Origin of the sequence: Anaeromicrobium sp. (assembly GCF_025210435.1) — a bacterium.
Taxonomy (GTDB): Bacteria; Bacillota; Clostridia; order Peptostreptococcales; family Thermotaleaceae; genus Anaeromicrobium.
Genome location: NZ_JAOART010000056.1, coordinates 1 through 50,087, shown reverse-complemented (window position 1 = coordinate 50,087; position 50,087 = coordinate 1). Strand labels below are relative to the sequence as shown.

Genomic DNA, 50,087 nt, shown 5'->3' with positions numbered 1-50,087 from the left:
TATAATAATTAATCCATCCCTGTATCTTCTTATTGAACATATTTGCTATATCCAATAGATCTTTATCTACTTTTAATTGAAGTCTCCATCTTCTTACTTCTTTACGGATTGCTTTCTTTGCTTTCTCAGATATTGCTGGGACAAAGTTTGTGAAAAACTTTCCATATTTATTCTTTGAACCCCTTGGTTTGAATGTATATCCTAGAAAATCAAAGGATATATTAGAATAATTTCCTTTTCGGTCATCATCTTTACAATAAACTATCCTTGTTTTCTCTAAATTTAATTCTAATCCAAATTGCTCAAATCTTTTCTGAAGTCTTCTTTGTAGATACTTCGCCTGTTTTAATGATACACAATGGGTTACTCCATCATCAGCATATCTTGCCCAAGGTATTGTTGGAAATTCTTTTACCATAAAATCATCAAATACATAATGTAGAAACAGATTTGCAAGAACTGGACTAATAACACCCCCTTGCGGGGTTCCAGATGTTCTTGGTACTATCGTACCATCTTCCATTTTAAATGGCGTAGTCAACTACCTTTGAATATATAAAATAACCCAGTCTTCTTTGGTGTGCCTTTTCACCATTTTCATTAAATAGTCATGCCTCATATTATCAAACAACCCTTTAATATCAAACTCTAGTACCCAGTCTTTCCTCCAACATCTTGTTCTTGTCTTTTCTATTGCTTGTATTGTTGATTTATTTAGTCTATATCCATAAGAATCTTCATAAAACATAGACTCTACTGATGGTTCGAAGTATAGCTTTGCCACCATCTGTGCAATCCTATCTTCAACAGTAGGAATACCTAATATTCTAGTTCCACCATTCTTCTTTGGAATTGCTACAGCCTTTACTGGTTTAGGAAAATAACTTCCTAATGACATTCTGTTCCAGATTTTGTATAGGTTATTCTTTAAGTTCTTCTTAAAATCTTCTATAGATTGTTCATCAACTCCATAAGTTCCCTTATTTGCTTTCACTCTCTCATAAGCCAATTTTACGGCTCTTTTTGAGATATTAAACGGCTTTGTTTCTCCCATAAGTTCCTCCTCTTTTCAAAGTTGACCTATCTTTGAAACCAGATAATCCTTGTTCTTCGCTCCATTCCCATTACAGGAACTTCTTCGCTACTACAACAAAGTCTGCCCCCATGACTGCATCGGTACTCTTTTCTTACGGTTCTTCCACTTGAAATACTCCCTTAGCATCAGTCCGTGGGTTCCCACGTTCCATACAGACGCCTGTATTAAGTTCATGCCACCTTTATGCCGCCCACCGCCTAGACAGTAAACAGGTTTCCTCTAGACTTGTCCCAGATTAACGACAACCCCCTGGTTTTGATGGAATCTCTACGCTTTCGACATTTCCGTAAGTGGTTCACTTGCTCATTCATCTCCTTAACACACACCTGACAGTTTATTACTGCCTTTTCCTTAACGCTCAATACCATAGTTTTTGACTACAGCACCTTAAGGTGGTTTGAAACCTCCACCTGTATGGCGATTTCAGTGGGTCTTCCACCATCATCTGTACAGCATAGCTGTCTTCAAGTAGCTACGCTACTTGGACACGCCTTCGTGGCGCACAATCGTCTGCATACCTTACGAAACGCAGACCCCTAGTTCCTAATTCTTTATCTAGTTCATTTAGCATTATGTTGCTAAGGAGTGGTGAGAGGTTGCCACCCTGCGGTACGCCCTGTGGGCTTTTAACTACAACACCATTTCTCATAACTCCTGCTTGTAGATATTTTCTAATTAAACTTATTACCCTAATATCTTTTACTTTCTTATATATCAATCCTATTAATTTATCATGGTTCACTGTATCAAAGTATGATTTAAGGTCTATATCTACCACACATTTGTAACCATTATTGATATATTCTTTACTTTTCTTTAAAGCATCATGACATCCCTTATTAGAACGAAATCCGTAGCTATATTCAGAAAAGTCATCTCAAATATTGGGCTTAGAATTTGGCTAATTGCTTGTTGAATTACTCTATCAACTACTGTTGGTATACCAAGTTTTCTAATTTTACCATTATCCTTTGGTATTTCTACTCTTCGCACAGGTTTAGGGATATATATCCCATCCAGTATGAATTGTCTCAAGTTTGCACCATAGGTTTGTAAATATTTTAGAAGTTCATCTATTATTAATTTATCAACCCCATGGCTTCCTTTATTTTTCTTGACTCTCTTAAATGCTCTATTTAAATTATCTCTATCAAGAATTCTTTCTAACAACATACTGTCATATGCATTTTCGCCGTTTTGTTTCCTATCTGACGTCAAAGAAACACTCTGCACTTTCCCATTACCATCAAGATCCACTTTACTCTCCTGAGAATAGCCTTCCTTATGAAGTTGTCTGCTTTTAACATATTTCCTTGTGTCTTTCAATTCTTCAAAACCTCCTATTGTTCAGTCCTTCCTAGTGAATCTATAGCTTCACTAGTACTATGACCTCTGCTGACTTCTGATAGTTCAGCTATACATCACTGTACAGGTTGTTAATTCAAAGTTCATTTCCTCAACATATCTATCAGACCTCCCCAGGTAAGGACGTAATCTTTCATTCCGTATATCTGCCACATTTACTGTAATAGCTTTCGGGTGATACGGACTTCGTTTTGTATAGCAAACTCATCCAACTATAGTCAGCCTTATATGTGATTCGTGTTCCTCAGACCAGAATTTTGTCATCCGACTTCCTTCAGATTCCACCTCGCGGTGGACACCCTTGTCATTGACTAACACCTATATCACCTTCGGTGCTCGGGACTTTCACCCTGTAGATTACGCCCATGCTGGGCACACTATAAAAAAACATTCTCCCATATATGTAAGAATGTTTTTTAATCATCTGTCACAGTCCTGTTAAACCTAATCTATTACCATATTTTATTCTTTCTCCACTGCCACTTGTCTTATACGCTCTCCTAATTCAGTATCTCTCATAAGCTTTCCTAAATAATCTATAAAGTCATCTCTTAAATCTTCACGCTTTAGGGCAAACTCAATAGTTGCTTCTAAGAATCCTAATTTATTTCCTACATCATATCTTTTACCAGTAAAGGTATATGCATACATGGCTTGTCTTTCTGCTAAGGTCTTTAAAGCGTCCGTAAGCTGTATTTCTCCGCCTTTACCCTCTTTAGTATTTTCTAATATATGAAATATTTCAGGATTTATAATATATCTTCCTAAAATGGCCACATTAGTTGGAGCTTTATCTACATCGGGTTTTTCTACTAGATCTTTAACCTTATATACTCCATTTTCGATAAATTTTCCATCTACTATACCATATTTAGATACATCTTCTTTTTTCACCTCTTGTACTCCAAGTACAGTAGTTTTGTATTCATCGTATACATCTATCATTTGACTTAAACAAGGAGTTTCTGCATCTACTATATCATCACCAAGTAGTACAGCAAAAGGCTCATTTCCTATGAAAGACTTAGCACAATGGATAGCATGTCCAAGGCCTTTTGGCTCCTTTTGACGGATATAGTGGATGTTTACCATATCAGATATACTTCTTACTTGATCTAGCATTTCCTTTTTATTTTTCTTTTCTAGTTCTAATTCCAATTCTATTGATTTGTCGAAGTGATCTTCTATAGATTTTTTGTTACGACCTGTTATTATTAGTATTTCTTCTATTCCAGAAGCTACTGCTTCTTCTATTATGTATTGAAGTGTTGGTTTATCTACTATAGGTAACATTTCTTTTGGTTGTGCTTTAGTAGCTGGTAGAAACCTAGTTCCAAGTCCTGCTGCTGGTATTATGGCTTTACGTACTTTCATAATAGTTCCTCCTAATCTAAGCTTTTTCCATCCTAGTTACTCCAATTTCTTCATATACCTCATAATTTAACTTGTTTAACATTTCCTCTATACTCTTTTCCTCTTGAACGCCTTGGGAACTTGCCTTCATAAACATGATTTTTATAGTTTGAAATATTATCTTTAAATCTGATATGAAAGAATAGTTCCTAATATATAATAAATCAAATCTTAATTTATCCTCTGGAGTAGTAGTATACTTTCCTAATACTTGAGCTAATCCTGTTACTCCTGCTTTTACCGATGTTCTATATTCAAAGTCTGGTATATCTTCTTTAAACTGCTCTATGAAAAATTCTCTCTCTGGACGTGGTCCTACTATACTCATATCACCCCTTAATACATTAAACAACTGAGGTAATTCATCTATCCTAGTAGCTCTGTATATTCTCCCCATGGGAGTTATTCTAGGATCTCTATCAGTTGCAAGGACAGGACCTGTTTTCTTTTCCGCATCCACTATCATACTTCTGAATTTATGTACTTTGAATTTTCGATTACCTCTAGTAACTCTTTCTTGTGAAAATAAAGCTGGACCTCTATCATATAACCTAATAGATACATATGCCATAATCATTAAAGGAGAACTAAGAATTATACCTATTAAAGATATCGCTATATCAAATAATCTTTTGCTAATCCTTTGTTCAATAGTTAAGTTTAGATTCTCTATACAAAAGGCTGGTACATCATCAAATTGAGTTAACTTTGCATTAAATAAACTTATCTCGTATAACTCAGGAATTATATATACTGTTTTATTCAAATTGGCACTATAGGATATTATTTTAGCCTTTTCCTCACTACTAATATCAGTTCCTATACATATGGCATCTATTTCATCCATAGAATCTTTAATATTATCTACTGAATCAGTTATAAACTTTATGATATATCTACTTCCATTAGTCATTATTATCTTCTTTAAAAGTTCTTCACTTTTTTCATCTTTACATATTACAGCCATTCTCATAGGTTGGTGGAATACATAGTATAATTTAAACGATACATATTTCCATACACAAAGATAGAAAAATTGAAGTAAAAAGCCTATTAAAAATATACTTCTTGGGAAGTGAAAACCTCTATTAAAGTATGCGAGGGCCATAGATGTAATTATTACAAATACTAAAGATAAAAAAGTTGAATACACAGTTTCTATATAGGATTTTTCCCCACACTTAAAAACCCCATATACATAGAAGAATATTATGGCCGTTAAGGATATTAAAGGAATTATCTCTATATATGGTTCTATATGACCTGTTATTCCACCCTTTTCAAATCTCAATATGAAGGCCATATAAAAGCCTAAATTAACTAATGCTATATCTATTATAGCTTGTACTATATGAAATAATTTACTTTCTTTTTTTAATGTTTTTTCCATCATATAACTTTCTCCTATTTACAAAGCTTTCTTACTATTATAATATTCTATAGTTCTTTTTAGGCCTTCTTCCAAGGAAAACCTCGGTTCCCATCCTAATGTATTAATTGCTTTACTATTATCTAATGAACTGTGTTTTATATCACCTTTTCTACTTTCTCCATACAAGGGATCTAAATCAATTTTCTCAATTTCCTTCATTTTATCATATAGTTCATTTAAATCAACCTTTGTATTTGTGCTAATATTATATATTCCATTTTTTTTAGATTCCATAGCCTTTAAATTAGCTTCTGCCACATCTTCCACATATATATAATCTCGTGTTTGTTTGCCGTCTCCAAATATGGTAGGTTGCTGCTTTTCTATAACTTTATCTACAAATATGGATATTACTCCACCTTCTCCTTTTGGATCTTGTCTTATGCCATATACATTAGAATATCTTAGTATAGTATATTTTAAATTATGTAATTCACTATACACTTTTATATAGTGTTCTGGAGTATGTTTTGATATTCCATAGTAAGAAATAGGTTCTACTTTATGTTCTTCGTCTACTGGTAAATACTCTGGTACACCGTATACGGCAGCAGATGACGGATATATTATTTTCTCAACATTATGTTTTACACAATTTTCTAATACATTTATAGTTCCAATTATGTTCACATCCCCATCAAAAGCTGGCTGTTGAATAGACTTTTGAACGTCTATTTGAGCTGCATTATGTATAACATAATTTGGCTTTTCTTTTTCAAATACTTCATGAAGTTTATTATCTCTTATATCCATTTCATATAGTTTTACTTTTTTATTTAAATTATTTAAATTACCTGTAGATAAATTATCTATTACACATACTTTATATCCCTTATCTACAAGCTTATCAACTATATGTGAACCAATAAATCCTGCTCCTCCCGTTATTAATACTTTCATGCAGACTCCCCCTTTTTGTCACACTGAAAATTATATTCAGGAACTATATTTTTTAACATACTTTTTATTTCATTCTTATCTTTATCTAATACATATTTCAACTTACTAATTTTTAACTTTAATGTATCATAATTAATAAAACTTGGTTTCTCTATATATATTTTATCATTTTCTGTCTTATACGAATCATTTCCATTTATTAACAATTCTTCAAATAACTTTTCTCCAGGCCTTAATCCTGTATATACTATTTTTATATCCTTGTCCGGTTCAAATCCAGATAAAGTAATTAAATTTCTGGCTAAATCATCTATTTTTACAGGTTGTCCCATATCTAATATGAATATTTCTCCACCTTGAGCTAGGCTAGCACACTCCATAACCAATCCTACAGCCTCAGGTATAGTCATAAAATACCTTATTATATCTGGATGAGTAACAGTTACAGGTCCACCTTTTTCAATTTGCCTTTTGAATAAAGGGATAACACTTCCCCTACTACATAATACATTGCCAAAACGAACTGCCACATAGTCTGTATTAGATTCATTATTATATGCTTGTACTATCATCTCACAAATGCGCTTACTAGTTCCCATTACATTAGTAGGATTTACTGCCTTATCTGATGATATTAATATAAACTTTTCTACTTTGTATTTGTCACTATTTTTCACAAGATTTAATGTTCCAAATACGTTATTTTTAATAGCTTCTTCTGGTGCAATCTCCATTAAAGGTACATGCTTATGAGCTGCTGCGTGAAATACTATTTGTGGTTTATATTTATTAAATACATACTCCAGCTTTTTATTGTCACGAACAGAACCTACTATACACTCATAATTCATCTTATTATTATAACTTGATAGTTCGTACTCTACATCATATAGATTGTTTTCATTGATATCTAGTATTATCAATTTTTTAGGGTTATATTTAATTATCTGACGGCAAAGCTCTGAACCTATAGATCCCCCTCCACCAGTAACGAGTATTATTTTATCCTTAATATGAGCTAAAACTTTCTCCCTATCCATTTGGATATTCTCTCTTCCTAGTAAATCACTTACTTCTACCCTTCTAATTCTTTCTATTAAAATCTGTCTCATATCTCCTTTGCATTCTCGTAATTCGTGAATATTAGGAAGTATCTTTAAGTTACATTTTGTCTCTCTACATATATCTATAATTTTGCTTATTTCACTATTTTTGCCTGATGGTATGGCTATAATAATTTCATCTATTTTCATATTTTCTGCATAGGATACTATATCTTTACGAGTTCCTATTACAGGAACTCCAGCTATCTTCCTTCCCTTTTTCATTAAGTCATCATCTATGAAACAGACTGTTTTTATCCCCAAATCTTGATTATTTTTGAACTGTTGCAATAATATATTCCCAGCTTCTCCTGCCCCGATAATCATAGCTCTTTTTCTTATGCTCTTTAGAGATGGCCGAATTATATAATATAGATTGATTCTCTGAAAAATTTTTGTGTTAAAACGACTTATGCCAAATAAGAATATATCTATAAAAAAGGTTATGACATATATACTTCTTGGCACCTTTAATTGTGCTAAATATATTACTATAATAATAAATCCATTACTAATACTAACAGCCATAAATAAATTCATTAACTCATCTATTCCTGCATATTTCCATATACTTTTATATAATCCAAAATAGTAGTATAACATAATTTTACCTGCAGTTATAAAAAGTGACATATGCAAAAAAACTTTAAAATAGTCAAAGGTTAATTTTGTTCCAAATCTTAAATAATACGCCATCATGATTGAACCATTAATAAGTATCATATCTATCAATAATACTAAAATAATATTGAATTTTTTGTGCATATTATTCCTCTTTTCATCTAACGATCTAGTTTATTATATTCTAATATGATTTTTTAAAATTATAATCAATGCAAAGTAATTTAAGCAATGACATAGTATTTAATTAAATACTTGGTGCTCTCTACCACAATATCTACATTACTTTATTTACTTAATTTTTACAATAGATACAAATATTTTTCCAATAAATGTCCAAAACAAACACACTTAATCTATTTAGGTTCATAATTTATGTTCATAACATAATCTTTATTCTTTAATAAATTTTTATTATTACTATATCCTCCTGCACTACATAACCGATAGCCGTTCCTGATTTAGTTAATATAAATTTATATTAACTAAATCAAGAAAGACCATCATTAAATGGTATTAAAATCACAAAAAATAACAAGCAAATTTTTTTACAATAAAGTCGTTATTTAAAGAATATGGTCTTTTATTCTTCCAAACTTAAAATCAGTCAAAAGCCCTTCTAATTTTTTTTCTGTTTGTTCTAATCCATAATAGTGCCTAAATCTATAAGAAGGTCTTATATTATCTACAGTCGGTTGGTCTGCATCAATTTCCCAAGGATGGCAGTAAAAAACTCCACCATCATTTTGTCTAATTGATCTCTTAAATCCTCTTTTGAATATTCCATATGGTATTAGTCTAAAATAACCGCCCCCACCCCAAGGTAGTTTCTTTCCCAATACACTATTAGTCGATATACATATCTCTTTAATTCCATTATCTAATTCCTTTATAGCTCCACCTCCATTTAAATTTATATTTAATTTAGAATATCTATCATGTCCAGAAACTAAAAACATGCTAGAATCATATAGAAAACCTTCCTCTTTTAGTACATCTAAAGACCATTCGGTTATGGAAAAACTTGGTGCCCTATATCCATAGATTCTATCATTTATTATATTTTCAAGTATATCTTTAGATTTTTTTAAATCATTTGTAAATTCTTGTTTAGATAAATTATATACAAGTTGATGTCCATAACCATGAGAAGCCACTTCATGTCCTCTTTTATATATTTCTAATACTAAATCTGGAACCCTCTCAGCTATCCAACCCAAGATGAAAAAAGTAGCTTTAGTATTTGTCTTATCTAATAATTTTAATATTCTATTTGTACTATTTTTTACTCTAAGTTTGTTTTTTTCCCAATCATCTACTAATATAACTTCCTTTAGATTCTCAACTTGAAACCAATCTTCTACATCTACCGTAAAAAAATTTTTGATAATCATAATAATCTTTTTCCTTTCTTTTTAAACTCATAAACATCTTTCTTTGTAGGAAATGTATAATATGACCCTTCCACATCAGGTAATGATTTCATTTTAATTGTTCCTTTTTCATATTTTAATAATACTTCCCATAAGGTATCTGCAGAATTATATTTTGTCTTTCTTATCAAATCATCTAATGTCATATCCTCAGTTATTTTAGTTTCATTTTGATATATTATATCGCCTTTGTCTAACGTCTCTACCATCTGATGAATTGTCAATATACTACATTTTTCATCATTATACATTTGCCAAAAATTAGGAAGCATTCCTCGATAATATGGTAAGGGTGCATTATGCATGTTAATACATCCATATTGGGGAGTATTTAATATTTCCTTTTTAAAGATTTGAGATGCCGAAACAGATACTATTAAATCTATCTCCTCTTTCTCCACAAAATCAATAAATTCTTTACTATTTACATCTTTATAATTAAGTAGAGAAACTCCTCTGCTTTTTACAAAATACTCTACTGAAAAATTACTTTTTCTTAAGCCTTTAAAATATAGTATATTGTTTAATTTACTCAATCCATATCTATAGGATTGTTTTAAAAAGTCTATTGGTCCATAAAAGTTCCACATTTTTTTTGCCAAACCTAAAATTGATTTTTCCCCTATTGGTTCTTGAATTATTAATCCCTTAATATGTATATTGAAATCTTCTACATATACATCCATAAATCTTTCAAAAAAAATAGGTATGTAAAATGGATCTTCTTGAGTTACTATAAGTATATTCATAATTATAATCCATTCCTTTCGCTTCGCTCTAGGCACAAAACGTAATGAAATGCCTTGGCTTCGAGCTAATTTTTTATTATTCTATAGTCATAGGGATAATAGTTAACTACAAATCACGGGGAGGTGAGTGGGCTGCTCCAATTGTGGAGTAACCGCATAATTATATGTGTAGATTGTCTTTCCAAGCACAAATAAGTGTGACTTTGAGCACGCAGACTTATCTTTGTATAAACATTACTCGTTTATTGCTGGACAATCAGTCAATGCTATCTATCCCTGTAATTCTTTGAAAGGAGTTTCCCCTATGGCTTTAAAAATTGTCTATCAAATCTGTTGTGGCATTGATGTCCACAAAACCTTTGTTGTTGCTTGCATTGCTTCTACCAACAACAAGGGAGTTACTACTTACAAACGCCATCGCTTTTCTATCTATACCAATGGGTTGAGACAGCTGTCACAGTGGCTTTGTGAAAACAACTGTAAGGATGTGTGTATGGAATCTACCGGCAAATACCGGATTCCTGTGTTTAACGTACTTGAAGATTCCTGCAACATTACTCTTGCCCATCCTAAATATGTTAAGGCTATCCGTGGCAAAAAGACTGATAAAAAAGATGCCAAATGGATTGCCAATTTATTTAAACATGACCTTGTAGCTGGAAGTTTTATGCCTCCACTTGCTATAAGACAGCTTCGTGACCTAATGCGTTATAGGTTTAAACTTACAAACTTTATGTCAAGTGAGAAAAATCGTCTTCAAAACTCTTTAACTGTGTCTAATATCCAGCTTGGTAGTGTTGTTTCCGATACCTTTGGCAAAAGCTCCATGAAAATCATTGACAAGCTTTTGGATAATCCTTTATAGATTTCTTGATTTTAAATTTGTTTTATGCAGTAACTTGCCTATAAGGGAAAATATATTGAAAATCTTTGGAATTGAGGAACGTCACAACATCCTATGCTACTCCAACATGACACATGAACCTATATCCGAAGATTCACACTTTCGCTTGTGACAAGGACTTCAATGGAAAAGATTTTCAATATATTTTCCTGAAATAGGCCCGCATAAAGCAAGTTTATACACCAGAAATCTATAGATACTTCCTTTGACATCGAACCTTTAATTCACGGTTCTATGAAAAATAAACTTCCTGAACTAGAACTAGCCATTGACGGTTTTATTACACCACAGCAAGCTCAAAAATTAAAGGTTATTAAACAGCACTATGAAGATCTTCAATTTCGTAAAACTGACCTCGAAAAAATTATTCTTTCTCTTGCCGAGTCCTACTCCGAAGAAATCAATTTAATCTTAACTGTTCCGTCCTTTAAAAACATCTTTTCCGCCATTACAGTGATTTCAGAAATAGGCGTTAACATGGACGTGTTCCCGACAGCTAAGCATTTGTGTTCTTGGGCAGGACTTACACCTACTAATAACGAAAGTGCCGGCAAGAAGAACTCAGTAAGGATTTCAAAAGCTGGTTGCTACATTAAACCACTTCTTGTTCAGTGTGCAACTGCTGTGGTTAAAAGCGAAAAGCATCCTCAAATCCGTAACCGCTATTTAAAACTCAAAAAGCGTCGTGGTCACAAACGTGCAATCATTGCAATTTCCCGAATGCTTTTAACAGCCATCTATCATATCCTTAAGAAAAAGGAACCTTATAATGCTGATCTGTATAAGAAATCTGATATTCCAGTAAGCCGTGAAATCACGGTAGATCAGGCGATTTTGCTAGTTAAACGATATGGTTATTCAATCAAAACTAATATTGTATAATATTTTTTAAAATTTACTTAACATAATTTTAAGAAAGTCATCATTAGATGGCTTGTTTACCATGCTCTTTTATTTAGTTATAACTTTTATCCTATATTTCAGACTTCACCTCTGTATATTTATAATCTTTTTCTAATAGCATTAATACAATAAAAAATAAATACATAAGTAGATTTAATAAATGATAGTTTTTCAACATTCCTATATATATTCCAAGTTCTTTTTAAAGCCTTTAATTTATTACTGGATAAAGAATTATTTACTATCCTATATTTACCCAAATGTATATTTATTCCATATGCATAAAAACCTTTTTTCAATATTGAAAGCCAAGTTGCAAAGTCTTGCCCTTTTCTAACTAGAGGCATTCTAAAATCTCCGACTTTATCTTTATCTATCATAACTGTAAAACAATGAATTATAGTATTCTTTAATAGTTCTTCATAATTAATCTTCTTAGGTACTCTTACAACCTTATTTAATTCTTTTCCATCTTCATCTATAAAAGAATATGACGTAAATGAAAAAGCTATATTATTTTCTAACATGAATTTCAACTGTGTTTCTAATTTATTGTATTCCCACAAGTCATCACTATCCAAAAATGCTATAAACCTTCCTTTAGCCTTTTCTATTGCCGTATTTCGTGCTATAGCAGCACCTGAATTTTTTTCTAATTTAATGTATTTTATTCTATGATCTTTCTCCATTATATCTCTAATTATTCTTTCAGAATTATCAATTGAACAATCATCGACTACTATCATCTCCCAATTTGTATAAGTTTGTTTCTGTACATATTGAATAGTTTTTTTTAGAAACCTTTCTGAATTATATACAGGTGTTATTATTGATATTAAAATACTACTGTTATCCATTTTTATCTCCCTTTTTATGTTTTAAAAATCTATAATTATTACTTTACTATCTACTTTTCTATATAAATCGTTAGTTGTTTGCCCTTGTGAAAAAATAATTATAGGTATATGTTTATTTTTATTAGATAAATGATTCCTATTTTGCTCTATATTAGGAAGCCAAGACATATTCTCTGCGCTTTTTATATTATTATAAATTAAATCAACATCATTTTTATTAATTTTAAAATAACTTATTCTATTATTCCCACTATCCCATAATTCATCTTTTGTATTTGGTACAGTCGAAAAAACTAAAAATATATTATTATCCCTATCTATAGAAATTCCTATATAAACATTAATTTTTCTTTCGTCTAATGAATTGTATATCTTATTCAATCTTTCTTTTTTATACATCTTGTCATCAATACTTATAACATAGCTATTTTCACTTTTTTCGTCTAATTCTGTTAATATGAACTTAATTTCCCCATATGATGTATATGCAATATTACTTATGTAGGGCAAAATTTTTTCTGATATCTCTAAATTTGAGTTGGAATTAAAGGTTATAGGTAATTGTACTCTTTTACCTTTATAATTCACGAAATTTTGTCCAAGATCTACACTTTTTATATATCCGTACGATGTCTTATTAAGTTCTTTATTATTGTCTTTTAGATATATTCTATATATAATACTTATTACATTATCTTTTATCCCTATACTAGAGGTGAAATTCCCATATTTATATTCTGAAAAACTTATTAATTCTTTATTTGATGATATTTTAAATCCATTCCCTATGTCTATCTTAAAATAATTCAAACTCGGTTTTGATGGGCTTAAATTTTCATTTAAATTCATTTTTCTACATATTAAGTGCATATTATTGTAATCATCTATCTCAAAAGAAGGATATGTTAAGCCTGTACCTTCCTCAGTTATGTCAATTTCTTTGCTTAAATCACTTATATCAAGTGGTTTTTTACTATATCTTATTTTTAAACCTGATATATGTCCTCCATAAACTATATATATCCTACCGGTTTTATCAAACTTTATACTCGCCCCTCCATGATTAGTTAACGAATATCCTACACAAACCTTATTTTGAATTTGATTTTTTTTTATTTCTGCTAGTATTACTCTAAATTTATTATCATCTCCATTTTCTAAGTAGGTTACAAATATAGTGTCTTTATAACTCAATATTTTATTGCTTTCTACATAAGCAGTTGCTCTACTAGCCCCTTCTTTTGATATTACTAATTGATCAACATTTTTAGTGATAAGGCTTTGTGGAATTAACATTCTAATTATAACAATCATCAGTAAACTAATACATGTTTTTTTCAACTTTACCGTCCTCCTATTATTGACCTTATCTTAAAAGTTCCATTTACTTTGCATGATATTCAATTTACCTTGAATAATTTTTCATTAAGTATCAACACCCTTTTTATGTAACCATTATGATTTATGCAACTTAATTTACTATAACTTGTTTTATTTAGTTTTTCCTTCTTAACAATTTTGCATTTATATTTAAGATAAATATTATAAAGAAATTAAATATTATCGCTATTACGCGTGGTAAATTAGCTAATGTTATTTCTGTATTTCCTATAATAAATATTATACTAAAGAAAATCCACTTAACACCGTTATTCTTCTTGTAATTATAATCAATAATACTAGATATATAATAAATTAAACTTAATATACTAGAGTGTATTATGAAACCTTTTATATATCCAAAACTTACTATTAAGTTTCCAAGAAAATAAGTTGGTGCTCCTCCAGCACCTCCATATATTTTGTCATATACTGCTCTTTTTATATCTTTTCCTACAAATTTAAATCCGCTTTCTAACATGTCTAATCTTACTATAAACCCTGAACCTTGAGTTATAAAAAATCGTCTAATAGAAGATTCAAATAAATATTTTATAGTTTCAATGTTGAAGACTAGCTTATCTTTAGCAATCAAATAGAATAGAGCTATTAAAACCCCAGACATTACCATTTCTTTGTTTAGTCTGTAGTCAAAACAATTTATCCATATAAATAGAATTGTATACACTAATATACCTTTATGTAAAGATAATACTGCAAACAAAAAAAATAAAATTAAATACCTTTTTTTACCACTAAAAAAATAAAAACTTGGTAATATAAAATAAGCAAACGTTGAAACCGTAAAATAATAAGGTATTGCCCCTGATATATCTAATCTAATATTGTTACTGCCTTTAAGCAGTGTAATTAAAGGAAATTTATTGATATATATTAGCGCATATATAACTATAACAAATGCTATTGTATTAAAATATATACTTAATAATTTGGTTTTTCTGAATTTTATTCGAGTTTTTACATGTTTAAACCATTTAATTTTTTTTAATATTAACAATATTATTGCGTTCATAAAAACTAATGTGGATATATTTATAAATATAAGCAATGTTTTATCAGAAAAAATTCTATAAGTTTGTCCATTAAGATAATAATAATAAATGTTTTGTATATAAAACGTTCCTAGCCAAAAAATATATAACGGAACTAATGAACTTTTATATTCCTTAAACTTTATAAACAAATATAGCAATATTGAAAATACTGTATTAAATATCAATAATTCTGCTCTCATAATCAAATCACTTCACTTAGCTTTATATGTTTTTTGTTTAAAATAATATAATCTAGATCTTTTAACTTCCCATAAAATTTTTTATTACTTATATCATCAATAACTATTTTTTTATTCATTAAATACCCTTCGAATATGACTGTAGAATATTTAGAAACTATAAATTCTGCTTCCTTTAATGAATCAATAATGTTTTTATCATACTCTATATTAAAATCTTTAAGAACTTTACTTACTACATTCCTATCTCCATATCTTGGATGAGGTCTTATTCTTATATTCAAATGCTTCCTATCTTTTATTTGTTGTAATTTATTTTTAATCAAGTTTAGTTGCTGGTGAGTTTCATCTCCTTGTAAATAGTAGGTTAAAGTTTTTGTTTCTGAATACTCTCCACACTTGTATTTTTCTAAATTTTCAGGCAGATTTACTATAAACTGTTTTTCATCAGCCTTTAGTTTTTTAAATATATTTTTATAGTATTCATCCCATATATAAAATTCATCAAATTTTACAAAAGAGTCTCTAACAATTAATAATTTTTCTCCATGCATGAAATTTATATGTTTAATACCTTTAAAATTGCAATATAGTGTTAAAATAGATGAAGTAAAAGAATACTCACAATTTACTAAAATAGCTTCAGGATTTTGTAGCGTAACATTATAGCTGTACAATGCAATTTTTATTATGTTCTTCATTATAAAATATCCATTAAATGGATGCTTACTTATAATTCTTTTAAATAAAAATCTTATATCTTCATATGTCAAAATATATTTTTTATACATTTCTTTTATCTTATATTTTTTAACTAACATACTGGGGATTTTGTCATAATATCCAAAGTTAATTGCAATATTTTCATATTTTTTTTCTGATATATTTAATTTATTCTTATGGTACTTATAACTAATAAAAAGAACCATTATAGTAGGTAGTATGGCTAGTGTACATACTACATTTAGTATAAACATTTTAATTCTCGGCTGTTTAAAAGTTTGGCACTTATATTGCAAAAAACTTCTCATAACAAAATCTTCTCTTATTAATTTTTTTGAAATTTTATTAAGATATTCCATCTGAATTTCTTTGCTTATCTCAAAATAATGTTTATTCTTAAATATCATTTTAATTAATTTTAATAATGAATTATACATATTTTCATCCTTTTCTATTCATTTTTAAGATGATACTTACTATCACTGTTATAATAACTAATTTAATCAATACACCTACTAAGTAATTAATTATATATATATTGGTAAAATAAAAGACTAACATCGTAAAAAATATACCTATAATTGGTTTCATAAAAATTTTAATGCTTACCACTCTAGCTTTTATTAAATATTTAGAATTAAAATAATGCAGTATAAATAATATTACATAAGAAAATAGTGTAGTATATGCAGCTGCAATATATCCTGCTTTTGGTATAAATATACAGTTTAATGCTATATTTATAATCCCTGCAATAATAGTATTCATTGATATTAAGATAGTTTTTTTATAGTAAAAAGCGTAATTTGTATATATCGTATATAAAAATACAAATACATAACCTATTATAACTATAGGTATCATATATACTCCTTCATAGTAATCTCTTTTGGCTATAAAACCTATCAGTTCTTTTGAAAATACAATCAGAAAAGATGCAGCTATAAATATAAAACTTGTATACTTCTTTGCCACTAACTCTATCTCAGAATATTTTTCTTCGCGTAATTTCTCAAAAAATATTGGGACCCATGCGTTATTTAGTGATATAACTATTACATTCATTATCATTCCTATGTTATAAGCTAATGAATATATTCCGGTCTCATAGCTTCCCACATACTTATTTATTAATATCTTATCTGCATGAGCTAACAAATAGTTAGATAACGAGTGCGGTATTAATGGTGCACTATATAATAATACATATTTTATATGGTTAAAGTTTAATTTTTTATTCTTATAAATCTTTACAAATTTGATGGCTAGAAAAAGTATAACTATAAAGTTAATTAGAACTTTCGAGTATATTTCCCCTAGATATTTTTTTTCCTTTAAAAATAACATTATTACTATTGATAATAATATTATAAATAGGTTAGATAATACAGATAATTTTAAGAAACTATTACTTTGTTTGCTTGCCTTTAAATATGTCAAATACATATTTAAATATATTTGCAATATCGTTACTATTACAATCACTATCAATATATTGGAATCTATATTTAAATATATTGAAAATACGTTCTTATATCTATTTATTATAAAAAGAATTAGAACATCAAAAATAAGTAAAGACTTTACTATGCTACTGCAAAACCAACTGAACTGACCATCTTTCTCATGATAATATCTTAATAAAGCAGCATGTACATTTAAGCCAAGTATTATAACTAACATATTTACTACTGAACTATAAATATTTAATAATCCATATTCACTTGGTGAAGGTAATATCCTTATATATATTGGCATTGTCAAAAATAATAATCCTTTTGACAATATATTGCCTATCAAATAGAACTTCCCATGTTTAAATAATTCAATAGAATTTATTTTTTCTAGTTTTTTTCTTACATATTCCATAATTTATGTGCCTTTCTAATAATATCAACCTCATATGTTTCTCAACGTATATCACTATTGCTATATACCATTTTGTGAAACATATTTTTTAATATTGCGAATACTATGTTATCACATCAAAAATAAATTCATTTCAAATTTTTTACATAATCATAAATTTCTTTATATTCACTCATAAAGAAATAGCGACTTAAAATCTCCATTAATTCAAAATCTTCTTCTGAATCTATATCTAGTACTGCAGTATCTTTCATCAAAACGATATCACATTTTCCATCAAACGGTGTTCTTTCAAATTTATTTAGCAAACTATTTCTCATATAACAGTATATTGAAGCATTCATATCATAAACCTTAGGAGCTTGCTGCCTTGCTACAAAATTGGATTCTTTAATCTTTCTAATATCCCCATCTTTTTCTTCAACCATATTAAAGTATGGATTACGTCTAGATTCTACAACCGAAAAGACTACATCTATGTCACTATGGTCAATTATTTTTATAAATGCGTTTTGAATATCTTCTACTGTTCTTAAAGGCGATGTAATATCTAAGTCAATAACATAGTCATATACTTTATTCAATTTCTCTTCCATATATTTCAACGAATGCTGTATTACTGGAATTTTAGGAGAATTATCCTGGGCTAAGCAAGCAGGCCTCTCAATTCCTATGACCCCATCAAAACTCGTAGCTATTTCTAAAAGTTCTTTACTGTCACTATTTACACATATATCAACATTGTATTTATCATTCTTATTTGCAAATAACTTAGCTGCCCCTAAAGTATAATTAATTAAAGGATTTCCTAAAAATTCTCTAATATTTTTATTTTTTACACCTTTTGATCCTGCTCTTCCACAAACTGTAACTAATATATCCATATCAAATAATCCCCTTTGCCAGTTTTAACATTTTGTATGCATGATATATATTATTTTCATTTTCTTTATTATTAAGAATACAATCTAAAAAGTTTCTCATTTCTTTTATATACATTTCATTACGATCACCATGAAATTTTATCTTTTCTCTTCCATCAGTAAACAATATTTCATTGTCAATTAGATTTCCTGTTATAGTTCCTGTTTCAGTATAAATTTCAATTTCTCGTTTTGGAATTCTGCCAAAATAGTCCAAATGTAGCTCAATTAACCGATCTCTATATTTAGCTATATATATAGATAAATCTTCACTATCAATTTCTAAATGAGAAAATTGTCCATATAAATTGAAAACTTTCTGAGGAAAGCCAAATAAATAAGTTAGATAGTCCCATTCATGGATTAAATCTATAGACACACCGCCACCTTGACCTTTTTTCGCACTGTAAACTTTTCTATAGTCTACACCAAGTCTCCAATCAGGTAAATAACTAGAACATATAGTTCTAACAGAATAAATTTTTTCTTCTTTTAAGAGCTCTTTTAAGTGTTGGATGACTTCAGTATATCTTAAAGGAGCAGCTACATAATAAATCCCATTATTTCTTAAAGTAAGACTGTCTATATCATAGGTAATATCCTCAAATATAGGTTTTTCTATAAACATATGTTTTGTCTTAGTTGCTAATAAATCAATAGATGTATAATGTAAAGAGGTTGGATTAGTTATAAAAACAACATCATAATTATCGTGTAAATCTTTTTTTTCAAAAATCTGTTTGTCTATTAATACTTTAACTTCACTTTCCAACTCTCTATCACTATTTCTAAAAGCATGTATTTCTAATTTAAAATCAAATTCTTTAGAAATACTTGTTAAATTCTTTAAATGTCTTTTTCCTATTGAACCTATACCAACAAAACATATTTTCATTATTCAACACCTTCAATCTTATCAATAAGCTCTAATGTATATAAGTCATCCTCAAAAGTATACCTATCTAAATCTTTATTTTCTTTTATTTTTTTTATAAATGTCTCTAGTTCTTCTAAATAGGCATTCTCTATAATATTTTCAGCATATCTATTATCTTTTTCAATATTCTCATATGTAGTAATCTTTGTTAAATCTTTTCTGTCAAAGTCATATTTTTCTAAACTATTAGGTGTTCCTTTCCAAAATAAATGTAAGCTTTCTGAATAAGCTTCAAAACTTCTTATAGCTTTTCTTGATACAATATCTACGTTAAGTACACCCTTATGCCCTGTTTCATGCTCTAATAAAACAATGTAACTATCTTTATAATCTAAATCTAAAGAACTTATTTTATCCTTTAAAATTTGTAAATTCTTTATTTTACCAAATGTTTTTATTATCCAAGGTAATTCTATTGCAAATATTTCCCTACATCCATTTGTCCTTTTATCACCCACAAAAAAATCTTTATAACTTTCCCACGGATGCCAATCTGGAAGATATTGCCCTACATGGTATCTATAATGGACATTTTCTCTTATTTCTTCAATCTGTTTTTGAATGTATTGTACTTCTTTTCTATATAAAAAGGTAGAAGATAAGAATAATTTTAAATCTTCGGAATTAGCTTTTGTCAATATTTTATCATAGTCATCTTTCAATAAGTTAATCTCAGTAAATATATGTAAACCATCATCTAAACACTTTAAAATAAGTTTGGAATGATAAATTGGAGAAGTACAGATTAAAGCTCCACAAGGTTTTTCCATGTCTATAGCTACATCTAAATCTGAATACGTTGTTATCTTGTATAAACCTTCTACTTCTTCACGTCTATCATCTTTTGTATCTACTCCAATTATTTCAATATAATCATAATTGTTTTTTAATAGTCTAATTCTTCGTTTACCCATTGATCCTAACCCTATCACCACAAGTTTCATAATTCTTCTCTCCTATAATAAACTACAAGTCATAAAATCTCTTCTTCAAATCAATGCCTTGATTAAAGATTTTTTTTATTTGTTGTATAATTTTAATTGATACATTTCCTTCTCCGTAAGGATTAACATTATCATTAATCTTATTTTTAAACGCACCAGAAAAAGCTAAATCTAATGTTTTGAAAATCTCTTCTTTTTCAGGACGACAATTTATTGTGGATTTTGCTTGAATTCGTCCTTTTTGTCTATCACCTATATTCACTGTTGGAACTTTAAATGATGGTGCTTCTATTATTCCACTAGATGAATTTCCCACAACTGCATCCACATATTGCATTGCACTTAAGTATCTAAGTTGTCCCATAGATGTAAAAGCTATAGCCTTATCCTTATTTTTATTCACGTAATCATCAATCATTTTATTAATTATTCTTCCATCTGTATCTGAATTTGCTTTAGTAAAGATTATTCTTAAATTTTCAACCTCATCTACAGCATCTAAAAGGTTTTTGAATTGCTTTTGCGATGTATTACTTTCTAAAGTTACAGGATGGAAAGTAACTAATATTGTTTTTTCACCAAGAATAAATCCTATACTTTCTTCAAACTCGCTTCGTGATAGAAGTTCCATATTTTTTATATTCTCTATACCTATAGCTCCTACATTAAAAACTCTATCTGGATGCTCTCCAAGCTGAATAATCCTTTTTCTATACTCGCCTGTTGTTGCAAAATGAATATAACTCATTTTAGTTATAGCATGTCTAAAAGCTTCATCAAATGCACCTTCTGTAGTCTCACCTCCATGTAAATGAGCAATTGGTATCTTTGAAACAGATGCAGCATTTACTGCTGCAAAAATTTCATATCTATCACCTAATACTACGATCATATCAGGCTTTAGTCTTTCATAGCATTCAGAAAAACTTATCATAGTTAGTCCCATTGATTTAGATATGCCAATAGGTGTATCTGAACTTAAAAGGATTTCAATTTTTTCATCTATTTTATAACCATCTTCTTCTATTTGCTTGTATGTAAGTCCAAATTCAGGAGATAAATGCATTCCTGTTACTACTAATTGTAATTTCAGTTTATCATCTTCATTTATCTTTTCAATTAATGGTCTTAACAGACCATACTCAGCTCTCGTTCCAGTAATCACACATATTCTATTCATATCTCTATCAGCTCATCTTCTTTATAATCTTTATTTGATATTTTCCCAATAATATTATCCCATCTCATTGGAGATATTCCATTCCCTGGTCTTTTAATCGTCAAATTTGCTTCCGTAAATACTTCACCTTTTTTAATTTTACAATTTGCAACTATACTTTTTCTTGCAATGTCTCTATTCTTCAACTCGGATTTGGAAGGTCTTTTTATTCCGTCGCCTAAAGCTCTTTCTATATTTCTAATAGCTTGTACCATCTCTTTTAATTCTCCAGGACTTAGACTCGCTTTATGATCAGGACCTTCCATCCTTTTATCTAAAGTAAAATGTTTTTCTATAACACTTGCTCCCATTGCTACTGCTGCAATAGGAATTTCTACTCCCAAAGTATGATCAGAGTATCCCACATTTACTTTAAAAGCTTCTTCTATAGTGTTCATCGCACTTAAATTAACATCTTCTATAGGAGTTGGATATTCTGTGTTACAATGTAGCACCGTAATATCGTCAGTACCATTTTCTCTTAGTGCATTTAAAGCCTCTTCAATTTCTCCAAGTGTTGCCATTCCCGTTGATAAAATCACTTGTTTTCTAAGTTTACCTATTGCTCTCAAGTACGGTAAATTAGTTATTTCTCCTGACGGAATTTTAATAATATCTAGACCTAGTTCCACTAGAAGTTGTACACTATCAACATCAAAAGGAGTTGATAAGAATTTTATATTTTTCAAATTACAATATCCTATTAATTCTTTATGCATATCTAAGTCTAGCTCTAATTTTTTTATCATACTAAATTGACTTTCAGAGGCATCTGTTGTCTCTTTCTGATAATCTGCTTTTTCAGCATATTTTGAAACCAATTTTTCTGCTTTAAATGTCTGGAACTTAACTATATCAACACCAGCTTCTTTAGCTTTATCTATTAGCCTCTTTGCTGTTTCTAAAGAACCATTATGGTTTACACCTGCTTCTGCTATAATAAGGACATTATTCATTTTAATCTGTCCCCCATTCTTATCTTGCCATCATATCCATACTCTATTATTTCAATCGTAGCATCTTTTGTCTTTACTATAAATCCATTTTCTTTTTTTCCAACTACTTGACCAGCTATTCCTTTATATGCTGGTGCATTTTCAATTAATTTTGATTTATTAATTTTGATTTCAGTACCATTTAAGGTACTTCTTGCCATTGGACCCGGCTTACATATGGCACGTATGAAGTTGAATAGTTCTCTACTTGTTTGATTCCAATTAAGTGTTTCATCACCTTCTTGTCTTCTTCCACAGTAAAAGCCTATCGGATGTATATCTGTTTGCTTAATTAAATCAACTTTCCCTTTTTGAACAACCTTAATAGCTCTAAAAAGAATATTGGCACACTCTACATACGCTCTATTAAGTAAAGTATTATAATCATCCATGTCTGTTATAGGATATGTTTCCTGTAATATTATATCTCCAGTATCTATACGTTCATCTACATAATGAACAGTGATCCCAAACTCTTTCTCATCGTTGATTAAAGCCCAATTCAGTATATTTCTACCTCTATAAAAAGGTAGTTTTCCTGCGTGACAGTTAATGGTCTTAAACTTAGGCATATTTATAATTTCTTTTTTAAAAATCTGATTAAAAGACATAGATACAAATAAGTCACAATCATAATCTTCAACTTGTTGTAAAAATTCTCTAGAATTAATATTTTTATGTCTTAAATAATCTATATTATATTCTTCAGCAAATTTTCTTAATACCTCATCTGAAGAATCGTATCTTACACAAATAAATTTTATATCAATGCTTTCATCTTGTATTAGTAATTTGAAAGCTTCATGGGCCCATTTGCCATCGGCAAAATACCCTATTGTAAACTTTTTATTCACAATTTGCAACTCCTTTACTTTAAACCTAATCTGTTAATCATATTTTCCATTTCCTCAAGCTGACCCATATCCATCCACGCTCTATCACTTACAGGATAAGTCCCTACTTTCTCACCTTTTTTAATATAATCATTTATCAAATCTGTTATATGGTAAAATTGATTTTCTGGTATATCATTTAACGTTTCTGGCTCTAGTATATACATTCCTGTGTTAACTAAAAAATTATACTCCGGCTTTTCAATTATATTATTAACTGTCCCTTTTTTCCCTAGTTCGATAACTCCATAGGGTATAGTATTGTGTTTTAACGAAGTAATCATAGTAATTTTATTTTCATTATCTTTGTGATATTTTAACATGTCGGAGTAATTTCCTTCTATTAAAATATCACAATTACTTACAAAAAAGGTCTCATTCATCCTATCTTTTAATAAATAAAGACTTCCACCCGTTCCCAGAGGCTTTTCCTCTTCAATATATTCCACTGTATAATTCTTTTCCAATTCGTTAAAATACGCTTTGATCATATTCTTTTTATGATTAACAGTGAAGTAAAATTGATTACAGCCATAATCTGTAAACCTATTTATAATTCTTTCTACTATAGGCACATCGCCTATAGGAATTAATGGTTTTGGAAGTATCTTTGTAAAGGGATATAATCGTGTTCCTTTCCCTCCTGCCATTATAACCACAGGATTTTCTATTCTATTGTAATGATTTAATTTTTCTTTAAAGCTATCATTCCAAAATATTATATCTACAATTTCTTCTTTTTCATTCATAATAGGAATCGCTTCTATTAGCTTTTCCTTCATTATTTGTCTAGCTTTATATTCATTTTCTTTTGTCAAATACATTGGATTATTATTCATTATTACTTTAACCTTTTCACACAGATTTCCATTTTTTAAAATCCAACGTCTAATATCTCCGTCTGTTATAACTCCTTTTAATTTATTGTCTTCAGTAATTAAAAGAATTTTTTTTGCAGTTTTATCTAACTTTTTTATTCCTTCTTTTATGGTTATATCTTCAGTAATAAATAAATCCTGTAAATTCATAGAAATCCCTTCTTATAAACTGTATTTTAACGCTTTTAAGATATTAGCTACTCTTAACACATCTTTTTCTTCTAAATTTGTACTACAAGGAATATTTAAAACTCTATCCAAGTAATATTTAGCTTTTTCTATTTTATATGCTTCATTATTTACGTAAGGTTTTTGCTCATGGTTCAGCCCCCATATAGGCCTCGTCTGTATTCCGCTTTCATTCAACTTTCTTAATAACTGATCTCTATCTAGTCCATATTGTTCTTTATTTATAGCCAATGAATAAAACCAATAATTAGGTCTAATATTCTTATTAAAATTCAATAGTTCTAATCCTTTTAATTCATCTATTTCTGTTTTATATAGATGATAATTTCTTTTTTTCGTCTCGATAAACTTTTCCAGTTGCTCTAACTGCGCTACCCCTAAAGCAGCTTGTAGATTTGTCATTCTATAGTTATAACCTACTTCATCGTGAATATAGTATAATGTATCATCTTTCGCTTGTGTTGATAAATACTTCGCCTTAGAAACCAAATCATTATTTTGACCTACCAGCATACCACCACCACCAGTAGTTATAATCTTATTGCCATTGAATGAATAAACTCCAAAATCGCCTATTGTTCCAGCATATTTTCCTTCATATTTTCCTTCTAGGTAATATGATCCTAATGCTTCTGTTGCATCTTCTATAACTTTTAATTTATACTTTTGAGCTATGTTCATCACTCTTTCCATGTTAGCTATATTTCCAAATACATGGACAATGGCCATAGCCTTTATAACTTTGTTTGTTTTTTTATTTACAAGTCCCTTTTCAGTTAAATGACATTCATTGTTACAAAATTCTTCTAATTTATCCAAATCTATGTTGAGTGTATCATCACAATCCATGAAGACAGGTTCTGCTCCTAAGTATCTCACAGGATTTACTGCAGCAATAAATGTAAGAGTAGGAACAATCACTTCATCAGCATATTCTACTCCCGAAAGTTTTAGCGCTAAATGAAGACCTGCTGTACCACTCTGGCAAGCAACAGCTTGTCCTACGTTTAAATATTGGGCTATCTGTTCTTCAAACTGGTCAATATAAGCACCACCTGTAGAAACCCATTCTGTCTCAACAGCTTTTGTAACATATTCTAATTCTTTCCCTTTAAAATTGGGAATTGATAAAGGTATAAAATTGCTCATAGCTATTCTCCTTTTATATGTTGTAGATATCAACTTTATATTTGTCTAAGTTGTTTTTAACCCATTCTATAGTTTCAGCCAATCCTTCTTTTAGTGAATATCCTGCTTCCCAATTTGTAAGTTTTTTAATTTTCTCATTTGCTCCTAAAAGTCTGTTTACCTCGCTCTTTTCTGGTCTCATTCTTTGCTCATCACATACTATTTTCGCCTTAGGATTAATTTGATCTATAAGCTCTTGCGCAAGCTCACCTATTGATATTTCCTCTTGCGTAGCTATATTTATTTCTTCTCCGATTGTTTTCTCTGATTTAGCTATCTCTAAAAAGCCTCGAACAGTATCTTTAACATAGTTAAAATCTCTTGTTGGAGTTAATGTTCCCAATTTAATTTCTTCTTTACCAGCCAAAAGCTGAGTTATTATAGTAGGTATAACAGCTCTTGCAGATTGTCTTGGTCCATAGGTGTTGAATGGTCTTACAATAGTAATAGGCATCTTAAAACTTTTATAGAAAGATTCCGCTATTCGATCTGCTCCTATCTTAGTAGCTGAGTACGGAGACTGTCCTTGAAATGGGTGTTTTTCATCTATTGGTACATATTGTGCTGTGCCATATACTTCTGAGGTTGATGTAACTAAAATTCTCTTTGTTCCTAAATCCCTAGCTGCTTGTAATACATTCAAAGTTCCTTTTATGTTTGTATCTACATAGGAATCTGGAGAATGATAGCTGAATGGAATGGCAATTAGTGCAGCTAAATGATATACCTCATCAATGTCCTTCATTGCTTCTTTTACCCCATTAGGATCTCTAATGTCTCCTGTAAATACATCTATCTTGCTTAATTTTTCTTTTGAAAGCGTATCTAGCCATCCCCATGAATTAAATGAATTATAATAAACAAAAGCTCTAACATCATATCCTTCTTCTAGTAATCCTTCTACAAGATGGCTACCTATAAACCCATCCGCTCCTGTAACTAATACTTTTTTCAAATGATCTACCTCCTAAATTTAACTAGTTTCATATTAAATTCCAACACCGCAGTATTTGAATCCTTTCTCTTCAACTAATTCTCTTTCATATATATTTCTTAAATCAAAGAAATAATAGTCTTTCATTGTATCTTTTAATCTTTCTAAATTCATATTTCTAAACTGATGCCATTCTGTTATAATTACTAATCCATCAGTGCTTTCACATGCTTCATATTCATTACTACAAAACTCAATATTTTCTTTTATATGACTTAATCTCCAAGTCCCTTCTTTTTTTCCTTCTGGATCAAATATCTTTAATTTTGCTCCAAACTTCGCAAGTTCTGTTAATATAGTTAGTGAAGGAGCCTCTCTCATATCATCTGTTTTTGGTTTAAATGTAATTCCTAATATACCCAATGTTTTCCCTTCTAAATTCCCTACAGCATTTTTAATTTTTTCTACCATTTTTAGCTTTTGTCTTCTATTAGCATCTACAGTAGTTTCTATCAATGATATAACTTCTTCATGTTCTCTAGCAATACTGGCAAGTGCTTTTGTATCCTTCGGAAAACAACTACCTCCATATCCTGGCCCTGCATGTAGAAACTTAGGACTAATACGTCCATCCTTTCCCATAGCTTTTGCTACGTGCTGAACATTTGCTCCTACTTTTTCACAAAGATTTGCAACTTCGTTTATATAAGTTATTTTCATTGCTAAAAATGCATTGGATGCATATTTGATCATCTCTGCTGTTTCTATATTTGTCATTACAAATGGTGTTTCATTTAAATACAATACTCTATATACATCTTTCATTATTTTTTCTGCTTTTTCTGACTCTGATCCTATAATTACTCTATCTGGATGAGTAAAATCGTGTATAGCTGAGCCTTCTCTTAAAAATTCTGGATTTGATACTACATCAAATTTGTAGTCAACTCCTCTTTCATCTAGTATTTCTTGTACTACTTTTTTAACCTTTTGTCCAGTCCCTATAGGAACAGTAGACTTGTCTACTATTACCTTATATCCATTCATATATGTAGCTATATCTTTAGCTACTTGAAGTACGTATTGAAGATCTGCACTACCGTCATCTGCTGCTGGTGTTCCTACTGCTATAAAAATCACTTCACTTTCTTCTACTGCTCTTTGTATATCTGTTGTAAATGATAATCTTTTATAATAAACATTCCTTTCTACTAAATTACTTAACCCCGGCTCATATATAGGTATAATACCTTTTTTTAAGTCTTGTATTTTTTGTTTATTATTATCTACACAAACTATTTCTCGTCCAAAATCCGAGAGACATGTTCCTGCAACTAAACCTACATACCCAGAACCTATTACAGCTATTTTTTCCATTCGGTTGTCCTCCCTCTAAAACTACTCTTTCATTAAATTTATATATTTCACCGATTTATTATTTAATTGATTTGATTTTCATACTTTGTTTCGCATATATATATCACTTTCTTATAAATACCTTCTATCTCTTTAGCGTCCTTAAAACCTTTGAAATCTACTTCCATATCCCTTAATTTTGTACAACAATCTCTTTCATCTTATCGCTTGAGCCTAATACGATACTTTTTATTCCTTTCTTTATATACTCTTGTGTAACTTCTTTTATGTGAGTATTAATCAATTTTATAACTCTATAGGATTTTGATACATACTCTAATATTTTTCTAGGTTTTTCTTCTACTCCTTTAGGAGTTAGTGTATATTTAACACTTCTTGCATTTAGATTCTCTATTTTCATTAGCCATTTTCTTTATACGCTTCTTTATTAAACCATTTACCATGCCTAAACTCATATTTATCTTTTTTTACTATGTCTCTTTGAGAGATATTTAATTCACTATTCAAAACTTCTAATATATTTATTTCGTTTTCCCTAATTCCATACCGCAACCTTTCTCTTTCGTTCAATATTTGAACATTGCAATCTCATTGTACTTCTTGTTTCAAATAATGTCATTAGTTTACATTTTATTATTTTATCTGTGTCCTGCCTATATTCACACTTGGATATAATCTATAGACTTCACCCGTTTTAGGGTCCTTTTGAGTATTCCAAAGCCCAAACACTAAATCATATTGTCCTGAATTAACTGTTATTATTTTTTCATATTCATATATTTTTCCTATTTGCCATTTTGTTGTTTTTATTGGTAATTCATGATCCCAATTTTCAAATCCAAATTTCCGCCTACTCTTTGATACAAGCTTATCATCTATTACTCTTCCATGAAACCATATTCTATAGTCTATATCCATTTTATTTATACATTTAAATCGAAACTTTACTTTTGCTTTATACTTACCTAGTTGTTCTATTGTAGACCCTAAAAACAACATTTTATCTGATAGATTTATTGGATATTCACCATTAAAATATATCGATTGTTTCTTTGTATTTTTTATTTCTGTATAATCTTTGTTTTTTAACATGCTATTTTCAAATACTCTATAGTTTTCTATATCTACTTTAACTTCATTATTAGCAAGTTTTCTAATAATTTTATTGTTTTCTAGAATTTTGGGTAGATACTTATAGTCTGTAAATACTAATTGTCCCACTCCTGTTTTTTTGCAAACAAGTTTTGCATCTTTTAAAATAATATCTTCATTATCTTTATTATCAATTTCAATGATTATTTTTTCTGTATCAAGTTTTGTTTTAAATAGTAAATTTCCAGTCCCATTTGGTGTGTAATAATCTATTTTGTTTAGAATCTGTCTATCTTTGTTATTAATTGAATATATTTTTATGTACGTTAGGCCTTGTGGGTCTTTTTTTTCTTCTGATATATTATAGTTTAATATATATTCTGTATCTTTTTGTATATCTTCCATATACTCAACTGCTACACCTTTTATTTTTATCAGGTTTGTGCTTTTTTCTACTACTGGTAAATACACAAACATAAAAATTATAGCAAGAAGTACTGTCAATATATTTCTATTTTTATTAGAAAATTCATATTTAAATGTTTTTTGGATTTGTTTATCTAAGTTGACCTTTTCATCATTAATTTTACAGATTATAAAAGCTAGCCCTAAAGCTACCCATATTCCTCTAAAATTTTCTAAATTTATGGCAAATGCTTGTACTAAAAAAGACGTCAACAAGGCAATTAATATTATGTTTGGTTTGTTGTTTATATTGGCTTTAAGTAATTTTTTTAACAATATTACAAATATAGATATAAATAGCAATGTACCAAACATGCCTAGTTCTGCCAAAAATGTGGCATATGTATTGTGGGGTATCTTCATACCATATTTTTCATAATAATTTTTATCCTCTACGTCTATACCTATCTTTTCAAAATATTCCTTAGAGTTTTCTCTATAGTTCCCTCTTCCAACTCCTATTAGTACATGGTCTTTTCCCATTTCATATGCACATTTTCCTAGGTTGGTTCTTACTTTGGCTTCACCTGAAAACTCTGTAACTTCTTGGAATCTCTTTCCCAATATATTCTGTACATATCCGTCAAAATGTGTATTATCTATATTTAAAAATCCAAAGAATGCTATTAATATACTAAATGCTATAATTAATAAATATTTATAATGGTTCTTTATATTTAATAAAAAATATATACAAAAACTTATTATAAAAGATATCGTTCCACTTCTAGATTGGGTTAATATTATAGCTGTTATTAAAACAACTAATGTAACTATTGACAAAGCCTTTTCTGATTTATTTTTTACATTATTTATAAATAGCATGGTTATGTAAAAAGATATGCTAAAATAAGCTGATGCTAGATTTGGATCTGTTAGTGTTGATACTAATCTTTTATATTTAGTTATTAAAAATATTTTCATATCAAGTGAGTTTCCATTATATGCTGATACAGTTCCTATGATACCTAAAAATCCAATAGCTAATGCTGTGTATGTCCATACTCTCAATAGTTTAGTAGTTTCATTTTTATTATTTATGCTATTGTAGGCAATAAAAAAATAACATGCTGAAATAATAAATTTTATTATTTCTAATAAAATGGTAAGTGACCCTACTATTTTGATATTTGGGTTAAAATCCGCATGTACATTGGATATAATCATCCAAGCTAATAAACCTAAAAAATAGTATCTATATGGAAATATTTCTCTAAGCTTTTCTTTTAATTCTTGCATGTTTAATGTTTTATAATTTAATCTCGCATAACTAAAAACATCAATACAAAATAATAATACTATTAAAGCCATGAAAACATCTGATAATGCAAAATTTATTAATAACTCTTTTGATGGTTTTATATAAATCATCATAGGTAATGTTATTATTAGTAAATATATGAGTCTAGTTTTTATTTTTTGGATTTTTAGTATCATACGTTCTTCATTCCTTATATATATATTCCCCTGTTTTTTCTTGTTATTCTATAAGATTAAATAAATAGAGTATATCAATATACTATATTCCTATACCTTGTATTTTTTCAGTACATCACTCAATTGCTCTACTACATATTCAATTTCTTCTTTTTTCATGCCTGTATAAAACGGAAGTGCTATGGTTTGAGTTGCTACTTTTTCTGTAACTTCAAATTTTTCTTTTAACTTATCCTTATAAAAAGGCTGTACATGTATTGGTGTAAAATAAGGTTTACATCCTACACCTCTGTTTTCAAGTTCTTTCATAACTGAATTTCTATCTATATTTTCACCAAGTCTTATTACATACACAAACCAACTCATACTATTAACATCTTCATCTATATATGGAATGGTTACACCTTCTACATTTTTTAGTAGTTGATTGTATGTATTTGCTACTCTTTTTCTTTTTTTAAGTATTTCTTCTATTCTCTCCATCTGAACAACGCCTAGTGTTGCGTGTAGTTCACTAAGTCTATAGTTGTATCCTAATCTCTTATGGTATAACCATGTTCCTGTAATAGCTCTTCCTTGAGATCTATAACTTTTACAAAGTTTTGCCATATTATCATCATCCGTTACTATAATGCCACCTTCACCTGTAGTAATTTGCTTGTTAGGATAAAAGGCAAATACTCCTGCATGACAATTTTCACCACATTTGATTCCTTTATACTCACTGCCTAGTGCTTCACAAGAGTCTTCTATTACTTTTAAATTATATTTTCTAGCAATCTCATTAACTCTATCTATATCTACTGGATGTCCAAATACATCTACTACCAATATAGCCTTTGTCTTTTCTGTAATTTTTTCTTCTATTTTATCTATGTCTATATTTAATGTTTTTTCATCGATATCTACAAATACAGGTGTGGCCCCTTCAAATAATATACAATTAGCTGAAGCTATAAATGAAAAAGGAGTAGTTATTACTTCATCTCCAGTACCTATTCCTAATGACTTTATAATTAAGTGAAGACCACTTGTACCACTGTTTACTGCAATGGCATGTTTTACCCCTATGTAATCTGCTATCATCTTTTCAAATTCTTCTACTTTAGGTCCAATACTTAATATTCCTGATTTTAATACGTCTGTCACTGCATCTATTTCCTTTTGTGTTATATCTGGTTTGGCTAGAGGTATTTTTTTCATATATAGTCTCCTTGTGTGTAGTTTAGAGTTTAGATTTTAGGGTTCAGAGTCAAAACCCTAAAATCTAAATCTTTTATTTAATACTTTAATTATAATAAATATTATTATAGTTCCTGTTAATGCAGCTATGGAGTCTAGGTATACGTCCCTAAGCATTGCTCCTCTACCTGGTATAAAGTATTGATGTATCTCATCAGATGCTGCATATATGGTTGAATATGACCAACCTTTTATATATATTTTACTTGTATTCATAAAATATATAGATAAGGTCATTAGTGTTCCTAGTCCACAGTATTCTATAAAGTGAGCGCTTTTTCTAATTAATTTTTGTAGTTGAAATATTCTACTATCTCCTACTATTGTCTCTTCCCCTGATTTTAGAACCTCCATATCTACTAGGATTTTTCCTGATTGAATCCTAGATATTTCTGCTGGCTGATTGGAAAAATAGAATATTATACTCATCCAAATCAATGTACTTATCCATACACTTATTTTTATATATTTAATATACTTCATGATATTTTATTGGTTTTGCAGGAATGCCTACTGCTGTACAATGTGATGGAATATTTTTTGCTACTACTGCACCTGCACCAATAGTTGCCCACTCTCCAATCCCCATATTATTTATAATATTTGTTCCTGTACCTATATTGACCCCTTCTTTTACGTGTACATTTCCTGATATATTTACACTTGGTAGTATGGTACTATAGTCTTCTATTACAGCATCATGACCTATAGTACAATCTAAGTTTATTATTACGTGTTTTCCTATATGTATATTTGTAGTGATAATAGTTCCTGCACATACTATACTACCTTCTTTAATAGTTACAAATTTTGATTTTAGTACACTTGGATTAATTAATATAGCATAATTTATATTATATTTATTAATTTTATCTAATATTATTTTCTTAGTTTTTGGATTTCCCACTGCACATACTACGTATATATTGGGATATTTTTTTAGTATATCTAATCCGCCTAAAACTTCATATCCATTTATATAAGTATTGTGTTTCAGTTTATCGTCATCCACAAAACCAAGTAAATTCCAGGTATCTTTTTCTCTATTAATTTCTTCTACTAACCAGGCCACTTCTCTACCAAAGCCGCCTGCACCTATTATGATTAGATTCTTCATACAATCACCTTATTTTAAAGTTTTCTTCTTCACCATATATGCCATCTCGTTTTAATACTACTCTTATAGTTTTTAAAAGTATCTTTATATCAAACATAAAAGAATAATTATTTACATATTCCACATCATACTCTATTCTATTAGGCCACGATATGCTGTTTCGTCCATTTACCTGTGCCCAGCCAGTTACTCCTGGCTTCATTTTAAGTCTTTGTCTTTGAAAATCATTGTATTCTTTTACTTGATACTCTAATGTTGGTCTTGGCCCTATTATACTCATATCTCCCTTTAATATGTTTATAAGTTGCGGTAACTCATCTAAGCTAGTTTTTCTTAATAATTTACCTATTTTAGTTATTCTAGGATCATTTTCTTCTGTGTAGTAGCCTGATATTTCGTAGGCATTAGTCACCATAGTCCTAAACTTGTACACATTGAATAGTTTCTCGTTGAGACCTACCCTTTCTTGGATAAAGAATACAGGTCCCTTTGAATCTAATTTTATTAATACTCCTATTACTATTAATACTGGTGATAAAATTAATAGTATAATTAAAGACATTATTTTATCAAATAGATTTTTTATAAACATAATCTGTTTCCCCATTTTAGATTTTTAAATACTTCCATTTGTTTTTCTAATACGTGCTCTTCTGAAAAGTGATTAGTAACTCTTTTTCTAGCACTTTTGCCCATTTCTTTAGCTTTCTTCATATCTTTTAATATTATTTCTAATGAATTAGCTAACCCATCAATATCTCCAGGTGAATAGATTACTCCCGTATCCTTTGTTATTTCTTCTCTGCTTCCCCTTATATCTGTTCCTATTACAGGTAATTCCATTGACATGGCTTCTAATAGTGATACGGGCATTCCTTCTCTGTATGATGGTAATACAAATATATCCATTCCTTTTAGGATTTCTGGAATATCATCTCTGTAGCCAATAAATATTACACTTTCTTTTATATCATGATGTTTTATAAGTTTATCTATTTCTTCTCTAGTATTATTATCTCTTTCATTCAAATTATCTGGACCTACTATTAGTAATTTTGTATTTCCATATTCGTTTTGTATTTTACCATAGGCTTTCACCAAATCTAAAATACCTTTCTCTTTTACAATTCTTCCTATAAACCCTATTACTATATGCTTCTCTTTTATATTAAATTCCTCTCTAACATTAGAATCTATTTTATCAGGACTAAATTTTTCTATATTTATTCCCACGCCATTTATATTTTTTATTTTATCTTCGTGACAAAATTTTTCTTTAATTGCTAAATTATAATCCTCATTATTTACTGTAAAAATATAATCTGTAAAATATTTTATCATATATTTTTCTATATAATAAAATATTTTGCTATTTAAATATAATCCATGAGCCGTATATATTACCTTATCTACTTTAGCAATCTTTGCAGCTATTCTGCCTAACACAGATGCTATAGGTGTATGGGTATGTACTATGTTTATTTTTTCATTTTTAATTATTTTAAATATATTCCGTATAGTTTTTATATTTGACACAGGACTTATTTTCCTATCTATATTTATGTTGTATACTTTAAACCCTTCTTTTCTTATTAAACCACTGCTTCCCGTATCAGAACAAACACATATGACTTCATAATTATTTTCTTTAAGTTTTTTCATAAGAGGAAGAATAAACTTATATATGGTTTTATCTATAGCTGCTACTTGAAGAATTTTTGTCATTTAATCTCCCTCATTTACTTTTCAAAATTTTTCTTTTAATTCTTTCTTAGAACCTTCAATATTATTTTTAGTTTTCTCTGATAATTCCATAGGTTTAATAGATTTTTTTGAGAACTCATTAAATTGATTTTCTACTTCTATTACTTTTTTATAATATTCTCTACTTTCTTCTTTTCTATCTTTTTCATACATTAATTTGCCAGCTTCGTAATATACATCAGATTTTATTTCATAATTCTGTAATTTCAAGGGTTGTACTTCAACTAATCTATCTGCTATTTTTAATCCTTCTTCTAGGTATCCTGTTCTCAAATAAAAGGACATTGCATTTCTAAGTATATTCCTGTCATATGAACTTAATTCTACTGCTTTATCAAACTGATTTTTAGCTTCTTGCTTTTTCCCTGCTGCCATATAGAAGCGACCTAAATCAGATTTATATTTTGCCTCAAAAGGATCCGATTCTGTTGCTGCCACAAGATACTCTATTCCCTTTCCTAGATCTTGTCTTACAATAGCTGCAGCCCTTTCTCCATTAACACTAGCCCAGTATATGGATGTAGAACCTACTAAGGATATTAACATTACTGCTAGGACCAAATACTTCCATGATATTTTCTGATCTGTTAATTTATCATCTTCCACATATATACCTATCAATGCCCATAATACTAATGATAGAGCACTTAGAGACAAATCAAAATCTACTAAACTATGTATTATAAAAGTCATAATACTTATAAATATACTTATTTTCATAGAATCTAGTTTGTATTTTTTTATCTTAAATAAATCTTTAATCAGTAATAATATTATCATTGTAAAAGAACCGATTCCTATTAATCCCGTTTCTACAAACATTTGAACAAAGTAACTATGTGCTTCTGTAGTGTAATAATCAAAGGATTGATACATAGGATATAGTGTTTTCCATCCACCACCACCAGTTCCAAATAGGGGATAATCCTTGATTATTTTAGATGCGTCTTTATAGAATGTTATTCTGCCTTCCACATTTTTTTCCCTGTTTCCAACCATCAAAAATCTTTCCATTAATGGTTTTGGTGTGACCTTTATTATGGTCTTAGTTACTATGTTCACTTCCTGGTCTGTTCCTATTTTATCCAAGTCTACAACAAAGCTCGTTCCTATTATGGAAGAAATTAATATTATGATTCCTATACATATGTAAATAGTCTTTTTCTTTATTCTAGAAAATCTAAACCTCATCTTGTAGTTTAGATAAGTCACTAATATTGTGACTACTAACATAGTTCCATATATGGACCATGATATAGCCCCATTATTATTCTTTAAACTCTTATGAAATAAAAGGGCAAAACCAGTTCCTACCAAAGCATAGGATATATTATATAAAAGTATTTTTATACTATTATTGTCTATAATCACATATAATAACATAAGTGGAATCACCATTAAAAACATAGCTCTTGAATAGGTCAATACAAATGCAAAGAAAAAAGTAGTACATAATATTCCATATAAACATTTGTGTTTTAAATTATATCTATCTGATGCATAGTATACTCCAATAAAGAATAATACGCACATATAAGATGCCAATGCATTAGTATACTGTAGTGTAGAGTTTAAACGTCCCCATGTGTATGCCCCATTATAACTCCATGTACCTATGGCACATCCTATACCTACTAAAGCAACTCCAAAACCACTTATAAGTATGATATTCAATAGTACATGTTTAATTTTTCTATCTTTGTTAGCATAATATCTAACAACATAATATATAACAAAATAAGCTGAATACCTTAATGCCTCTCCAATGGCAAGTCTTATATTTACTCCATAGGTTATAGATATTAAGTACATTAACCATAATCCTAAAACGAACATATCACTTAATGATTTTATTATTTTATTATTTTTTTTAGTTAATATCCATATTAATCCAACTACAATTATGGCCATACTAGTAGGGATAAACTCTTTTTCAAAAAATAGCCCTCTTAAATATGGTGGATATAATATGAGTACACTTATGCAAAATAGTAGAAATTTATCTATCCCAGTGATTTTCTTTACTCCCAAAGTATTTTCCACAGGTTCTCCCCCTATTTAACTAGTTCTTTTTCACTTTCTTTCCAATACTCCATAAAAAACGCTACAAATACTCCTATCATTAACCCTAATACAATAGCTATAGCCACATTCAATTTCTTATTTGGCCCCGCTGGTTCCATGGGTATTACTGCATCTGATACTATGCTAATGGCCGCATCTCCTATTGCAGAGGTTTTAGCTATGCGAATTTCTTCATATTTTTTCAAGAAAGAATCGTACGTATTTTGAGCAAATTTAACCTTTTCGTTTATTATTCTCTCTTCATGTTGTCTTTCTGCCAATTTTATTTGTAAGCTTTCTAATTCCCTTTGAGTTTTTCCTATCTTTTCCTTAACATTAACTTTCTCTGCTTTTACAGTAGCCAAATATGTTTCTAAATTGTTTATGCTATTTTTCATAGACATATAGTTACTATTTAATATTTCCTCAGTTACATTTACTTCATATAATTCTTTACTACCTTGTCCTAAACTATCTTTAATAGTATTAAACATTTCAGTGTTATCAGCTAAAGATTTTTTTAATTCTATCTTTTCTGGTGTACTGTTTAATATTTCCTTTGATTTACTTAGCTTTGCCAATGCCTTCTTTTCTTCCACTTCCACATCTATCAATTTAGCCTTATATTTAGTTATAATGTCTAATTTTGAATTTACTTCCTTAGATAATTCTTGAGTTCCCTCTGGTTTTTGTAGGAATTTTTTGTATTCAACCAGTGTATCATTTAACTTAGATTTTTCTTGTTCTAATTGTTCTTTTACATATCCTTCTGATTTAGTTGCTTGCTTTTTTGCATTGTTAGATACAAATTTAGTGAACTCTTCTCCTATGGAATTGGCAATCTTAGCTGCCATTTCAGGATCTGAGTATTCTATAGTAATAGTTATAAGATTTGTGTCTTTTACATTGTCCAAAGAAATCATATTTTGCAAACTTCTTCTATTAATATTTAATTTATCCAATTCTAATTTTTTGATTACTTCATCTATTATGTGTGGATTATTAACCTGTTCCTTATATGTTTGAACATTCATTTGAGGATATTGGTTTATTGTGTCTAATATACCATCTACCCCACTAGTGTCTTTATTCATCACCTTGTTTATATCTGATGTCATCAATATGGTTTTAGCTTCATATACTGGATCTAGTACAAATAAACTAACTACTACTGCACAGATGATAAAAAAGGCTGTTATTCCTGATATTATTTTTTTTCTTTTTAATAGTATTTCTATGAGTTCTCTTAGGCTTATTTCTTCCATTTGTTAACCTCCATTAACTTTGTTAGCTGTTACGATAGTTATATCTTGATTATATATTGTCAAGCTTTTTTACCGCTATCCGCTGACTGCCTACTGCTAACTTTATAGTTTTTACTTATTATCTACCACTGCAAACTTAATAGTAGCCTTACAAGCAACTTCATCTCCTACATAAGCCACGGCTTCACCTTTTCCCATGCCGCGTCTCATGCTAACCATTTCCACTTCTAGTCTTAGAGTATCTCCAGGCACTACCTGTCTTCTAAACTTAGCTCCTTCAATTCCTGTAAACATGGCTAATTTTCCTTTATTTTCTTCCATGCTAAGTACAGATACAGCTCCTACCTGTGCTAGGGCCTCTACAATAAGTACTCCTGGCATGATAGGATTTCCTGGAAAGTGACCTTGAAAAAAAGGTTCATTTATAGTAACATTTTTAATTCCTACTGCTCTTTTTCCTATTTCCATTTCAGTTATTTTGTCTATTAATAAAAATGGATATCTATGGGGAATTATTTCTTGTATTTCTACATTGTTTAACACGTTGTTCATCTCCTTTTTATACTTAGCATTTTAATTCTACCCTACTAGGATAATTTTTTCAACCATTCGACAGTATGTTACACATTTTTCATACGTTTTTCCATATTTATCTAACTATCTTTCTAAAAAGGAAGAATCAATAACTATAAGTTATTGATTCCTTTATTCTTTATTAATTGTTTATACATTTGGCTAGCTAAACCTAATCCTCTGCCCCTTGCCATATTAGATGCAATCTTTTCATCTAGCATATCCTCAAAGATTTCTCTACCATGGCTTTTTTCCGTCAAATCTGAATCTCCTATGGTGTTTTTCATGTTTTTGAGCATCATATTTACAAAATACTCTTCAAATTGATTACAAGCTTCTTTTAGGTCTTTGTTTTTTTGATTTGCATTGTTTAGTTGCGGTTGAGGAGTTTTTGTTATTTTCATATGTATATACCTCCATTTTGTTAGCTGTTAGCTGTTAGCTGTTAGCTGTTAGCTGTTAGCTGTTACAATTTTGTTTTTTCAATCATAAATTTTCAAGTTTTCTCAATGATTTTATTAAATTATTTAGCATCCTTAATATTTTAATTATTTCATTATTGTAGTACGTATATTTATCATTGTTTATATAACCTAAGTCTCTACCTAATAATATTAAATATTCCACTTCTGTAGCAGAACCTTTTGCAATTCTTATAAAATTTATAAACTCTTTGTTATTTGATCTACCTTGCCCTTCTGCTATATTATTAGGAATTGACACTGCTGCTCTTCTTAATTGACTGGTATAGCCATATCTTTCTTCTTTAGGAAATACAACACTCTCTTTGTATAAATTTAACACAAGTTTATGAGCTACATTCCATACTATTAATTCCTTGTAATTACTCACAATACCACTCCTACTTGCTATTCATAATAAGAGTATTATTTCCATTAGAAGAATTTATATATACATATATTTAACCGCCGTCTGCTAACCGCCTACCGCTAACTACTTTATCTTCTCAAATTATTTGCTTGTTCTAACATTTGGTCTGCCGTTTGTATGGATTTTGAGTTTATTTCGTAGGCACGTTGGGCCATAATCATTTTTACCATTTCTTCTACTATTTGAACGTTAGATGTCTCTATGAATCCTTGTTTTATATTGCCACCTTCACCTTCTTCTGCTTCCACTGGCTCTCCTGATACGGCGCTTATTCCATATAGGTTGGACCCTTTAGCTTCAAGTCCTTGTCTATTAGCAAAGGTAACTATCTTTAATAGACCTAATTCTTCTGCATCATCTTCACCTTTTCTTTTTACAGATATTGTTCCTGATCCTGATACATTGATACTTTCAAAATCTTCTCCAAGTTCTATATCACCACCATCACTTTGAACAAAATATCCATCAGAAGTGACTAATCTTGCTTCTCCATCTGTTACACTTATCTTAAAACTACCATCCCTTGTATAAAATAAATTATCATTAGCATCCCTTACTTCAAAAAAACCATCACCATCTATGGCCACATCTAACTCATTGTTCGTTTGTTCTAAGTTTCCCTTAGCAAAACTTCTAGCAGTGGCTATAGGCATTACACCATGACCCACTTCTAAATTAACTGGCTTTCCACCACTTTCGTCCGCATTACTCTTAGATAGTTTTTCATAGAATAAATCCTTAAATTCAGTTCTTTGTTTTTTATATCCTGTAGTTCCTACATTGGCCAAGTTATTAGATATGGTATCTATATTAAGCTGTTGTGCTTTCATTCCCGATGCTGCTGTCCAAAGTGAACGCATGAAAAATTCCTCCTTTTTTTGTTAGCTGTTAGCTGTTAGCTGTTAGCTGTTAGCTGTTAGCTGTTAGCTGTTAGCTGTTAGCTGTTAGCTGTTAGCTGTTAGCTGTTACGATTTTGATCTTTTTGTTATGGGTTGTCAAGTTGTTTTTTTTTACTGCTATCCGCCAACCGCCTACTGCTAACTATTTTACACCTTTCCTACTTCATTTACTGTTTTGCCTAATGTATCATCATAGGCCTTTACTATTTTTTGATTAGTTTCATAATTTCTGTACAAACTAATCATTTTAGACATTTCCTTAATAGGATTTACGTTAGATCCTTCTAGGAATCCTTGTAGAACTTTCCCATTAAATGATTTTTCTATAGGTTCTACTCTATCTTCCATCTTGTACATACTATACCCTAATTTTCTTAAATCCTTTTTATTTTCAATATCTACAATCTTTAAAGTATCCCAATACTCATTATCTAAAAGTATTTCTCCCTTTTCGTTTACACCTATTTTTTCCGCATCTATCTGAATTATGCCATATTCTCCCAATACATGGTATCCATCTTGAGTCACTAATTCCTTATTATCATTCAACTTAAAACTTCCGTCCCTCGTATACCTTATGCCTTCTGGAGTTTGTATTTGAAAAAATCCATCTCCTTCTATGGCCATATCTAAATCACTTTCTGTATTTTGCATGTTCCCTTGTAAAAAATTAGTTGCTATTTTATTTATCTTAACCCCTGAGTTTAACGTCCCTATAACTCCAGGTGGTGTAGGTATTACCAAATTATCAACTGGATTTCCATCCACTATTACTTGTCCATTTTCTCTTATTTCAAAGGATCCTTGGCCTACAAATACAGGACCCTTACTTCCTAATATTAAATGACCTCCATTAGTGTTTATACTTCCACTTGAGTTCATATCAAAGGTACTTAAATATCCATCTTCGTTAACAGTAAGCTTTAAAGTTCTTTCGTGACTAGTCATATTATCATATTTTGTTCTAAAATATCCACTATCTGTTTTTAGTTCATATCCATTTCCAACTTTTTTTACTTCTATTCCCTTACTTGGACTTTCAAGGGCTTCCCTAGGATCCACCTGCTTACTTATTAAAACTTCTGGAAAACTTTCCGTTATAACCAAATCCTTCTTATAACCTGCCGTATTCATATTAGCTATATTATTAGTTATTACATCTAACTTTTTTGTATTCACACTCATTCCCGTTGTAGCTGCATACAGTCCTCTTAACATGTTCAACCTCCGTAAGTATGGTGACAGGTTACTGGTGACAGGTCACTGGTAACTGCTATCTCTCCACCGTATATCTCTCTAACTCATTATATCGACAAAAAAAACAAAAACTTTAGAAAAACTTTTACTCCATAATCTGTCACCTGCTTCCATCATAAACTTATCCTTCCAAAGTTTTAACCATACAGTAACTTGCCTATAAGGGAAACGATTGAAAATCTTTGGAACCCTGGAACGTCACAACATCCTATGCTACTCCAACATGACACATGAACCTATATACAAAGATTCACACTTTCGCTTGTGACAAGGACTTGGGTGGAAAAGATTTTCAATGGTTTCCTGAAATAGGCCCACATAAAGCAAGTTTATACACCAGAAATCTATATAATAAAAACAAAAGACAGCTACCTAAGTACCTGCCTCCATATCTATCTATTTTTTCTAAAACTCCTAGAACTCATCATACTCTTTTCTAACACATGGAAAGACTCTAATGCTATACCCGTACCCTTAGCTACACATGTTACTGCATCTTCTGCTATATAGGTTGGTATTCCCGTTCTCTCTTCTATAAGCCTATTTAAACCATCTAGTAATGAACCTCCACCTGTCATTACAATTCCCCTATCACTAATATCAGCTGCCAGCTCCGGTGGAGTTCTTTCTAGTACCGCATGGACTGCCTCTGCTATTAAAATCACTGGTTCTTCTAGGGCTTCTAGCATTTCTTCCGAGTTAGTAGCTATGGTCTTTGGTAGACCAGAAATAAGATCACGTCCCCTACACTCCATTTTCGATAATTGTTTTTTGGGATATGCACAACCTATTTCTTTTTTTAGGGCTTCTGCTGTCCTTTCTCCAATTAGTAAATTGTGCTTCTTTCTCATATATTTAACTATATGTTCATCAAAAGTATCTCCAGCTACTTTTATGGATTTGCTAGCAACTACTCCTCCTAAAGAAATCACTGCAATATCTGCCGTACCTCCGCCAATATCCACTACCATGTTTCCATCGGGCTTCGTTATATCTATTCCAGCACCAATGGCTGCTGCAATTGGTTCTTCTATTATGTGGGCAATTCCTCCACCTGCTTCTGTTGTCGCTTCAATGGCTGCTCTTTTTTCCACCTCTGTTACACCACTAGGAACACATACTATTATCTTTGGTTTAAAAAATCTTCTTTTACCACAAGTTTTTTGAATAAAGTATCTAAGCATTCTTTCCGTTACTTCATAGTCTGATATGACACCATCTCTAAGGGGCCTTGTAGCCACAATATTGCCTGGTGTTCTACCTAACATTCTTCTAGCTTCTTCACCAACTGCCAATAGTTGATTTGTATTTTTATCTATAGCTACTACTGATGGTTCTTGTAAAACTATTCCTTTTCCCTTTATAAAAACTAATACACTGGCTGTTCCTAAATCTATACCCACTTCCATACCTAATCCAAACATAATATACTCCTTTCCTTATAATCGTATATAATCATAAAATCCTACAATTCTACATTTATCTATATATTTTTACAATTAAATTTTTTTCTACCATCCTATCTATTCTATATAACCTTTATAAATCCTTTATTTAATTTAGCATTTTTACTTTTTTGTAAACTTATTGTGTCTATTCTCTAGTTTTTAGTCAATATATTTTCATATTTAGTAATTCATAACCTATTATTAACCCTTATAAACTAGGGAATAGATATCCTTTTGTACCTTTAATTTTAAGTTCTACTACCATATAGTTCTGCATATGATTTATCAAGGGATGTATCAAAAGGGGGGTAATTTCAATTGAAAGATTATATAGAAGAAAGAGCAATAGAAATAGCTAAATATATTATAAATGAAAAAGCAACAGTTAGGCAAACTGCAAGAGTATTTGGTGTAAGCAAAAGTACAGTTCATAAGGATGTTACAGAACGTCTTCCTAAGATAAACCCTCGTGTTGCAAATCAAGTTAAGATAATACTTGATAAAAATAAAGCCGAAAGACATATTAGAGGTGGTAAAGCGACTCGAATGAAATACAGAAGCTCATAATATATACAGATAGACACTATGAAATTTTTGATTATCCAGAGAATAAATTTTTCTCTACTCATAGTTAATAGAAACCCTTAGTTAAGAGTTTAGAGTTTAGCGTTAAGATATTTTATAACTACAACCTTAACCCTGATCTCGTAACATTGTACACATATTATTATAAGATGAGAAAAAACAGGGTGAGCGCCCTGTTTTTTTATTATTTATTTCATGAATTTTTCTGGGTCTACATTTTTTCCATCTAATAGTACTTCAAAATGTAAATGGGGCTTTTCACTTATTTCGAATAAAGCAGTTTTCCCCACTCCACTTATGGTTTGACCTTGTTCTACCACATCTCCCACACTTACCATTTCTGTGGTGCTTAAATTTGCATATTTAGTAATCAATCCATTTGCATGGGCTATGGATATGGTAATTCCTAGTCTTGAATCTGTTATTACTTCTATTATTTCTCCATCAAGAACAGAAACTACAGGAGTATTTAATTCTGCTTCTATGTCAATTCCCTTATGGGTAGTGTATTGATCTAATGTCTTTGAATATGTAAGTGTATCCTCTGCATAGTTCATACCCACAGTTCCCTCTAAGGGTTTTATCATATTCATATTAGCCAAAGTAGATGAAGGAACTGCCTCTGTCTCATCTATTTTTAATACGGGAACTTCTTCATCTTTTTTAATGGTCCTAGTTTTTCTTGACACTAATGTTTTTGTTGGATCTTTAGTTTTATGAACTTTCTTTGGAACTTGACGTTGTTCTTTCATCTCAGCCCTTAATTCTTCCATTTGGTCTTCTATAAAGATTATAGGTTCGTCTATATCTTCTCCATTCTGTGCCACATTTCCATTATTAAAGTAATCTTCCCCTATTTTGTCATCTTCTACCTTATTTTTATTAACCCATACAGCACTTGTGGCTAATATGAAAACACCTAAAAATAAGGCAATATAGAAGGATTTCTTCTCTAATAATTTATAAATACTGTTTTTGTTTTTCATAAAAACACCTCCATTATGTAGTTTTGCCAGAGTGGACAAATTAATACATGGAGATGCTAATTTTTTTCATATCTATTTCATTTTCATTATGTCTACACCTATATAATAATGCTTTAATATTTCATCATACTTATATCCTTCCTTGGCCATACCATTGGCTCCCCATTGACTCATGCCAACTCCATGTCCGTATCCTACCGTATTAAATATTATATCTCCTCCACCATATCTTATACTAAAATTAGCAGATCTCAAACCTAGGACACTTCTCACATCTCTACCTCTTAATACTTTATTCCCTATTTTTATCTTTAATATTCTTCCGCCTTCACTTCTTTGGAGAATTTTTATCTGTGATTTAATATTTGTTGAATTCAAAGTAATATCCCTATATTTCTTTTTCATTTTAGATACAAATTCACTAGGTCTTAGAACATATTCGTCAGTATAATGGGGAGCTTCATTTTCATAGGGACTTTCTACACTTCTTAAATAGGGGACTGCACTAGTAAATACATCTTCTGAGTTCTCTGTTTTACCACCGCTAGTAGAATGGAATAGGGGTTGAGATATGGGTTTTTCTTCATAAGTCATTATGAGACCTTTTGTTTTTTCTACAGCCTCTTTAATTCTAGGATAATAATCCCTCATCCAATCTTTTGGTTTTATATGCCTAAGCTCAGATTCATCCCTATATACTTGACAATGGACGTCATCACAAAGTTCACTACCCTTATGTCCTGGGTTTCCCTTTCCCCCATAGGCTTTAACTCGGGATACAGCATAGCTTCTAGCAGCAATAGCTTGAGCCTTTAAGGCCTCCATTTCAAAGCTAGCTGGCATTTCTGATGATACTACGCCCTTTAGATATTCTTCTATTTCTATTTTTTCTATCTTATCTTTTTTAGTTCTGTACACGTATACATATTCTATATCCTCTTTAATAATCTTTTCTTTTTTTATAGTATTTTCTCCTATGTCGCAACTTTGTATTAGTATGGCTGGAATTATGATTATTACAATAAAAATCCATATGGTTAATCCTATTATTTTTTTCATAAGTACCTCCTTTTAGATTAGATATTCCTTATAGATTTCGTAACTCTAAGATTTATTTATACAGTAACTTGCCTATAAGGGAAACTATTGAAAATTTTTGAAACCCTGGAACGTCACAACATTCTATGCTACCTAAACATGACTCATGAACCTATCTACGAAGATTCACGCTTTCGCTTGTGACAAGGACTTGGGTGGAAAAATTTTCAATATATTTTCCTGAAATAGGCACACATAAAGCAAGTTTATGAATACGAAATCTACAGCTGACGCCACCTATCTTATAATCCTTATTCAACAAAGGGGGTTTTTATGACAAAAAAAAGATGATCAATATCCATCAACCATCCTATTTAACGACACCATACCATATAAAGTTTCTATATTTCCCAGGAAATCCTCATATTATTCAATTCTTTCAATATTAGCACCTAAACTTCGTAGTTTTTCTTCAATTTTTACATATCCACGATCCACATGGTAAATGTCATCTATAATAGTTTCTCCATCTGCCACCATTCCTGCCAATATTAAAGCTGCTCCGGCCCTTAAATCCGTAGCCTTAACTTGGGCTCCATCTAGTTTTTTTACACCTTCAATAACGGCACTTCTTCCTTCTATTTTTATGTTAGCACCCATTCTCTTTAATTCCCCCACATGCATAAACCTATTTTCAAATACAGTTTCTATTACTACACTAGTTCCCTTTGCCCTAGTTAATATGGACATAAATTGGGATTGCATGTCCGTAGGAAATCCCGGATATGGTAAGGTTTTAACGTCTGTTGGAATTATGTCCTTACTAGATATAACCCTTATGGAATCTCCCTTTTCTTCTATTATAATTCCACATTCCCTCAGTTTTGCTATCATAGGTTTTAAATGACCTGGAACCACATTACATATTTCCACATCACCACTACAAATAGCTGTAGCAGCCATGAAAGTTCCTGCCTCTATCCTATCTGGAATAATAGTATGATTGCAATGACCTAGTTCTTCAACTCCCTGAATTTTTATAGTATCTGTTCCTGCTCCCCTTATGTTTGCACCTAAACCATTTAAAAAATTAGCCAAATCTACAATTTCAGGTTCTTCTGCCACATTTTCTATGATAGTAGTTCCCTCAGCTAAGGTGGCAGCCATCATTATATTCTCTGTAGCCCCCACACTAGGAAAATCTAAATATATGGTAGTTCCAATTAATTTTTCGGCACTGGCCTCTATATACCCATGATCCACCTTTATCTGAGCACCTAAAGCTTCAAAACCCTTTAGGTGAAGATCTATAGGCCTAGATCCAATGGCACAACCTCCTGGTAATGATATTTTAGCTCTACCACATTTAGCCAAAAGAGGACCCATAACTAAAAATGAAGCTCTCATTTTTCTAATCAAATCATAGGGTGCCTCGCATACATTTACATTTTGTCCATTAATTTTTATAACCTCTGTTTTTTCTTCATAAGACACACTAGCACCTAAGGCCTTTAGCAATTCCTGCATAACTACTACGTCTTTTAAATTTGGAATTTCTTCAAGTAAACATTCATCATTAGATAATATACTAGCTGCCAATATGGGGAGTACTGAATTTTTAGCTCCACTAATTTTAACTCTTCCCTTTAATTCATCTGTTTTCCTTACTAGAAACTTTCCCACATATGCGTCCTCCTTTGTTGTTAGGTGTTAATAGTTAGTCGTTGGTCGTTAATAGTTAGATGCTTGTGGTTTTAACCACTAACGACAGACGACTAACGTCTAACCAAATAGTTAGAATAAATGTGATTTTCATCTCCCAAACCTATAACAACCAACAATACTATTAATATCCTATTGTAATCAATGGATATCCCATTATTACGTAAGTTTTTCCATCATAATTATTATATCTCATGGCAATATTTATATTTACCTTTTTTCCACCATATTGTATCCATTTTTTAAAGTTTTTAGTATATCCTGTTATGCTAACTATATTTTTATCTTCATACTCTTCTTCTACCCTTATTTTATATGTATCTATTAAATTCTTCACCACATCCCTTTTTTCCTCTTTAGTCATTTTCTTATTATAGGTTCCTATGAATGAAGTATAATAATTTATTTCCCCATATTCTTTTAAGCCCTCACTGATTTTCTCTTTAATCTTTTCCATAGATTCCTTTTTCTCAGAAGTATAATCTATTACTATATTAGTTTCTTTTATGTCTTCTCCCTTGTTACTCTGTATTATTAAAGACATATTATAATCCCCTTTATGATAAAAACCATTTATCTGTACAATATTCTCATCTGAATTATTTTCTATCTTAATTTCTTCCATATTTAATCTTCTGCTAATATCTTTTAACATACTAATGGCCTTCTCTTCGTCTACGGAACCATCCATGTTTATATGTCCATTAACATTCATCTCTTTAAAATGTCCTTTAAAATTTTCCATCATATGGTCCATTCCCATATTTTGTGCGCTAGATACAAATCCAATTCCTAAAATAATTATTAATATAATTCCAATACCTTTTATACCCCTCATCTTTTAAACCTCCTCTGATAATTATCTTTAATATAAATTTTTTATGACACAAAAAATGCAGATGCCTAATATAATCATCTGCTACAATTAATCTGCTATCATGTGCTTTTTTTAAGGAAAGAAAATGCAGCTAACAAACATGTTAAAGGGGGACGAAAACATATTTGTGCTCCACCATCTTCCCTACTATTAAAGATTATTGACCAGAGAGGTTTTTTTTATACATTTTTCTTTTTCCTTACATCATAATTCCATTGTTCTTTAATTGGCACACTCCACATTTTTCACCAGTTAATTTATCAAAGAAATTTATCTCCTTAAATTCATTAACAAAATAGGGGGCTTCTTTTTTTAATTCTTCCATATGTTCTTCACATAAATACTTACTCTTACTTTTTTTAAACTTCTCAGGTAAATGGGGCATAGTATCCATTAATACCTTACGAACTTCTACAGCTTCTTTACTGGCTAGGGTTAAAGCTATAGGCCCCCTAGTATCATCTTTTTCAATCTCCTTATATGTAATATTAGCCAATTTAGCCATATCCATTATTTTATCCCTAGTCATCTCTGGTATATCATTCCTTATAACTAACTTATCTATCCTTTCATCATTGACTTTCTCCTTCAATATAACCAATGCTTCCTTTTTCATTATTTGCTCATCTAAAAGGGCAAAGACTATCCTCTCCCTATAATCCCCTAACCAGAGCTTTTTCTCTTCCCCTTTTATCTCAAAACCACCAGCAAGTCCCATTGTTGTATATTTTTCCAATTCACTTTCAAATTGCATGCATATCACATCCTTCGTTATTCGTTAGCTGTTAGCTGTTAGCTGTTAGCTGTTAGCTGTTAGCTGTTAGCTGTTAGCTGTTAGCTGTTAGCTGTTAGCTGTTAGCTGTTTCGATTGTGGCATTTTAACTA

At 30.1% G+C, this 50,087-nt stretch carries 47 protein-coding genes and 2 pseudogenes; 3 read left to right on the top strand and 46 right to left on the bottom strand.

Features of this window, described 5'->3' with window-relative positions; genetic code table 11:
• The 10 genes and pseudogenes from N4A57_RS06900 to N4A57_RS06860 all read right to left on the bottom strand — a co-directional run.
• Positions 1-109 (bottom strand): group II intron maturase-specific domain-containing protein (locus N4A57_RS06900; RefSeq protein ID WP_293657090.1); only part of this gene is annotated, 109 nt, incomplete at its 3' end.
• 141 nt (positions 110-250) lie between these two features.
• Positions 251-898, bottom strand: a pseudogene (locus N4A57_RS06895) (reverse transcriptase domain-containing protein); the annotation flags it as partial.
• Positions 899-1,568: 670 nt separating this feature from the next.
• Positions 1,569-1,907, bottom strand: a pseudogene (locus N4A57_RS18515) (reverse transcriptase domain-containing protein); the annotation flags it as partial.
• A gap of 5 nt (positions 1,908-1,912) precedes the next feature.
• Positions 1,913-2,422 carry a hypothetical protein gene (locus N4A57_RS18510; protein ID WP_330671476.1) on the bottom strand — a complete coding sequence of 170 codons (510 nt, stop codon included), beginning with the start codon at positions 2,420-2,422 and terminating at the stop codon, positions 1,913-1,915.
• 501 nt (positions 2,423-2,923) lie between these two features.
• The gene (gene galU / locus N4A57_RS06885; RefSeq protein WP_293657089.1) at positions 2,924-3,835 is read right to left on the bottom strand and encodes a UTP--glucose-1-phosphate uridylyltransferase GalU; all 912 of its coding nucleotides are present in this window, start codon (positions 3,833-3,835) and stop codon (positions 2,924-2,926) included.
• A gap of 16 nt (positions 3,836-3,851) precedes the next feature.
• Positions 3,852-5,267, bottom strand: a complete 1,416-nt coding sequence (locus N4A57_RS06880; protein WP_293657087.1) for a sugar transferase — start codon at positions 5,265-5,267, stop codon at positions 3,852-3,854.
• Positions 5,268-5,282: 15 nt separating this feature from the next.
• Positions 5,283-6,206, bottom strand: a complete 924-nt coding sequence (locus tag N4A57_RS06875; RefSeq protein ID WP_293657085.1) for an SDR family oxidoreductase — start codon at positions 6,204-6,206, stop codon at positions 5,283-5,285.
• Positions 6,203-8,074, bottom strand: a complete 1,872-nt coding sequence (locus tag N4A57_RS06870) for a polysaccharide biosynthesis protein (protein ID WP_293657083.1) — start codon at positions 8,072-8,074, stop codon at positions 6,203-6,205. Before N4A57_RS06870 ends, N4A57_RS06875 begins: the two co-directional genes overlap by 4 nt.
• Positions 8,075-8,496: 422 nt before the next feature.
• Complete coding sequence (locus N4A57_RS06865; protein ID WP_293657082.1) at positions 8,497-9,324, bottom strand: XrtA system polysaccharide deacetylase; 828 nt, start codon at positions 9,322-9,324, stop codon at positions 8,497-8,499.
• The gene (locus tag N4A57_RS06860; protein WP_293657081.1) at positions 9,321-10,112 is read right to left on the bottom strand and encodes a formyltransferase family protein; all 792 of its coding nucleotides are present in this window, start codon (positions 10,110-10,112) and stop codon (positions 9,321-9,323) included. The genes N4A57_RS06865 and N4A57_RS06860 overlap by 4 nt, the downstream gene beginning before the upstream one ends.
• A 304-nt stretch (positions 10,113-10,416) precedes the next feature.
• Between N4A57_RS06860 and N4A57_RS06855 the strand changes: the two genes are divergently transcribed.
• A complete protein-coding gene (locus N4A57_RS06855) occupies positions 10,417-10,977 on the top strand; it encodes an IS110 family transposase (protein WP_330671475.1) in 561 nt (186 codons plus the stop codon).
• A gap of 273 nt (positions 10,978-11,250) precedes the next feature.
• Positions 11,251-11,898: a transposase gene (locus tag N4A57_RS06850; protein ID WP_330671474.1), complete on the top strand. Its 648-nt coding sequence runs from the start codon at positions 11,251-11,253 to the stop codon at positions 11,896-11,898.
• A 119-nt stretch (positions 11,899-12,017) separates the two neighbouring features.
• Here the strand turns inward: N4A57_RS06850 and N4A57_RS06845 are convergent, their stop codons facing one another.
• The 31 genes from N4A57_RS06845 to N4A57_RS06695 all read right to left on the bottom strand — a co-directional run bounded on the left by N4A57_RS06845 (position 12,018) and on the right by N4A57_RS06695 (position 43,970).
• Positions 12,018-12,776, bottom strand: coding sequence for a glycosyltransferase family 2 protein (locus N4A57_RS06845; protein WP_293657080.1), 759 nt, complete (start codon positions 12,774-12,776; stop codon positions 12,018-12,020).
• A gap of 21 nt (positions 12,777-12,797) precedes the next feature.
• Positions 12,798-14,117, bottom strand: a complete 1,320-nt coding sequence (locus N4A57_RS06840; RefSeq protein WP_293657079.1) for a BNR-4 repeat-containing protein — start codon at positions 14,115-14,117, stop codon at positions 12,798-12,800.
• A gap of 154 nt (positions 14,118-14,271) precedes the next feature.
• Positions 14,272-14,751: a hypothetical protein gene (locus N4A57_RS06835; protein WP_293657078.1), complete on the bottom strand. Its 480-nt coding sequence runs from the start codon at positions 14,749-14,751 to the stop codon at positions 14,272-14,274.
• Between the two features lie 662 nt (positions 14,752-15,413).
• A complete protein-coding gene (locus N4A57_RS06830; protein WP_293657077.1) occupies positions 15,414-16,571 on the bottom strand; it encodes a hypothetical protein in 1,158 nt (385 codons plus the stop codon).
• Between the two features lie 4 nt (positions 16,572-16,575).
• A complete protein-coding gene (locus N4A57_RS06825) occupies positions 16,576-18,003 on the bottom strand; it encodes a lipopolysaccharide biosynthesis protein (protein WP_293657076.1) in 1,428 nt (475 codons plus the stop codon).
• A 128-nt stretch (positions 18,004-18,131) separates the two neighbouring features.
• Complete coding sequence (locus N4A57_RS06820; RefSeq protein WP_293657075.1) at positions 18,132-18,887, bottom strand: acylneuraminate cytidylyltransferase family protein; 756 nt, start codon at positions 18,885-18,887, stop codon at positions 18,132-18,134.
• 1 nt (position 18,888) lies between these two features.
• Entirely contained in the window at positions 18,889-19,821 is a 933-nt protein-coding gene (locus tag N4A57_RS06815; protein WP_293657073.1) for a Gfo/Idh/MocA family protein, read from the bottom strand.
• Entirely contained in the window at positions 19,821-20,807 is a 987-nt protein-coding gene (locus N4A57_RS06810) for a Gfo/Idh/MocA family oxidoreductase (RefSeq protein ID WP_293657071.1), read from the bottom strand. Before N4A57_RS06810 ends, N4A57_RS06815 begins: the two co-directional genes overlap by 1 nt.
• A gap of 22 nt (positions 20,808-20,829) precedes the next feature.
• On the bottom strand, positions 20,830-21,987 hold the full coding sequence (gene neuC / locus N4A57_RS06805; protein ID WP_293657069.1) for a UDP-N-acetylglucosamine 2-epimerase: 1,158 nt from the start codon (positions 21,985-21,987) through the stop codon (positions 20,830-20,832).
• Positions 21,984-22,982 carry an N-acetylneuraminate synthase gene (neuB, locus tag N4A57_RS06800; RefSeq protein WP_293657068.1) on the bottom strand — a complete coding sequence of 333 codons (999 nt, stop codon included), beginning with the start codon at positions 22,980-22,982 and terminating at the stop codon, positions 21,984-21,986. The genes neuC and neuB overlap by 4 nt, the downstream gene beginning before the upstream one ends.
• On the bottom strand, positions 22,979-23,875 hold the full coding sequence (locus N4A57_RS06795; RefSeq protein ID WP_293657067.1) for a methionyl-tRNA formyltransferase: 897 nt from the start codon (positions 23,873-23,875) through the stop codon (positions 22,979-22,981). The genes neuB and N4A57_RS06795 overlap by 4 nt, the downstream gene beginning before the upstream one ends.
• A 14-nt stretch (positions 23,876-23,889) precedes the next feature.
• Positions 23,890-24,942: a nucleotidyltransferase family protein gene (locus N4A57_RS06790; protein ID WP_293657065.1), complete on the bottom strand. Its 1,053-nt coding sequence runs from the start codon at positions 24,940-24,942 to the stop codon at positions 23,890-23,892.
• A 12-nt stretch (positions 24,943-24,954) separates the two neighbouring features.
• Positions 24,955-26,130 carry a LegC family aminotransferase gene (locus N4A57_RS06785; protein WP_293657063.1) on the bottom strand — a complete coding sequence of 392 codons (1,176 nt, stop codon included), beginning with the start codon at positions 26,128-26,130 and terminating at the stop codon, positions 24,955-24,957.
• A 13-nt stretch (positions 26,131-26,143) separates the two neighbouring features.
• The gene (locus N4A57_RS06780; RefSeq protein ID WP_293657061.1) at positions 26,144-27,124 is read right to left on the bottom strand and encodes an NAD-dependent 4,6-dehydratase LegB; all 981 of its coding nucleotides are present in this window, start codon (positions 27,122-27,124) and stop codon (positions 26,144-26,146) included.
• Positions 27,125-27,157: 33 nt separating this feature from the next.
• Positions 27,158-28,480 (bottom strand): UDP-glucose dehydrogenase family protein, encoded by a 1,323-nt coding sequence (locus N4A57_RS06775; protein WP_293657059.1) that lies wholly within the window; start codon positions 28,478-28,480, stop codon positions 27,158-27,160.
• A 172-nt stretch (positions 28,481-28,652) separates the two neighbouring features.
• Positions 28,653-28,880 (bottom strand): hypothetical protein, encoded by a 228-nt coding sequence (locus N4A57_RS06770; RefSeq protein ID WP_293657058.1) that lies wholly within the window; start codon positions 28,878-28,880, stop codon positions 28,653-28,655.
• Entirely contained in the window at positions 28,880-29,050 is a 171-nt protein-coding gene (locus tag N4A57_RS06765; RefSeq protein ID WP_293657057.1) for a hypothetical protein, read from the bottom strand. The genes N4A57_RS06770 and N4A57_RS06765 overlap by 1 nt, the downstream gene beginning before the upstream one ends.
• Before the next feature lie 63 nt (positions 29,051-29,113).
• Positions 29,114-31,474: an O-antigen ligase family protein gene (locus tag N4A57_RS06760; protein ID WP_293657055.1), complete on the bottom strand. Its 2,361-nt coding sequence runs from the start codon at positions 31,472-31,474 to the stop codon at positions 29,114-29,116.
• Positions 31,475-31,564: 90 nt separating this feature from the next.
• Complete coding sequence (locus N4A57_RS06755; protein ID WP_293657053.1) at positions 31,565-32,677, bottom strand: DegT/DnrJ/EryC1/StrS family aminotransferase; 1,113 nt, start codon at positions 32,675-32,677, stop codon at positions 31,565-31,567.
• Between the two features lie 57 nt (positions 32,678-32,734).
• Positions 32,735-33,199, bottom strand: a complete 465-nt coding sequence (locus N4A57_RS06750) for a VanZ family protein (RefSeq protein WP_293657051.1) — start codon at positions 33,197-33,199, stop codon at positions 32,735-32,737.
• On the bottom strand, positions 33,186-33,833 hold the full coding sequence (locus tag N4A57_RS06745) for an acetyltransferase (protein ID WP_293657049.1): 648 nt from the start codon (positions 33,831-33,833) through the stop codon (positions 33,186-33,188). The genes N4A57_RS06750 and N4A57_RS06745 overlap by 14 nt, the downstream gene beginning before the upstream one ends.
• A gap of 4 nt (positions 33,834-33,837) precedes the next feature.
• Positions 33,838-34,425 carry a sugar transferase gene (locus N4A57_RS06740; protein WP_293657048.1) on the bottom strand — a complete coding sequence of 196 codons (588 nt, stop codon included), beginning with the start codon at positions 34,423-34,425 and terminating at the stop codon, positions 33,838-33,840.
• Positions 34,416-35,558 carry a glycosyltransferase family 4 protein gene (locus tag N4A57_RS06735; protein WP_293657046.1) on the bottom strand — a complete coding sequence of 381 codons (1,143 nt, stop codon included), beginning with the start codon at positions 35,556-35,558 and terminating at the stop codon, positions 34,416-34,418. Before N4A57_RS06735 ends, N4A57_RS06740 begins: the two co-directional genes overlap by 10 nt.
• Positions 35,559-35,579: 21 nt before the next feature.
• Positions 35,580-37,640: an O-antigen ligase family protein gene (locus N4A57_RS06730; RefSeq protein WP_293657045.1), complete on the bottom strand. Its 2,061-nt coding sequence runs from the start codon at positions 37,638-37,640 to the stop codon at positions 35,580-35,582.
• Positions 37,641-37,651: 11 nt separating this feature from the next.
• Entirely contained in the window at positions 37,652-38,926 is a 1,275-nt protein-coding gene (locus N4A57_RS06725; protein ID WP_293657044.1) for a GumC family protein, read from the bottom strand.
• A gap of 111 nt (positions 38,927-39,037) precedes the next feature.
• Positions 39,038-39,469: a 3-hydroxyacyl-ACP dehydratase FabZ gene (gene fabZ / locus N4A57_RS06720; protein WP_293657043.1), complete on the bottom strand. Its 432-nt coding sequence runs from the start codon at positions 39,467-39,469 to the stop codon at positions 39,038-39,040.
• A gap of 143 nt (positions 39,470-39,612) precedes the next feature.
• Positions 39,613-39,903 carry a rod-binding protein gene (locus N4A57_RS06715; protein ID WP_293657042.1) on the bottom strand — a complete coding sequence of 97 codons (291 nt, stop codon included), beginning with the start codon at positions 39,901-39,903 and terminating at the stop codon, positions 39,613-39,615.
• An 82-nt stretch (positions 39,904-39,985) separates the two neighbouring features.
• A complete protein-coding gene (locus N4A57_RS06710; protein ID WP_293657040.1) occupies positions 39,986-40,351 on the bottom strand; it encodes a four helix bundle protein in 366 nt (121 codons plus the stop codon).
• Positions 40,352-40,458: 107 nt separating this feature from the next.
• The gene (gene flgG / locus N4A57_RS06705; protein ID WP_293657038.1) at positions 40,459-41,250 is read right to left on the bottom strand and encodes a flagellar basal-body rod protein FlgG; all 792 of its coding nucleotides are present in this window, start codon (positions 41,248-41,250) and stop codon (positions 40,459-40,461) included.
• 186 nt (positions 41,251-41,436) lie between these two features.
• On the bottom strand, positions 41,437-42,507 hold the full coding sequence (locus tag N4A57_RS06700; RefSeq protein ID WP_293657037.1) for a flagellar hook-basal body complex protein: 1,071 nt from the start codon (positions 42,505-42,507) through the stop codon (positions 41,437-41,439).
• A 431-nt stretch (positions 42,508-42,938) separates the two neighbouring features.
• Entirely contained in the window at positions 42,939-43,970 is a 1,032-nt protein-coding gene (locus N4A57_RS06695) for a rod shape-determining protein (protein ID WP_293657036.1), read from the bottom strand.
• 342 nt (positions 43,971-44,312) lie between these two features.
• On the opposite strand from N4A57_RS06695, the gene spoIIID reads away from it, so the two are divergent.
• On the top strand, positions 44,313-44,561 hold the full coding sequence (gene spoIIID / locus N4A57_RS06690) for a sporulation transcriptional regulator SpoIIID (protein WP_095134726.1): 249 nt from the start codon (positions 44,313-44,315) through the stop codon (positions 44,559-44,561).
• Between the two features lie 206 nt (positions 44,562-44,767).
• Here spoIIID and N4A57_RS06685 read toward each other — a convergent pair whose 3' ends face one another.
• From N4A57_RS06685 to N4A57_RS06665, 5 genes are all read right to left on the bottom strand, one after another.
• Positions 44,768-45,565 carry a M23 family metallopeptidase gene (locus N4A57_RS06685; RefSeq protein ID WP_293657034.1) on the bottom strand — a complete coding sequence of 266 codons (798 nt, stop codon included), beginning with the start codon at positions 45,563-45,565 and terminating at the stop codon, positions 44,768-44,770.
• Positions 45,566-45,637: 72 nt separating this feature from the next.
• Complete coding sequence (gene spoIID / locus N4A57_RS06680; RefSeq protein ID WP_293657032.1) at positions 45,638-46,624, bottom strand: stage II sporulation protein D; 987 nt, start codon at positions 46,622-46,624, stop codon at positions 45,638-45,640.
• A gap of 405 nt (positions 46,625-47,029) precedes the next feature.
• On the bottom strand, positions 47,030-48,286 hold the full coding sequence (gene murA, locus N4A57_RS06675; RefSeq protein WP_293657031.1) for a UDP-N-acetylglucosamine 1-carboxyvinyltransferase: 1,257 nt from the start codon (positions 48,284-48,286) through the stop codon (positions 47,030-47,032).
• Positions 48,287-48,449: 163 nt separating this feature from the next.
• Positions 48,450-49,163, bottom strand: a complete 714-nt coding sequence (locus tag N4A57_RS06670; protein WP_293657030.1) for a YwmB family TATA-box binding protein — start codon at positions 49,161-49,163, stop codon at positions 48,450-48,452.
• 238 nt (positions 49,164-49,401) lie between these two features.
• Positions 49,402-49,956, bottom strand: a complete 555-nt coding sequence (locus N4A57_RS06665) for a DUF1694 domain-containing protein (RefSeq protein WP_293657028.1) — start codon at positions 49,954-49,956, stop codon at positions 49,402-49,404.
• Positions 49,957-50,087: the final 131 nt, after the last annotated feature.

Excerpts from the sequence above, each read along its gene's own strand:
- N4A57_RS06665 (WP_293657028.1), bottom strand. The coding sequence starts at position 49,956 with ATGCAATTTGAAAGTGAATTGGAAAAATATACAACAATGGGACTTGCT.
- N4A57_RS06695 (WP_293657036.1), bottom strand. The coding sequence starts at position 43,970 with ATGTTTGGATTAGGTATGGAAGTGGGTATAGATTTAGGAACAGCCAGT.
- neuB (WP_293657068.1), bottom strand. The coding sequence starts at position 22,982 with ATGAATAATGTCCTTATTATAGCAGAAGCAGGTGTAAACCATAATGGT.
- N4A57_RS06775 (WP_293657059.1), bottom strand. The coding sequence starts at position 28,480 with ATGGAAAAAATAGCTGTAATAGGTTCTGGGTATGTAGGTTTAGTTGCA.
- N4A57_RS06740 (WP_293657048.1), bottom strand. The coding sequence starts at position 34,425 with ATGTTTATAAAAAATCTATTTGATAAAATAATGTCTTTAATTATACTA.
- N4A57_RS06750 (WP_293657051.1), bottom strand. The coding sequence starts at position 33,199 with ATGAAGTATATTAAATATATAAAAATAAGTGTATGGATAAGTACATTG.
- N4A57_RS06875 (WP_293657085.1), bottom strand. The coding sequence starts at position 6,206 with ATGAAAGTATTAATAACGGGAGGAGCAGGATTTATTGGTTCACATATA.
- N4A57_RS06760 (WP_293657055.1), bottom strand. The coding sequence starts at position 31,474 with ATGATACTAAAAATCCAAAAAATAAAAACTAGACTCATATATTTACTA.
- N4A57_RS06870 (WP_293657083.1), bottom strand. The coding sequence starts at position 8,074 with ATGCACAAAAAATTCAATATTATTTTAGTATTATTGATAGATATGATA.
- flgG (WP_293657038.1), bottom strand. The coding sequence starts at position 41,250 with ATGCGTTCACTTTGGACAGCAGCATCGGGAATGAAAGCACAACAGCTT.
- N4A57_RS06810 (WP_293657071.1), bottom strand. The coding sequence starts at position 20,807 with ATGAAACTTGTGGTGATAGGGTTAGGATCAATGGGTAAACGAAGAATT.
- N4A57_RS06850 (WP_330671474.1), top strand. The coding sequence starts at position 11,251 with ATGAAAAATAAACTTCCTGAACTAGAACTAGCCATTGACGGTTTTATT.
- N4A57_RS06670 (WP_293657030.1), bottom strand. The coding sequence starts at position 49,163 with ATGAGGGGTATAAAAGGTATTGGAATTATATTAATAATTATTTTAGGA.
- N4A57_RS06725 (WP_293657044.1), bottom strand. The coding sequence starts at position 38,926 with ATGGAAGAAATAAGCCTAAGAGAACTCATAGAAATACTATTAAAAAGA.
- N4A57_RS06860 (WP_293657081.1), bottom strand. The coding sequence starts at position 10,112 with ATGAATATACTTATAGTAACTCAAGAAGATCCATTTTACATACCTATT.
- neuC (WP_293657069.1), bottom strand. The coding sequence starts at position 21,987 with ATGAATAGAATATGTGTGATTACTGGAACGAGAGCTGAGTATGGTCTG.
- N4A57_RS06880 (WP_293657087.1), bottom strand. The coding sequence starts at position 5,267 with ATGATGGAAAAAACATTAAAAAAAGAAAGTAAATTATTTCATATAGTA.
- N4A57_RS06715 (WP_293657042.1), bottom strand. The coding sequence starts at position 39,903 with ATGAAAATAACAAAAACTCCTCAACCGCAACTAAACAATGCAAATCAA.
- N4A57_RS06815 (WP_293657073.1), bottom strand. The coding sequence starts at position 19,821 with ATGAAAATATGTTTTGTTGGTATAGGTTCAATAGGAAAAAGACATTTA.
- N4A57_RS06700 (WP_293657037.1), bottom strand. The coding sequence starts at position 42,507 with ATGTTAAGAGGACTGTATGCAGCTACAACGGGAATGAGTGTGAATACA.
- N4A57_RS06790 (WP_293657065.1), bottom strand. The coding sequence starts at position 24,942 with ATGAATTTACAGGATTTATTTATTACTGAAGATATAACCATAAAAGAA.
- N4A57_RS06855 (WP_330671475.1), top strand. The coding sequence starts at position 10,417 with ATGGCTTTAAAAATTGTCTATCAAATCTGTTGTGGCATTGATGTCCAC.
- N4A57_RS06825 (WP_293657076.1), bottom strand. The coding sequence starts at position 18,003 with ATGGAATATGTAAGAAAAAAACTAGAAAAAATAAATTCTATTGAATTA.
- N4A57_RS06830 (WP_293657077.1), bottom strand. The coding sequence starts at position 16,571 with ATGTATAATTCATTATTAAAATTAATTAAAATGATATTTAAGAATAAA.
- N4A57_RS06745 (WP_293657049.1), bottom strand. The coding sequence starts at position 33,833 with ATGAAGAATCTAATCATAATAGGTGCAGGCGGCTTTGGTAGAGAAGTG.
- N4A57_RS06755 (WP_293657053.1), bottom strand. The coding sequence starts at position 32,677 with ATGAAAAAAATACCTCTAGCCAAACCAGATATAACACAAAAGGAAATA.
- N4A57_RS06865 (WP_293657082.1), bottom strand. The coding sequence starts at position 9,324 with ATGATTATCAAAAATTTTTTTACGGTAGATGTAGAAGATTGGTTTCAA.
- N4A57_RS06785 (WP_293657063.1), bottom strand. The coding sequence starts at position 26,130 with ATGAGCAATTTTATACCTTTATCAATTCCCAATTTTAAAGGGAAAGAA.
- N4A57_RS06735 (WP_293657046.1), bottom strand. The coding sequence starts at position 35,558 with ATGACAAAAATTCTTCAAGTAGCAGCTATAGATAAAACCATATATAAG.
- N4A57_RS06685 (WP_293657034.1), bottom strand. The coding sequence starts at position 45,565 with ATGAAAAACAAAAACAGTATTTATAAATTATTAGAGAAGAAATCCTTC.
- galU (WP_293657089.1), bottom strand. The coding sequence starts at position 3,835 with ATGAAAGTACGTAAAGCCATAATACCAGCAGCAGGACTTGGAACTAGG.
- N4A57_RS06770 (WP_293657058.1), bottom strand. The coding sequence starts at position 28,880 with ATGAAAATAGAGAATCTAAATGCAAGAAGTGTTAAATATACACTAACT.
- spoIID (WP_293657032.1), bottom strand. The coding sequence starts at position 46,624 with ATGAAAAAAATAATAGGATTAACCATATGGATTTTTATTGTAATAATC.
- N4A57_RS06845 (WP_293657080.1), bottom strand. The coding sequence starts at position 12,776 with ATGGATAACAGTAGTATTTTAATATCAATAATAACACCTGTATATAAT.
- N4A57_RS06820 (WP_293657075.1), bottom strand. The coding sequence starts at position 18,887 with ATGGATATATTAGTTACAGTTTGTGGAAGAGCAGGATCAAAAGGTGTA.